40 protein-coding genes, 1 other RNA gene and 1 pseudogene are annotated in these 57,671 nt (G+C 44.3%); 15 read left to right on the top strand and 27 right to left on the bottom strand.

The window, feature by feature from the left end:
- Nucleotides 1–276: 276 nt before the first annotated feature.
- Nucleotides 277–1,023 (bottom strand): 4'-phosphopantetheinyl transferase, encoded by a 747-nt coding sequence (locus FTW16_RS15695; protein ID WP_186728080.1) that lies wholly within the window; start codon nucleotides 1,021–1,023, stop codon nucleotides 277–279.
- A 382-nt stretch (nucleotides 1,024–1,405) separates the two neighbouring features.
- Here FTW16_RS15695 and FTW16_RS15690 point away from each other — a divergent pair, with 382 nt between their 5' ends.
- The 5 genes from FTW16_RS15690 to FTW16_RS15670 are packed head-to-tail and all read left to right on the top strand — an operon-like array spanning nucleotide 1,406 to nucleotide 16,203.
- Complete coding sequence (locus FTW16_RS15690; RefSeq protein WP_146491751.1) at nucleotides 1,406–3,085, top strand: non-ribosomal peptide synthetase; 1,680 nt, start codon at nucleotides 1,406–1,408, stop codon at nucleotides 3,083–3,085.
- Nucleotides 3,086–3,145: 60 nt separating this feature from the next.
- Nucleotides 3,146–8,695: a type I polyketide synthase gene (locus FTW16_RS15685; protein WP_146491750.1), complete on the top strand. Its 5,550-nt coding sequence runs from the start codon at nucleotides 3,146–3,148 to the stop codon at nucleotides 8,693–8,695.
- The gene (locus FTW16_RS15680; protein ID WP_146491749.1) at nucleotides 8,682–14,837 is read left to right on the top strand and encodes a non-ribosomal peptide synthetase; all 6,156 of its coding nucleotides are present in this window, start codon (nucleotides 8,682–8,684) and stop codon (nucleotides 14,835–14,837) included. Before FTW16_RS15685 ends, FTW16_RS15680 begins: the two co-directional genes overlap by 14 nt.
- A 17-nt stretch (nucleotides 14,838–14,854) precedes the next feature.
- Nucleotides 14,855–15,367 carry a peptide deformylase gene (def, locus tag FTW16_RS15675; protein ID WP_146491748.1) on the top strand — a complete coding sequence of 171 codons (513 nt, stop codon included), beginning with the start codon at nucleotides 14,855–14,857 and terminating at the stop codon, nucleotides 15,365–15,367.
- A gap of 11 nt (nucleotides 15,368–15,378) precedes the next feature.
- A complete protein-coding gene (locus FTW16_RS15670) occupies nucleotides 15,379–16,203 on the top strand; it encodes a class I SAM-dependent methyltransferase (protein WP_146491747.1) in 825 nt (274 codons plus the stop codon).
- 752 nt (nucleotides 16,204–16,955) lie between these two features.
- Here the strand turns inward: FTW16_RS15670 and FTW16_RS24550 are convergent.
- The 5 genes from FTW16_RS24550 to FTW16_RS15650 all read right to left on the bottom strand — a co-directional run bounded on the left by FTW16_RS24550 (nucleotide 16,956) and on the right by FTW16_RS15650 (nucleotide 22,420).
- On the bottom strand, nucleotides 16,956–17,108 hold the full coding sequence (locus tag FTW16_RS24550) for a hypothetical protein (RefSeq protein ID WP_017108320.1): 153 nt from the start codon (nucleotides 17,106–17,108) through the stop codon (nucleotides 16,956–16,958).
- Between the two features lie 324 nt (nucleotides 17,109–17,432).
- Nucleotides 17,433–18,071: a type I-F CRISPR-associated endoribonuclease Cas6/Csy4 gene (gene cas6f / locus FTW16_RS15665; protein WP_146491746.1), complete on the bottom strand. Its 639-nt coding sequence runs from the start codon at nucleotides 18,069–18,071 to the stop codon at nucleotides 17,433–17,435.
- 9 nt (nucleotides 18,072–18,080) lie between these two features.
- Nucleotides 18,081–19,112 carry a type I-F CRISPR-associated protein Csy3 gene (csy3, locus tag FTW16_RS15660; RefSeq protein WP_146491745.1) on the bottom strand — a complete coding sequence of 344 codons (1,032 nt, stop codon included), beginning with the start codon at nucleotides 19,110–19,112 and terminating at the stop codon, nucleotides 18,081–18,083.
- Nucleotides 19,113–19,118: 6 nt separating this feature from the next.
- Entirely contained in the window at nucleotides 19,119–21,206 is a 2,088-nt protein-coding gene (locus FTW16_RS15655) for a type I-F CRISPR-associated protein Csy2 (RefSeq protein ID WP_146491744.1), read from the bottom strand.
- 2 nt (nucleotides 21,207–21,208) lie between these two features.
- The gene (locus tag FTW16_RS15650; RefSeq protein WP_146491743.1) at nucleotides 21,209–22,420 is read right to left on the bottom strand and encodes a TniQ family protein; all 1,212 of its coding nucleotides are present in this window, start codon (nucleotides 22,418–22,420) and stop codon (nucleotides 21,209–21,211) included.
- A 400-nt stretch (nucleotides 22,421–22,820) separates the two neighbouring features.
- Here FTW16_RS15650 and FTW16_RS15645 point away from each other — a divergent pair, with 400 nt between their 5' ends.
- Both FTW16_RS15645 and FTW16_RS15640 read left to right on the top strand, forming a co-directional pair.
- On the top strand, nucleotides 22,821–23,933 hold the full coding sequence (locus tag FTW16_RS15645; RefSeq protein ID WP_133149065.1) for an SAVED domain-containing protein: 1,113 nt from the start codon (nucleotides 22,821–22,823) through the stop codon (nucleotides 23,931–23,933).
- A 3-nt stretch (nucleotides 23,934–23,936) separates the two neighbouring features.
- On the top strand, nucleotides 23,937–25,301 hold the full coding sequence (locus FTW16_RS15640) for an SMODS domain-containing nucleotidyltransferase (protein WP_050622122.1): 1,365 nt from the start codon (nucleotides 23,937–23,939) through the stop codon (nucleotides 25,299–25,301).
- A 170-nt stretch (nucleotides 25,302–25,471) separates the two neighbouring features.
- Here the strand turns inward: FTW16_RS15640 and FTW16_RS15635 are convergent, their stop codons facing one another.
- The 6 genes from FTW16_RS15635 to FTW16_RS15610 all read right to left on the bottom strand — a co-directional run bounded on the left by FTW16_RS15635 (nucleotide 25,472) and on the right by FTW16_RS15610 (nucleotide 32,701).
- Complete coding sequence (locus FTW16_RS15635) at nucleotides 25,472–27,064, bottom strand: SAVED domain-containing protein (RefSeq protein WP_050622123.1); 1,593 nt, start codon at nucleotides 27,062–27,064, stop codon at nucleotides 25,472–25,474.
- Entirely contained in the window at nucleotides 27,057–27,542 is a 486-nt protein-coding gene (locus FTW16_RS15630; protein ID WP_050622124.1) for a Mov34/MPN/PAD-1 family protein, read from the bottom strand. Before FTW16_RS15630 ends, FTW16_RS15635 begins: the two co-directional genes overlap by 8 nt.
- Nucleotides 27,529–29,256 carry a ThiF family adenylyltransferase gene (locus FTW16_RS15625; protein WP_102350894.1) on the bottom strand — a complete coding sequence of 576 codons (1,728 nt, stop codon included), beginning with the start codon at nucleotides 29,254–29,256 and terminating at the stop codon, nucleotides 27,529–27,531. Before FTW16_RS15625 ends, FTW16_RS15630 begins: the two co-directional genes overlap by 14 nt.
- Nucleotides 29,256–30,281 carry a nucleotidyltransferase gene (locus FTW16_RS15620; RefSeq protein ID WP_102327846.1) on the bottom strand — a complete coding sequence of 342 codons (1,026 nt, stop codon included), beginning with the start codon at nucleotides 30,279–30,281 and terminating at the stop codon, nucleotides 29,256–29,258. The genes FTW16_RS15625 and FTW16_RS15620 overlap by 1 nt, the downstream gene beginning before the upstream one ends.
- Before the next feature lie 501 nt (nucleotides 30,282–30,782).
- Nucleotides 30,783–32,162 carry a DEAD/DEAH box helicase gene (locus FTW16_RS15615; RefSeq protein ID WP_102350895.1) on the bottom strand — a complete coding sequence of 460 codons (1,380 nt, stop codon included), beginning with the start codon at nucleotides 32,160–32,162 and terminating at the stop codon, nucleotides 30,783–30,785.
- Nucleotides 32,156–32,701 carry a hypothetical protein gene (locus FTW16_RS15610; protein WP_146491742.1) on the bottom strand — a complete coding sequence of 182 codons (546 nt, stop codon included), beginning with the start codon at nucleotides 32,699–32,701 and terminating at the stop codon, nucleotides 32,156–32,158. The genes FTW16_RS15615 and FTW16_RS15610 overlap by 7 nt, the downstream gene beginning before the upstream one ends.
- Before the next feature lie 102 nt (nucleotides 32,702–32,803).
- Between FTW16_RS15610 and FTW16_RS15605 the strand changes: the two genes are divergently transcribed.
- Nucleotides 32,804–33,112 (top strand): helix-turn-helix domain-containing protein, encoded by a 309-nt coding sequence (locus FTW16_RS15605; protein WP_146491741.1) that lies wholly within the window; start codon nucleotides 32,804–32,806, stop codon nucleotides 33,110–33,112.
- A gap of 3 nt (nucleotides 33,113–33,115) precedes the next feature.
- On the opposite strand, the gene FTW16_RS15600 is transcribed toward FTW16_RS15605, so the two are convergent.
- The 5 genes from FTW16_RS15600 to FTW16_RS15580 form a co-directional block, all read right to left on the bottom strand.
- Nucleotides 33,116–34,210 (bottom strand): TniB family NTP-binding protein, encoded by a 1,095-nt coding sequence (locus FTW16_RS15600; protein WP_186728079.1) that lies wholly within the window; start codon nucleotides 34,208–34,210, stop codon nucleotides 33,116–33,118.
- A complete protein-coding gene (locus FTW16_RS15595) occupies nucleotides 34,179–36,044 on the bottom strand; it encodes a Mu transposase C-terminal domain-containing protein (protein ID WP_146491739.1) in 1,866 nt (621 codons plus the stop codon). Before FTW16_RS15595 ends, FTW16_RS15600 begins: the two co-directional genes overlap by 32 nt.
- A gap of 2 nt (nucleotides 36,045–36,046) precedes the next feature.
- Entirely contained in the window at nucleotides 36,047–36,670 is a 624-nt protein-coding gene (locus FTW16_RS15590) for a TnsA endonuclease N-terminal domain-containing protein (protein ID WP_086774870.1), read from the bottom strand.
- Between the two features lie 119 nt (nucleotides 36,671–36,789).
- Nucleotides 36,790–36,886: signal recognition particle sRNA small type (ffs, locus tag FTW16_RS15585), an RNA gene on the bottom strand.
- A gap of 244 nt (nucleotides 36,887–37,130) precedes the next feature.
- The gene (locus FTW16_RS15580; protein WP_146491738.1) at nucleotides 37,131–37,874 is read right to left on the bottom strand and encodes a hypothetical protein; all 744 of its coding nucleotides are present in this window, start codon (nucleotides 37,872–37,874) and stop codon (nucleotides 37,131–37,133) included.
- 213 nt (nucleotides 37,875–38,087) lie between these two features.
- Here FTW16_RS15580 and FTW16_RS15575 point away from each other — a divergent pair, with 213 nt between their 5' ends.
- Complete coding sequence (locus tag FTW16_RS15575; RefSeq protein ID WP_102464422.1) at nucleotides 38,088–38,390, top strand: MGMT family protein; 303 nt, start codon at nucleotides 38,088–38,090, stop codon at nucleotides 38,388–38,390.
- A 97-nt stretch (nucleotides 38,391–38,487) separates the two neighbouring features.
- On the opposite strand, the gene FTW16_RS15570 is transcribed toward FTW16_RS15575, so the two are convergent.
- Nucleotides 38,488–38,928: a YbaY family lipoprotein gene (locus tag FTW16_RS15570; protein ID WP_146491737.1), complete on the bottom strand. Its 441-nt coding sequence runs from the start codon at nucleotides 38,926–38,928 to the stop codon at nucleotides 38,488–38,490.
- 168 nt (nucleotides 38,929–39,096) lie between these two features.
- On the opposite strand from FTW16_RS15570, the gene tesB reads away from it, so the two are divergent.
- Nucleotides 39,097–39,957, top strand: coding sequence for an acyl-CoA thioesterase II (tesB, locus tag FTW16_RS15565; RefSeq protein ID WP_048664245.1), 861 nt, complete (start codon nucleotides 39,097–39,099; stop codon nucleotides 39,955–39,957).
- Nucleotides 39,958–40,082: 125 nt separating this feature from the next.
- Here tesB and FTW16_RS15560 read toward each other — a convergent pair whose 3' ends face one another.
- Nucleotides 40,083–40,739 (bottom strand): hypothetical protein, encoded by a 657-nt coding sequence (locus FTW16_RS15560; protein ID WP_146491736.1) that lies wholly within the window; start codon nucleotides 40,737–40,739, stop codon nucleotides 40,083–40,085.
- Nucleotides 40,740–40,811: 72 nt separating this feature from the next.
- Entirely contained in the window at nucleotides 40,812–41,267 is a 456-nt protein-coding gene (locus FTW16_RS15555; protein WP_017056968.1) for an Lrp/AsnC family transcriptional regulator, read from the bottom strand.
- Nucleotides 41,268–41,414: 147 nt separating this feature from the next.
- On the opposite strand from FTW16_RS15555, the gene FTW16_RS15550 reads away from it, so the two are divergent.
- On the top strand, nucleotides 41,415–42,482 hold the full coding sequence (locus FTW16_RS15550; RefSeq protein ID WP_017064069.1) for a PLP-dependent cysteine synthase family protein: 1,068 nt from the start codon (nucleotides 41,415–41,417) through the stop codon (nucleotides 42,480–42,482).
- An 83-nt stretch (nucleotides 42,483–42,565) separates the two neighbouring features.
- On the opposite strand, the gene FTW16_RS15545 is transcribed toward FTW16_RS15550, so the two are convergent.
- From FTW16_RS15545 to FTW16_RS15520, 6 genes are all read right to left on the bottom strand, one after another.
- Entirely contained in the window at nucleotides 42,566–42,886 is a 321-nt protein-coding gene (locus FTW16_RS15545) for a DUF1244 domain-containing protein (protein WP_004736423.1), read from the bottom strand.
- Between the two features lie 447 nt (nucleotides 42,887–43,333).
- Entirely contained in the window at nucleotides 43,334–45,259 is a 1,926-nt protein-coding gene (locus tag FTW16_RS15540; protein WP_135458985.1) for a UvrD-helicase domain-containing protein, read from the bottom strand.
- Between the two features lie 9 nt (nucleotides 45,260–45,268).
- Nucleotides 45,269–47,431, bottom strand: a complete 2,163-nt coding sequence (locus tag FTW16_RS15535) for an ATP-dependent nuclease (RefSeq protein WP_146491735.1) — start codon at nucleotides 47,429–47,431, stop codon at nucleotides 45,269–45,271.
- Nucleotides 47,432–49,003: 1,572 nt separating this feature from the next.
- Nucleotides 49,004–49,255, bottom strand: a complete 252-nt coding sequence (locus FTW16_RS15530; RefSeq protein ID WP_135458988.1) for a hypothetical protein — start codon at nucleotides 49,253–49,255, stop codon at nucleotides 49,004–49,006.
- Nucleotides 49,256–49,516: 261 nt separating this feature from the next.
- The gene (locus FTW16_RS15525; RefSeq protein ID WP_135458990.1) at nucleotides 49,517–51,238 is read right to left on the bottom strand and encodes a GTPase domain-containing protein; all 1,722 of its coding nucleotides are present in this window, start codon (nucleotides 51,236–51,238) and stop codon (nucleotides 49,517–49,519) included.
- Nucleotides 51,238–53,364, bottom strand: coding sequence for a GTPase (locus FTW16_RS15520; protein ID WP_135458992.1), 2,127 nt, complete (start codon nucleotides 53,362–53,364; stop codon nucleotides 51,238–51,240). Before FTW16_RS15520 ends, FTW16_RS15525 begins: the two co-directional genes overlap by 1 nt.
- Nucleotides 53,365–54,102: 738 nt before the next feature.
- On the opposite strand from FTW16_RS15520, the gene FTW16_RS15515 reads away from it, so the two are divergent.
- The 4 genes from FTW16_RS15515 to FTW16_RS15500 are packed head-to-tail and all read left to right on the top strand — an operon-like array spanning nucleotide 54,103 to nucleotide 56,994.
- Nucleotides 54,103–55,308 (top strand): DUF1611 domain-containing protein, encoded by a 1,206-nt coding sequence (locus FTW16_RS15515; protein ID WP_146491734.1) that lies wholly within the window; start codon nucleotides 54,103–54,105, stop codon nucleotides 55,306–55,308.
- Nucleotides 55,305–56,441, top strand: coding sequence for an alanine/ornithine racemase family PLP-dependent enzyme (locus FTW16_RS15510; protein ID WP_146491733.1), 1,137 nt, complete (start codon nucleotides 55,305–55,307; stop codon nucleotides 56,439–56,441). Before FTW16_RS15515 ends, FTW16_RS15510 begins: the two co-directional genes overlap by 4 nt.
- Nucleotides 56,398–56,763 (top strand): type II secretion system pilot lipoprotein GspS-beta, encoded by a 366-nt coding sequence (gene gspS2 / locus FTW16_RS15505; RefSeq protein WP_016790226.1) that lies wholly within the window; start codon nucleotides 56,398–56,400, stop codon nucleotides 56,761–56,763. The genes FTW16_RS15510 and gspS2 overlap by 44 nt, the downstream gene beginning before the upstream one ends.
- Nucleotides 56,764–56,994 (top strand): hypothetical protein, encoded by a 231-nt coding sequence (locus FTW16_RS15500; RefSeq protein ID WP_004735670.1) that lies wholly within the window; start codon nucleotides 56,764–56,766, stop codon nucleotides 56,992–56,994.
- 164 nt (nucleotides 56,995–57,158) lie between these two features.
- On the opposite strand, the pseudogene FTW16_RS15495 reads toward FTW16_RS15500, so the two are convergent.
- Nucleotides 57,159–57,650 (bottom strand): annotated as a pseudogene (locus FTW16_RS15495) (tyrosine-type recombinase/integrase); the annotation flags it as partial.
- Nucleotides 57,651–57,671: the final 21 nt, after the last annotated feature.

Below are 57,671 nucleotides of genomic sequence, written 5' to 3'. Positions count from 1 at the left end.
TAACTTTTATTAATCAAAAGATGCCACAATCTGGTTTTACATTGGACAAGTTATGCATAGGTATTCAAACAGTAAGGTTAAACTTTGCATTTGTAAGTACTTATAGCAACCGTCAGCTAGAAATTAAGCTTGTTCTAGCACAAGCTTAATTTCTTCTGCATTCGGTGTGTACTGCCAACAGCGCAGCAGTCAGCGTGCTAGGCTGCACATATGATATCAATCATAAACCCCAGGCAATATATAGATATTGAAAATAATGTGTTAACGCTAAAGCTACTATCTACGAGAAGAACTTAAGATAACAGTTGTCACCGTTGACGCCTGTAAAAAACACTCGCATCGAAATAAGTTTTGTCCTAAGCAGTGCCGTGCAAGAGACGGCTCAAGCGCCAGAACGAGTGTTTGGTCGGTCCTATCAAACTCGACGACACAGGCGCTTTCAAACCCAAAATACCGACCTATTAAAGGAAACGTCGCTTTGAACAAGCTCTCTTTGGCCGAAAAAATCAGCGAGGTTGCCTCCTCACGCTTCAACCCTTGCTCGATCAAAAGCATCAATTCACGCCCCTGACAGATTTGCGACTCTATCTCAGCTGCCGTAACCGCATCTAGCCAATGTTCGACATCGATACCGACAAAAGGGTGAACCGCCTGCTCTGCAACCAGCGCCACAGCATGAGCGCCGGTATGGGATATGGCCCCAGTCATGTCTTGTGGCCACAGTGGCTCTCGATGAGAACCAATCAAGACCTTCTGCTCAACCACTGACAAGACCGACATACTTAAACTGGCCATGTACCTTCCAGCAATAAACTCTGCCTGGCGCTTTGCTACGCTTCGTTGTACGGATAGGGGGAGAGTAATATTGAGCGTCGCCGCTAATTCAGGGTCGCAATCAGGGAGAGCAAAATGACATTGAGACAACACCGCCCTCCCACTCTGAGCGATATAGCGTTCAATGTGCGAGATTCCCGCTTTCGACGCGGGTACAGAATCCAAACGGTTCAGAAAATCACGATACATAACTCACCAATTCGAACATAAAAGCCCGACCATACTGCTCAATACGATGGCCATCAAGCCATGTTTTTTCATGGACAAGACAAATAGGTAACCCTTCGTCCAAAATCGGACCAATATCAAACTAATTGATATGCAACGTTGACCATTTTGTTATGAGCATGGATGATGCGCGAGCACTGTTAGGGAGGAGAATAACCTCAATAATTATTAACAATTTCAATAATATAAGTTAATCCGCACACAGCGTTCTCTAAGAGTCGTCTCTCAACCCCATACGCACGTGCCAGATACATTAATTACCGATAAATAACTTCAATCAACGTCGTCAGCTCATATAACTTAAGGAATTGATGATGAACAAAACCAGTAGCTAGGATCGAACATGTCATCAGTGATCAAGAGATTTAACCAAATCGTCGCCGCCCAGCCCAATAAGGTCGCTCTGAGCAGTGAACAGGAACAACTGACCTACCAACAACTGAATCATCGCGCCGCCTTGGTTGCTCAGTCGTTGGTGAGTCAGGGGCTCTCTGGCCAGCTTATTGTGCTCCACTTTCCGTCATCCATTGAATTGGTTGTCTCGATATTGGGTGTGCTGAAGGCAGGCGGCACCTATGTCTGCTTAGACACCACCTATCCTCAACAGCGTAAGCAATATATTGTTGATAAATCGCAATCTCGCGCTGTCATTACCCACCAGCCCCTCGCTCTGACGGTCGACTTGACGCTCGACTATTCGTTACTGCTCGTTGAGCCACTTCACACCGCGCCAGCGCTGATTGACCCCCCTAGCCCGATCATGAACGTGATTTTTACTTCCGGTTCGACTGGCGAGCCGAAAGGCGTCAAACTCAGCCACACCAATATTTTGAGTTTTATCGATACCCATAGTGATATCGTTCCGACTGACTGTATGCCACAGTTATCCTCGATCGCCTTCGATGCCTTTCAGTTTGAACTCTGGGTCATGCTGCTCAATGGAGGCACTCTGTGCCTGTTGCCAGAAAAAACGCTGCTCAATGCCCCGGCACTCAAACAAGCGATTGAACGACATCACATCACGATGGCTTTTGTCACAACAGCTCTGGTCAATCTCGGGGTCTTGAATCACTTCATCCACCAGCCGACGTTCCGTCGACTTTACTTTGGTGGCGAGGAAGTGAAGTCAAATGCGCTCAAACAGGACTTTACGAACTATGACTTTGAGTTAGTACATTGCTATGGGCCCTCTGAAACGTCAGTGTGGAACGTGTCCCATCACTGCCAGCAATGGCAAGCCCCCCTTCCGTTAGGCCAGCCACTCTCAAACAGCACCCTTTTGCTCCTCGACCAACATGGCCAGGCCATCACAACCCCTAATCAGATCGGGGAAATCTACATTGGCGGGCCCTGCGTTTCGGAAGGCTATCTACACGATGATTCCCTGACTCAGCAAAGCTTCATGACGATTGACGGGACTCGCTATTTCAAAACTGCAGATATGGCGATGTGGAACGCTGACGGCCAATTGGTCTACTCTCACCGGGTTGGCAACACGATCAAACACAATGGCTACCGCGTTAATCTCAACGAAATTGATCGCGCTCTCCAATCTTGTGACGATCACTTGCAATCTGTCACCACACAATTGAACGGTGAGTTAGTGACGTTTTTCTGCCAAACCCCTCTCGATGAACTCGCGATACGGCACCGTTTAAACGCCATCCTCCCTGCGTACATGTGCCCAACTCAGATCGTAAAAGTGGCGCAGTTTCCCCTCACGCCGCATGGCAAGATTGACGTCCCGGCACTGCATCATCATCTCCATGAACGTCATTGCGACACGCAATCCAGTGAGGACAGCGCTGATCTTATCCTGACCATCTGGCGCAAGCTACTCGGTAACCCAGCGATAGATTTGGACGACAGGTACTTTGAATGTGGCGGAAATTCGGTGCTGCTGCTCAAGCTGCAGCGCGAGCTGAATAAGCAATTCAGCCTCGACGTGAAGGTCAGTGACCTCTTCGCCCACACGACCGTCTCTGAACAAGCCGAATTGATCGATAGCCTGATTGAACAGTGATTACATGCGCTGTTGGTCCAATGCCTGCAGCGCCCATCTACTACGACAACTTTTATAATTATGATTTCAAATACTAACAACGTCACCGATGTCGCCATTGTCGGCATTTCTTGCGCTTTTCCTGGGGCAGAGGACAAAGATCATTACTGGCAATTGCTGGTGAATCATCACGTCGCCACCGATCTGCCGAGCGGCTCAGTCAACGCCGGCCGAGTCGCCGCTGAGGGGGAGCTGGATACCCCTTACCATTTTGACGCGGCTTACTTCAACCTGTCCCCTCGCGATGCCAAATTCATGGATCCGCAACATCGCAAACTATTAGAACACAGCGTTCTGGCCCTGGCCGATGCCAATGTGGTTGAACACCAAGCCAACAATCGTATCGGCTCTTTCCTCAGTGTGGGCGCCAATCAGTATTACGCCCACTGTTTGGCTCATTCTCCCTATCAGAAAGACAATCACTTGCAATACTCACTGGCCTTAGGCAACAGCCATCATTGTGTTGCAACCCAGATCGCCTACCAACTCAACTTACAGGGTCCTGCCTATACCATTTCTACTGCGTGCTCCTCATCGTTAGTGGCGGTCCATCAGGCGTGCCAAAGTCTTATCACCGGAGAAAGTGATCTCGCTTTAGCAGGCGGAGCCAGCATCATTACTCCCCATGGGCAAGGGTATGAGTACATGGAAGGCAGTGTCCTATCGAAGCAAGGTCGCTGCCTGCCTTTTTCCGCTGACAGTGACGGAACCGTGCCTGCCAGCGGCGTCGGAGTGGTGGTGTTGAAACGTTTGTCTGATGCCTTACGCGATAATGACCCTATTTACGCCCTGATCAAAGGGGGAGCCACCAATAACGACGGTACGCGCAAGGTGGGTTACACCGCGCCAAGTATCGATGGTCAGGTCGAAGTCATTGAACGCGCCCTGTCGTCCAGTGGGTTAACCCCCTCTGACATCGCGTTTATCGAATGTCATGGTACGGCAACGACGCTCGGAGACCCGATTGAAGTCGAAGCTTTGGCCAGTCGTTACCCGTCAGCTACACCCGATACACAGTACGCATTAGGTAGCGTGAAATGGAACATTGGCCATACCGATACCGCCGCCGGTGTCGCAGGTTTGATCAAAGTGGCCCTGTCCCTGAAACACAATGTGATGCTCGGGTCACCCTACCTCGAAGCCTACAATCCCGAACTCAGGATGGAGGAGAAACCCTTCTATGTTCCGACCAGTAACGCAGCTTACCCGGCTCAGCAACAAAACGCGGCCGTCAGTTCATTTGGCATGGGGGGCACCAACTGTCACCTGATCCTGTCGGCCTCACCAGACACACGCCAGCCCCAGCCCCTACTTCAGGCTGAGCCTTATACCGTGCCACTGAGCAGCCGTCACAATAGTACTCTGGCCACCCAGGAGCTGAAGCTGGCCGACTGGCTCGAATGCCATCCTGAGGCGACCATCGCCGATATCACAGGCACCCAAAGACAGTGTCGACTCGATGAACCTTACCGTCGCTATCATATCGCCGACTCCGTGCCACAACTTATCCAGTCATTGAGAGCACCGAGCCGGGAGGTCGTGCACGCGATCTCTCACCCAGAGTCGGTTCTGGTGGTCGAAGGTCAAGGCGCCGCCATTCAGGGCGCGGCACTGAGCAGGTACGAACACTGTGCCCGCTTTCGCGAACTCTTCGATCAGTGCATCGCGTTGTTTGAGCGTGAGCCCGGTATGCCAGCGGACCTCAAACGCGTCGCCCTGGAGCCTGACTATGACCCCGATCTGCAGTCTCGGATGACTCTATACGCCCAACCGATCCTGTTTTCCATCCAATACGCTCTGGCCCATACACTGAAACAACAAGGGGTCTCGTTCCAGTCTTACATTGGCCACAGCCTTGGCGAGTGGATAGCGGCTGCGATTGCTGGACTTTGGTCACTGGAGGATGCGGTGCGTTTAATAGCCTGCCGAGCGTCTCATATCCAAGCGTGTGACGAGGGGGCGATGATCGCGATCTTCGCTGGCGAAGCCCGTGCCCGTCAGTATTTATCAGGCACGCTGACCATTGCTGCGTTCAATGGCGAACACATGACGGTCATGGCCGGTGAAACCCAAGCCGTCCATCAATTAGCCGACAGGCTGCAGAAAGACGCGATTCGCTGCAAAATCCTCCAGACCAATAAAGCCTTTCACAACCCGATGCTTTCCCGCGCCGTGGCGCCGTTACGGGAAGTCCTGACTTCGCTCACCTATCATTCAGTGAAAGGCCATCTCTACTCGAACTTAAAAGGGAAAAAAGTCGCTTTTCGTCGCGTCGCCAACCCAGAATACTGGATCGAGCAACTGCTTCAGCCTGTCCAGATGACCGGAATCTTACGTGCGTTAAATACATCACGCTGTGTATTGACCGATATTGGCGTCAGTCCTTCGATGACCAATATGTTCATCGCGCACAAGGCGGAATTGTCGACGGTGCTACTCAAGGTGCCCGACCGACTCGACGCCCCTGCTTTAACCGACTTCCTTGGCCAATTCTGGTCTCTTGGCGGAACGATGGCCTGGGCTTCCCTGCCACCTTTGACATGGCAAAAGTGCAACCTGCCAGGGCCTGGCTTTAACCAGACTGAGTTTTATCAATCCCCAGCCCCTGTGTCCTCAGACTCTGGACTTAAACGCACAGTCGACCAATGGTTTTATCAAGACAGTTGGCTATGCCATCCTAGGCCAACGCGGTCGGCAGGCTCAATGTCTTCTGTCGCACACTACTCAGGCTGGTACCAACGTGAAGGTCAGCTGATCTATCGCGGCTTTCACGCCGGAGAGAACATCACTCCGTCGCAGTTATCTGCCTTTCTTGAGCAACTGGAACGCTTGACCGCCGATGACATTAAGACTTGCTATATCCTTGTGCAAGTCGCCCATCCAACGATGAGTCACGAGTTATCCGAGTGTTACCAACGCGCACTCAGCAGTTTAATCACGGTCATTGCGCAAGAAGCGCCACACCTCACCGTACGTCTCATCGGTCATCAACCCGACGACGAGCGGATCCTCACCACGGATCTAGATGCGCTCACCCAACATGCCTCATCTGTTTATGTCGACGAACAGTCTGTCTGGCATAAGACGTTGGTTCCCGTTCAGGCCAGTTGCGAACCCTACGTCTGGCAACGCAACGGCTATGTGATGATCACCGGAGGGTTGGGCAAAATAGGCTTGAGCTGGGCCCGATACCTTATCGAGCACACTCAGCTTGAGGTCGTGCTCACTGGACGTAAGCCAGGCTCGCAGGTCGTCGCCTTACTCTCAGACCTGCCTCAAGCCCTGACGAACCCACTAGAGAACCGTCAGGCACTCTCGGCGCTGCTCGATTCACCTCGCGTGCATTATGCCAATGTTGACGTCGCAGACGGCCCCACACTGATGAGTAAAGTGGCGGGGTTCAATGATCAGTTTGGACCGCTGCATGGTGTCATTCACTGTGCTGCCTACACCGCCTTGGAGGGGCTCAACCCCGTATTCTCTAGCGCCACGTCGACGATCGCTCAACACTATCAGGCCAAAGTCGACGGTACTCTGGTTCTGGCATCGCTGTGTGATAAGTATCAACCAGACTTTTGCCTGTTAATGTCTTCGATTTCCACCCAACTCGGCGGCTTTAATCTTGGTGTTTATGCCTACGCCAACCAGTTTATGAACGACTTTGTCGTCACTCGCTCGCACCAACCAACGCGTTGGATGAGTATCTCCTGGGATGGTTGGGACCTCCAAGATGACCCAACACTCTCGCCGGAAATCAAAGCATTAGCCATCAATCATCAGGACTGTGATAACGCGTTCTCCTGGGTGTTTGATCATCTCTCTTTGTCACATTGCGTTGCCTCAACCCATGATATCTATCCTCGCCTCTCGGAATGGGCCTCTCATGCGGTGGCTAACCCAGACGCCTCAACCAATGCCCTCTCGAGGGAAACGATCGAGCGCAAGGTCACCGACATTTTTTGCCACCTGCTTGGTGTCGACCACATTGAGCCTAATCGCAATTTCTTTGACATGGGCGGAGAGTCGGTGGTCTTCTCTACGCTGGTCGCCGAAATCCGCTCTCAACTCGCAATGACGCTGCCGCTTCATGCCTTTATGAATGAGCCGACCCTGAGTCATACCATTGATCTGCTGGCCGCTTCGTCCTCCGTCCAGCGAGATCGCGGCGCCGTGGTAAACACTCTGACCTCTCTGTTTGAGGAGCTCTTGGACAGCACTGATGTGACAGGCGATAGCCATTTCTTCGAGTGCGGCGGAGATTCATTGGTCTTCACCCAGTTGGCAAAACGCGTCAAGCAAGCCCTCGACTTTACTGTTTCTCTCAGTGAGTTCATTGACGCCCCGACCATAAATCATCTGGCGGATTTGATTTGTGGGCGTCACTGCGAGTCCGAATCCGAGCACTACGATGACTTACGTCTTCGCGCCGATCTCTGGCCAGTGTCGGCTCCAGCCGAGACCGACGATCGCGTCTTTCTGGTGACAGGAGCCACGGGGCTACTCGGTGTTAACTTGGTCGCCCAGCTCTTACACCGACCCGATGTCACTCACGTGGTGGCGTTAGTCCGAGCCGAAGATAACGCTCACGCGATGCAACGTATGCTCGCTCAGTTGGATCGCTTTGCCCCTGACACCGACAGCACAAAACTCCGCGTAGTGTGCGGTAATGTCGCTGAGCCAAAGTTGGGATTGGCCCCTTCCTGCTACGAGCAACTCAGTCAGGAAATCACCGATGTGCTGCACAACGCCGCTCACGTCAACCACATCCTCGACTACGCGACACTCAAAGCCAGCAACACCTTAAGCATGCTTTCCGTCCTTGAGATCGCCGCCGAGTGTCGCCACAAGCACATTCACTTTGTGTCGACTCTGGCCTGTGTGTCAGAACTCGACCGTCACAACCACTATGTGGAGTCGTTGCCAACTCGGGCAATCCAACCCGCTAAGCACCTTAATGGGTACGCGCGCTCCAAATGGGCAACGGAAGTCTTGCTAGAGCAAGCAATGGAACGCGGCTTCTCGGTCAATGTCGTCCGTCCTTCAAGCCTTGTGGGTCATTCATTACATGGGACCTTCAATGCCGAAAACGATCATATCTGGCTGTATGTGAAAGGCTGTCTTCAGCTCGGCAGCTACCCTGTCATCGACAATGAAATTAACATCACCCCCGTCGATTTCATGTCAGAACTGATTGTCACCATCTGTCTGGCCAATCAAAACAAGGTCTACAACCTGCCCACCCCTTACGTGGCCCAAATGAATGACCTGTTTCACCACCTGGCGGCGCGAGGATACCAAATAGAAGGGGTCTCTCTGCCTGAATGGCGACAACAAGCGACCCACAATGCTGATCACAATAACGCCTTGTACCCCATCCTGTCCTATTACCTCAGCGACAACTCGGATGACGACATCATTGCTCCAGATTATGGCAATGTCATCGTCGATAACACGCACGCGTTATTGCAGGCTAAAGGGCTGAACTTCCCGCAACCTGAGCAATTTATCCCGCACTTAGTCGAATATTTAGAACTCGTTAATTTCTTTGGGGACCACCATGTACAGTCGTGACAGGCATCTTATTCATCACCAGTTCGCTGACGTCGTTCAACGCCATTACCACGATATCGCCATCGCAGATGGCGATCAGCAACTCAGCTACGGCGAGTTGGATGCCGCCGCCAACCGGGTCGCCAATGCGATCCTCAATCACCACCCTCATGGTTCTGAGCCCGTGATGGTTTCTATGCACCGCAGCGTCGCTGCGGTGGTAAGCATGCTGGCCATCCTGAAAACAGGGCGTCCCTATCTGCCAGTGGACGATAGTTTCTCGGAGTCACAACTGACGTATATCGCCCAGGACAGTCGCGCGACCTGTATCATCAGTGCTCGCCCTCTCAGCCAACCCCCTGTGCCTGTCTATATTTATGACGATTTACACCAGCACGACACGACAACCACGCCCGAGATTGAGCCCGCCTCGGCGCCGCTGGCGTATATCATGTATACGTCTGGATCGACGGGGCGGCCAAAAGGGGTCGAAATCGAACATGCGGGCGTACTTCGTCTGGTCAGTAATAGTGACAACATCACGTGTCAGACTCAGGACGTCATCGCACACTGTTCGTCGATTGGCTTTGACGCCTCGACACTTGAGATTTGGCTGCCCTTGCTTAATGGCGCGCAGATCTATGTGATCGCGAAGCAGGATGTGCTCGATTTTGAACAGTTTGAACGCCAAATCAACATCGGTAATGTCAGCACCCTTTGGTTGACCGTGGCACTGTTCAACACCCTGGTCACGCGCCACCCACAAGCGTTATCCACACTAAAGACGCTGATGATCGGCGGCGACGCGCTCAATCTTGATCTGGTACGCAAGTTCCTGCGCAGCGACCACTGTCAGCTAGACACCTTCCTCAATGGCTATGGCCCGACCGAAAACACGACCTTCACCACCACCTTCGATATTTTCGGGCTCAGCGATAGTCACACCAGTGTGCCTATCGGCCGTGCGATCACAGGGACGGAAGTGGCCATCATCGACGAGCACAACCAAGCCGTCACTGGCGGGCAGATCGGCGAGTTGATCACCCGAGGGCTTGGCTTAGCGCGAGGCTATACCTGCCCACATGAAACCGAGCGCAAATTTTTTATTTATAACGGCGAACGACACTACCGCACCGGGGATCTGGTGCGCCGGCTACCGTGTGGGAACTTAGAATTCGTCAGCCGCAAGGATCACGAAGTCAAAGTCCGTGGTCTGCGTGTCAATCTCACTCAGGTCGAAGAAGCCTTTCATCAGCAGACGGTTGTTCAGCAGTGCTATGTGCGCTGTGATAAGACGACACTGAATGAAAGATTAGTCGCCTACATCGAAGTCGCGGACAACAGCATCGAACAAGAGCGTCAGTTACGTCAGGACGTTGCCGAAGTCCTCCCCGCCTACATGATCCCTGAGCGATTTGTCTTATTGAGCGCGATCCCTCTGACACGAAACGGTAAACTGGATATTGAGGCTATTGAAGACCACATTCGTCCATGCGCGTCTCACGGTTCAAGCCCGCTGGCGCCAACGGGTACCATTGGAGAGAAGGTACACGCCTTGTATCAGAGTGTGCTGGACACCAAGGACTCAGACATTCCGACCACTCGCAGTTTCTTTGAGCTAGGCGGAAACTCATTACAGATCTACCAATTGCTCAACGCGTTGAACGAAGAGTTCAATATCAAACTGACCGTCAAGCAGGTTTTGGACAACCCGAGTATTCAAGCTCTGACAGCGCAGATTGAGCGACTAGACATCCACCGCTCTGCGGCTTCGCCAACGTCATTTGCCCAGGAGAAAACCTGGCCGATTTCCCCCGCTCAACGCCGTCTCTGGTACGTTGAACAGTTGCGCCCATTAGACAATGTGATCGCCTTAGGCTATGCCCTGAGCGGTGACATCGATCATCAGCGTTTCCAATCAGCCTGCCAGCATACGGTCAGTCAGCACGGCATCTTTAGTTGTCGGTTTGTCGATCGCAACGGTGAAGTCCAATTGGAACCGGTTCAGCATGCGCTGGATTTTCAGGCCCTGAGTGACTCAGACTGGCGGTCCACGTTCGAGCAAGAAATCGCCACGCCATTCGATCTGCACCACGGGCCGATGCTGCGTGTGCGTTTACTGACCACTGGCCCCAGCCAGCACATCTTACTGTTGTTCTCGAACCATCTGATTTTGGACGGTTGGTCGGTCCAACTGCTGCTGCAGGCCATCAGTGATCATTATGATTGTCTGCATAAGGGGTACCCGCTCAGTGACACCGTTCAGCACGACTATCAAGCGTATTGTCTAACCATGGCTAACCAGCGCTGTTCGTCCGCGCTGGAAGCCGATCTGGCTTTTTGGCGCCAGCACCTGATTGATTGTCGCTTACCAGACGTGCTGCCCAAAGCCGCCCGACCTCTGCCACAGGCGGACGCGCAATCGTCTTTTATCCCCCCACATCGTGTCTCACTCCCAAGTGAGCTGAGTGAAAAGTTACTCGCTCAGGCTAAAGAACAAAAAATTAGCCTTTTCAGTCTGTTAACCCATCACTTTGGCGAAGCCCTGTGTCAGTTTTCTGCGTTGGAAGAGGTGGTTTTAGCCATTCCCACCGCCAATCGAGAAGGCTTTGCGGACACCATAGGTATGTTCGTCAATACCATTCCTTTTCGCTATCAGCGTGACAGCGATGCCCTCTCCGCCCACCAGACATTACAGCACTGTCTGAGTCATGCCGGAGCCTATCTTGATGAAATCCAACAGCATCTGAACCTGCATCAGTCCTCAATCAATCTGGATCGCTTACAAGTTGGGATTGCCCTACAAAATACCGGGCACGACCGAGGGTTAACACTCGCTCACTGTGACAGTCAGTTTTTCCCTTTGCCGACCGTCAGTGCGCGTTTTGATCTGTTTGCGCATTGTTTTGTCGTCAACCAGCACATCGAGATCGAATTTGAATTTAATCCGCACTTTCTTTACCCAGAATATGTGGACAGCATCTGCACCCTCTTCACTCAAAGGCTTAACGAATCCGTCGACCTCACAGTGAGTCCCCCTCATTCGCTTGGCGAACACGCACCGAAAAAAGGGCCTGCTTATCGTCCTGAGCTGGTATTGGAAACGCTGGGCAACATGTGGGCATCCCTTGACCAACAAATTGCTGTCGTGACCCATGATACCCACTACCCCTATCGTCAGTTGAGTGACGACGTACAGCAACTGAGACTGGCACTGACTCACGCTGGCATCACCCGCGGGCAGCGTATCGGCGTTCAACTTGAGCTTAGCTATGAGTATATTGTGACCATCTTTGCGCTATTGCTAAACGGCTGTTCGTTTGTTCCGCTTGATCGTCGCTACCCTCAGCAAAGGCTGCAATTCATCATTGATGATGCGAGGTTAGGTGGCAGCATAGGTCTGAGTTCAACAGAGCAGCCAGACGCACTCTTGACGACAGTCGGTGCCAGCCCTCTCCACTTCACCCGCTATACCTCAGCGCCTTCCAGCGACAGTGAAAACGAAGCCTGTTTGCTATATACCTCCGGCTCGACGGGGACACCCAAGGGCGTTGAAATCTGCCTTGATTCAATCTTGCGACTCACCCAATCGCCGAACTTTCTTCAGATGTCGCAACAGACGCGTTTTCTTGTCGCCTCATCTCCAGCGTTTGACGCCTCACTGCTGGAAATATTTGTCCCTTTGGTCAATGGGCTGAGTTGTGCGGTCGTTGATAAAGAAACCTTGCTCGACTACCCCAAACTATCGCGTCAACTGGCTCTTCAAGGTATCAACACGGCTTGGCTAACGGTCTCGCTGTTCAACGATATTGCCACAACTCGTCCGCAAACCTTGAGACACCTAACCGGACTGTTAATTGGCGGGGATGCGCTTAACCTCAATACGGTGCGCGCGTTCCTTGCCAGCCCCCACTGCCATCTTACTCAGTTCGTCAATGGATATGGCCCTACCGAAACAACCACCTTTGCGACCTGGTTTGATATCCTGTCATTACGCGATCATCATCACTGCGTCCCTATCGGGCAGCCGATCAATGATACACACGTCTATCTACTTGGGGCTGAGCGTCATGCCAGTCAATGCGGTCAGGTAGGCGAAATCGCCATTGGGGCCCCCTGGCTCAAACCCAATTACCACAATCGACCTGAGCTCAATCAGGAAAAGTATTGCTTCAATCCGTTTTACTCGCTTGACGGTTGTCGCTATTTGTATATGAGTGGCGATCTGGCTCGGTACAACCCGCAAGGTGACATCGAATATATAGGTCGACGCGATCATTTGGTCAAAATCCGTGGCCATCGGGTTGAACTGTCAGGCATCAACCACGTTCTGTTGGCTCACCCTCTGGTCAAAAATGCCCACGTTGGCGTGGTTGAAAAACCGGACAAACACATCGTCGCGTATCTAGTTCCCAACAACGCTGACGTCAATGTCGCTGATATGCGCAGCACCGTGATGAGTTACCTGCGCAACACTCTTGAACCCTTTCAAGTGCCATCAGGGTTGGTTTTTGTCGAACACCTGCCCCTGACTGTCAACGGTAAGGTGGACCAACGGGCCCTCAGCCAGTATGAATTCGATGCGAGTGAGGCGTCGATTCTCCCTCGCAATGATCTGGAAGCCCTGATCCACCGTTGTTGGACAGAGTTTATTGATGATGACCAGTTCTGTGTCACCGCACGATTTTTTGATATTGGCGGCCATTCATTATTGGTATCCAAAGTCCTTCATCGATTAAGCGCCCTGACCGGACACAGCATTAGCTTTGTTGATTTTTTGCGTCATCAAACCGTAGCTGAACTGGCGTTATGGCTAAGCGATAACTCAGCGCTGACACATGAGGGGCATGGTGCATCGCTTGTACTGAGTCACTCCCAACGGGCAACGTATCCTGTGACCCTCGCGCAACTCAACCTGTATTTTTCGCACGAGTTCGCCGTTCACAAAGCTTTGTACAACATTCCACAAGCCCGGCTGTTCGATAAACCGTTGCACGCTCAACCATTACAACAGGCGGTAAACATCCTGATGCGTCATAGCCGTGTGTTAAATGTCGCGTTAACCTTCGATGAACAGGATAACCTGCACATGAGTGCTCGCGAGCCACAGGAAATAGATCTCACCGTCCATTCTGTTGAAACGTTAAGCGACGCCATCGCAGTGTGCCAAACCCTAGCTGAAACCCCCTTTGATCTTCAGCTCGGTCCGCTGATCCGTTTCGACCTTCTATCCATCGCAGAGACACAACAGTCGGTCGTCTTTATCAATATCCACCACATCATCGCCGATGACGCGAGCATGCGGTTTATGTTCAGGGCATTGATTGATGTCTACCACCAACAGGGGATTCCCCCAGCAGGGTACGACTTCTTGGATTATAGCGAGGCTGTCATGACCGCGCCCCCATCCGAACAAGACGAATCACTTAAGGCATTTTGGACGAATCAGTTTGAAGGCTACGAGGGTATCCTTAAGTTCACCTCTAACGACCGCTGTGATCTACCTAGTAATCTCGGCTTTCGCCAACAATTCGATATCACTCCCGAGGAGTTATGTCAGCTCACACAACTGGCCAGCGCCGCACAGGGCACCCTATTTGAAACCGCATTAGCCCTATATCAGTCCGCCGCATCACGGGTGGCAAAACGCGCTGATATCGTCATCGGGTTCCCGTACTCACCAAGGGTGGATATCGGTTTGTTGGACACCATCGGCTATTTTGTCGATGTGATCCCGACTCGCGTGTCCGTTTCAGAAACGAACACCGACGTTAACGACCTCCGCGAGCGCATTCACATCAATCGTGCATTTCTGGCACATCGACCTGTTAATCAAACAATTTCATATATTTCCGGTATACGTCGATGCTACAATTATGCGCCTCTGGTCCAGAACGTCTTCGCATTTCATGGTCAGGACAACGCCCCATTACCAGCAGGGCAGTCGCTAGAGCTCGACAACCGTTACTGCCGATTCGATACCGTATTTACGGTCTTCATCAACAATGGCCGCGGCTCTGTCGTCGTGGAAGGAGCTCAGGACCTATATTCTTACTCCATGCTAGAACGTTTATTCACCGCGTTTATCGACATGATACAAGGGGTAAGTTCGACAATCAGTGAACCATTACTCACGCAACAATCGTTGGTTATTCAAGAATAAATAAAAGGAAAACAACAATGGCTATCAGACCTATTATCGAAGTGCCAGATGACAGACTTCGTGTGACCTATCAGAGCGTTGACGACGTCAGCACCGTGCAAACATTGATCGACGATATGTTAGACACCCTTTACGATACCGATAATGGTATTGGACTTGCGGCCGCTCAAGTTGGCCACAGCGAAGCCGTACTTATTATTGATATCTCAGCAAGTCGTGATCAGCCACTGATCATGATTAATCCTCAGATCATCGAGCATGAGGGAATGATTGACAGTGAAGAAGGGTGCCTGTCCGTCCCTGGTGTGTATGCCAAGGTACAACGCCACCAGCGAGTCAAGGTGCAAGCATTAAATCGCCAGGGAGAAGCATTTATCATCGAAGACGATGACTATCTGGCGATTGTCATGCAACACGAAATCGACCACTTACATGGCAAAATCTTCATCGACTACCTGTCTCCGCTCAAACGCAAGATGGCGATGAAGAAGATTAAGAAATTCCAACGGGCTAAAGTCACGGCGGCTTAAGAGTACTCACAATGAATAAGCAATTATTGAATGACTTCCTCCGCCAAGAAGAGTGCCCGCACTTACTGATGGACTTTGGTAACCCGGCCTTTAGCGAACGTATGCTCAAAGAGCATTTGGATCAAAACAGTGAATTTGCCAGCCGTAAACTCGATGAAATCGAGCGGCAGGTTGATTTTCTTTACCAGCGCTATCTCAGACCCGGCGATAAGGTCTTGGATCTTGCCTGCGGTCCGGGTTTGTATACCTCGATGCTGGCAAACCGACAGGTGCACTGTACGGGATTCGACATTTCTCCAGCGGCGATTCACTATGCGCAACAGCAAGCCAGTCATTATGAACACTATCAGGTCGCGGACCTCAACCAGTTCAAACTGGATACCCAGTTTGACTTGGTGCTGATGCTGTTTGGTATTGCCAATAATCTTAAGGATCTGGACGGCTTACTTGCGCAGCTCAGAAGCAACCTAAAGCCCGAGGGTAAACTGGTGATTGAGCTAATGGATCTGGCGTTCATGAAAAGCCTAGTGGCTGGCGACGGAACCTGGACATATATGCATGAGGGCGGATTGTTGAGTGATAACCCACACTATCAACTCTGTCGCAGAATATGGCATGAAGATGAAGGCAAGTTGATCGACAGAAACCTAATCATCGACGACAATACTCAGATTCAAGTGTTTGAAGGACTCTTTTGGGGCTACTGTTTAGATCGCCTTGATGATCTGCTTGAGAATAATGGTTTTCTCCCAGCCCGCAAAATCTGTCACGAATTGGAGAAAGGCGAACTGACACAGCACTTCTTTTTGATCGAAACCGCTTTGATGCCTTACTAATTTCAGTATTGCAATCTGCGTCCCCCTCCCCTCTCACCACTGGCGACGGGGGGAGGATGTAAGATAGTCTTCCCGATATATATCAATAACTAAATAACAGCATCTTGAAATGTTCCTCTACATCACTATTTTTAGCGTTGGTGTGGGGCGTTCCATCTAATTAACGTTCAGAGTAGTGGGGCTAAGATGTTTTTATCCTGAAGTAACTTCACCACACTCAACAAAGAAATTCACAAATGCTGCATAACTATAGTAATCCTAACATAAGCTCAGTTTGGGTAAATTACCGCTGTTTACGAACACGAGCTTGTTGAGCGAAACTAATAATGGGGCATTTTAGAGCTAGGAAGAGCCAGCACAACTAGTTCCGGCTCAGCATTGGAGATCAAGTTACTGTGATAAGTAACCTTTTCCTCATTTTGAGGATTTACTAGGTTTTAACCCTGGAGTATTTCCTGGAGTTTTTTTATTGTCACGTCGACGTTGATCTGGCTTTCCTGTCGATTTAGCGATTGGTTTTGGACCCGGTTTCAAACCCATGACTATATCCTTAATTTTATCGAGGTTATTCCTCATTCACGATCTGTGGGCAACATCGGGACCTTTCAAGGTGTGAACAAAAAACAAACAAAAATAATGTAAGTTTTAATTGCTGAAACACATTTTGGGGCAAAAATGCGCTAGCTGAGATCAAGCTAGTATTGTGATCATCAAGCGCTTAATTACCGAAGGCGCTTGTCAAAATTCGATAACTAAGAGCTTTCTTTACTTTCCTGATCTCCACCATCATCATCGGCTACGGTTAAACATATCTTCTCAACCTGGTTTAACGTTGCTTGATCTACAGCACCACTTTCGTATAAGTCGTTTACTGTCTCATGCACCATATTCAAAACATCACTCATCTCATACTCACTTTACTACTTGGAAAAATTTTGTCTTAACAGTTTAATATCAACATGCCCAACAAAAAACCATCAAGCCTAAACATGATGGTTTTGATTCTTAACTGCTTGTTCAGCAGGCAGGTTGCTTTCTTCCTGGCCTATTCTTAGCTGCCTATGCGGCAGGACACAGCATCAAAGTGCCGCTTGATGAGTTTGCTATTTTCTTAGCTGCCTATGCGGCAGGACACTGTTAACTATAGTCGCTAAGCTGTTAATTCCACGGGTTTACATCGCAAATCCATAAAATACCCTTTTTCTTCTTACTTCTGTAAGTCCTTGTTTTTAAATCTCTAAAAAAGGGCTGTCAAAAAAGGGGCAAACACGTAACTCAGGTACCGTGCCTTTTCTTTCTTGATTGGTGGCTAAACCATAGCTATTAAAGTTTGCTGCACCGCGCTCACCGACAAACTCCTTTTGTACAAACAACATATAACCTTCCCCAGATGAAGCGCTGGAGATTGGTATTCGATGAAAACTATCGATGACCCGCTCTTCATTAGTGACTGGTAACGATGGTTCAGCACCAGATTGTTCGGCTCTCGCCATACTGCGTTTGATTCGGCGTTTCTTAGAGCCTAAAAAGCTTTTTCCAATCGTTTGGTTACGGGTAAACCTCACCTCTATCGCAGTGTCTGGCACCTCACAAACACTAGAAATCTCAAACAAACCTTCATTCACCATCACAGAGAAATAGGGCTGAAAAGAGAGTCCAACCATGATCTCTTTATCTTCGGCAACAAAAGCTATGGTTTGACCAACCGTAACATCACTCCAGTCGGGAAAGCTCACACCTATTTTATTGATGGCTTGTCGGTTATTGACCATAAACAAGTGCATTTGGGATATACACCGTCCTGCCAATAATTCATGGTCGGCTTGTGCAGGCATGTAACGTATTAAGAAATAGTAACGCTTAGTCATATCTATCCCTTACTTCGCTTTAGAACAATTGAATAGGCCGCCTTTGATCAAGACAGACATGATGAAGTGCACATCATTTGGGATGACTTGAGAAGCTGTCATACTTTCAATCCAGTTCTCTGTATTTCTGAGCAGTTGATAGAAATCATTTCCATGGGACACGTGTCGCCTTGCTATAACGTATTCTCGATCTGCCCCATATTCGTTCACTCTTAATGGTTTATCTGCGTTTTCATGCCACCAATCGTCAATCGATTGCAACGCTGCACCAATTTTTTGACCATGAAATGCAACAGTTTCCTTTCCGTTCAATAGTTCGACGGTAGCTAACTGCTTAGTAGGAACACCATCTTCTCGGCTATCTAAAAACTCTTGGCTTGGGTAAACCTCATCTCCCCAACCAACTCCGATTTTAGCTTTGACATCCATATAGAAATATTCGGTCGGATCGGAAAGGGCTCGCATCAAATAGGCGGTGAGCTTTTCTAGGCATTCTGCTGAAGCCTCATCCCAATGACCATACCAAGAAAGCTTTGTTGCGTTTTCTACAATCAAGGTTTCTGAATCACTGGTGGTCACTTCTATCGACAGCTTTCGACACTCCCTGTTTCTCCAAAGCCAACGGCCAAGCAGTATATTCTTCGCGTATCGATGAGCGAGCTCCTGATACCCATTGAGCTCTTTATAAGTATTAGCCAGTAACGAAAGTTTACTGCGCACTTCATCGTCACTACAGATATCAGGGGTTAGAGAATTGGCTCGAATTCGAAGCGGGAATGCACAGTAGATATCATCGACACCTGGCTTTACGTAACACTCTTCGATGAACTGAGGATTGGAGTGAGCTAAATCTTGTGGAGCAACATTCTTTGCTACGAACTTGCCCCCTTTATACGCTTCTGCATAACCACCTTTTGGTGCGCGCAACCTAGTTCTATCAACTTCAAGGGGACACATCTCACCACTTTTAGATAGATAGTAGAAATATGCTTTGCCAGCAGAGAGTGATCGAACGTAGTTCAGCTGAGTGCAAAGTTCCATAAACGATTAATCCCTATAGTTTTTTATAAGAATAGTTTCGCTACTGCATTCTATCGACCAAAAGGCGTGGTTTAAAAAGTGATCTCTTCCACTAAAGCGCACTTCTATCGGGTTTACTCGCTGAGCAAGCCCTATCACATTCTCTGCATAAGCGTGACAACTGGTGATTGAGTTGTCCCGTTTAGCTGGACGCTCTAACAAATGGTAGCCGATGGAAGCTGGCAAATTATCAGCGTCTTTCGTTATTAAACGCTCTAGCTCATCAAAATCACTCGGCTGATTTTCACTTGGATATAACCATCGCCCGTATGCTGGTAACCCTTTTATGGCATAGAAAAGCTCGCTCCTGCTGGTAAATGTCCTTAGCCACTCAATCTGCGTCGATAGCTGTGGTTGGTATAATGCCCCTCCGGCGAAAGCGACTGGAAGTGCCGTTTTAAGCGCGGACTTAAAATCTGAAATTCGGCTGTCGCTATGGACTCTGATAACTAAGTCTATTTCTAGGTCCGCCAATCGTTCACTACGAATGGTTGGTCGCTTAGCGTTCGAAACCGTTCGCGCTTTCGCGACTGAGTTGGGTTCGGTAAGCTTCGCTGTCGGTTGAATCTTCTCGCTTCGAACATAAAAAGAGAAACTCGAAAACTCAAACGAGGAATCACAATTAACTAGCTTATTAAACTCTCTTTGGTAATGGTGCATGAACCCCCAAATAGCCGTCAAAGAAGGAGCACCACACAGGTATGAGCTACTCATTGCGACCGCATCTTGCACTCTCATTGATGACAAATAGATATACTGCTCACACGTTACCTTATCTTCATTGCCATTTGGTTTACTGAGCTGTTCAAGTATCCATACGATTTGGGCTTTGACGACCTGCATTAGCTTAGGATGATAGGCAAACTTGGCGGCATACTTGTTATTCTGAAACGCGAGATGTAAGCAACGGTTAAACTCACTAGCTAAAGAGCCCAAATCCGATTCTGGTTGGGTCAAAAAGGCTTGAGCCAAAGTGTCATCATGTTCCAATTGCTGTTGATTAGGGTCAGCATCAACGATATCTCTTAACTCAATTAATGGAAGCATCCACAGGGCTATCTGCTTTCGCAATATCTTACTTCTAACCTTACGAGCGATCTCCCTTTGCTTCTGTGTTTTTGATGGCTCTGAACCAATTAGATGATTTAACACCTGACAGATTTTAACGTTAGTTACCTGATAGTCATCAAAGTAGTGACCACTCTTTTTGCGACTTTCAGTTAACGTCCCACCCTGCGCTAGTTTGACGTCTAGCGGGTAGTTAAGGACTTTCATATGCCCACCTAAACTGCCACACAGATTCCCGATACTTGCCGAGTTTGGCAATGACGAAGACACAAAGCTGAGCTTACTTTCTCGACTTCTCGATCTCACCTCTAACTCGCTCTGAATAGCATGACTGACCACAGGGGTCACCGAGACATAATCATCCTCCCATGGAAACCGTAGTTGCTTGCTGTAAGTACTGACACTGTCGGGAAAACTATTCTCAGGGAGCTCTTCTGCCAGTGTATTTTGTAAGCGAGTAAGTGACTTAACACCCAAACCAAACTCTTTAAGCAGATCGAGCCAAACAGGGGTTTCTTGCTGAATAAGTAAAAGAAGACTCACGGACTGTGATTGCCAACGAAAAGGATTCAATAACCACAATGTATGGCGATACACCGCAGAGTTATGCGCCCACCCCAAACGTTGTTCTAATACTGAGCTTGAGATAAACGCCTCGGTTGTAGCAAGAGGCTGTGCAATTATCCGCTGATCTTTAACTCGGCAGTCTGGAAACTTGAGATTATGAGTATGGAACCATTTGATTTCACCAAGGGACGCCTCTAGGTTCTCAGCCGCTTTTAAATGCCTTTTAGCTCGGGCAACATCCAACCAATCCAAGCATCTATCTGATTGATGGCTTGAACTGAGATTGAGCAAGATCGTTAGCGCTTCTTTTTCACACCCATCAACACAGACATCTTCCGTATAGGGCATGAACATCTTCTTTAAAGCAGACTGCTTTACTGCTTCGTCTTCAATTGTTAATAAGTCACTTAATTTCGTCATAATTACCACTCAGGTAGATACACACTTAAACCATCACTTTCAGAGCTCATTCGAGTCAACTTTGTTTCGATGACACTTCTTAAAGTAAACGCCGATTCATGACTCGCTATCTTTGTATGCATTCGCGGCCTGATCGCGGCTTTAATCTCACCAAACTCATACAGCCGATACACTTCATCCGTTGTACAAGAGAGCAATGTGGAAGCTTCTAAGGGGCTGAGCAGTACATCACCGATATTTCCTTTAGCGCTTGAAGGCACTGTTGCCACTAGCTTTGTAAAGTAAGCTAACACCTGAGTAAGTACGATATTTTGGCTCAGCTGCCGACTGGGTAACTGACGGCAACCTTTAAGCAGAGCACCAAAGGCTTCATTGAAAAATACCTTCTTCCAATCTTTGACTCGAACGAGTTCTGCCTTCTCTTTCAAAGCATCGAGGTCTTGCCACAATGACGTTGGCCAAGCGCCACAATATTCAATGAATGATTCGAAACTGAGGTCATCAATATCACCATAGCGATTTATATACCAAAGTAAAAAACCATAGCGCTCAGATAACGTCATTTCTCCCTTTAGTAATCCCAAGGGTTTTGAATCATTCCCTGACAACCATTGAGCAACTAATACCTCAGCCTCTGACGCATCTTCGACTGGCGAGTTTCGAAGTTCAAAACCACATTCACATTGGCTAATACCCTCGGTACTTTGATATTCAAGTCTCGACTTACACTCAGGACAGTGATGAATCAGTTTACAGCCATGGTGCTCACAAGCTTGGTGAGAAATAAATTGCCACTGCTGTCGAATGTAAGGAGCTTCGTCAATACACAGAGGGCATATAGGCGTGAAGCGTTTACGAAGAAAAGCATAAGGGTAGTCAGAACCGAATCTATGTACGGCTTTATATTGCGGAGAGAATTGAGCTTTTGAATGCGATAACGCTAGGCGCAGTACACCAAAGTTATTGAGCTTTAGTTGGTTCTCAAGGTGGATAAGAACCCGCACTCGCATTTGGCTTGTGGTTTGAGCGTGGTAGATATTGACTAGGTTGAGCTCTAGAGGGAAAGCACCAGCCATCGCCTCATGCTGATCCATGGTGTCGAACCAGATGTCTTCGGCGAAATGAGAAAATCGCTCGTAGCCTTGTTCATGCGATAAGCGCAACAAGAAGCTTTCGAGCGATTCGTTAGGGTAAAGTTGAATGTCCGTGTTCACATGCCACCACTAAAACTTAGAATTTCTAAGTTTTAGTATCGGAGATATTTTGTATATTGCAACCATAAACTTTAGTGATTTCCATAATGAAACATCATCAATTTTACTAGTGGTACTTTCTAGCTCAGAGATACTTATTTCTATCAAAGTGACGGTATTAGGCCAAGTAAGCTTAAAAGTTACCCATTCTTCAAATGCTGTTCGTTGTGAATCCCGTGTTGTATCACGGGGTAAAGTCGACATAGCTATAACATCTAATAATCTAACATTACTATGTAAATTGATTTATTTATCAATAAATTAGGCTGACAGATAATTCTATGTTCAATTATTCAAAAGAGATATTATCCATAAAATTTACAATGATTAAATTTATAAATTAGTTTTGTAGGAGTGTCTCTTGTTTCTTCAACTTTTAGATTTTTTGTATGTGATATGCCAAAAGCGGCTATCTTCTGCTCGCTATTTAATGACCTCTTCTTTGAGGCTAGTACTGATTACTGCCGGTGTATCTTTTGTAATCAATATTAGCCACGGGGACTTAAACATTGTCATTGACCCTTACAGCTCATCGATTGCAAGCATGCTAACGAATCTGGGTTATATGATAGGGATTCTGATGTTTTGTGTTGGCTGTTGTATCGAAATTTATGAACGCATAAAAGGCGAAGCATCAAGCTCGAAAAGAGCTAAGAGTATCGACTTGCGCTCACTGACTAATAGCCCTGCACCCAAATTATGCGATCAATTTGAAATGACAATAGATCAAGCTGGTCTACATGACGAGCTCTATTTGGAACAACAGTCGCAAGAACCAACTACTGACTGGCTGAGTCGGTCATGTGATCGTTTAGGTGATTTCAAGCTAAAGAAGCTGTCTACAATGAACACACACGAACCAATGAAACCTTTATCTTTGGGTTCACTAGCTCATATACCACAATGTTTTACCTTAGGTTTCTTGGTCGGAAATCGTAGGCTTGTAAACTATTATTGTTGGAACAGAGACAAGAGTCGCCCCCAAAAAGGTAGATGGGTGGATACACGTGATGCCAGAGATCGAGGTGTTCGCCTAAAAGACGAATTCACTCTTACTTTTAAAGATGGTCAAGAGGCAAGCGATGTTACTAAGTGGGGACTATCTATCGAGATATCATTTGGTAATGACCATGTTAATTTTATGAATGACGTCGGCTTAGATGCTGTTTCAAAGCTCGAGGTAAAAAACAAAGATGTTGGTAACTTATTTTCTGAAGTTGCCCAAGTAGAAATTGTCTCTAGTATCAGAAACTATATCAATTCAACTATTCCCTCTTTTCCTAACCTAAAAGAAATTCATTTAACTATTACGGGTCAAGCTTCGTTCATTATGAGACTTGGTGGTGAGTTCGACCAAAACCATTTTCAATTCATAAAAAAAATCCATCACTTTGAACAAAGTTCTCAAAGTTATCCTTGGTGCCTAGTACTAGACCCAGCTAGCAACTCACCTGTCCAATTTGAAGAGCAATAATCCATGAAGCATATAAAAGCGTTCAATCACTTGTTGAATGATGTCGTCAACCTGAATCAGACAAGACTAAGCAAGCTTGAAACGGCAGTTCCTACCGTCACGAAGGCAATCAAAGATTCAAGCCAATACGGTAGTATTTACAAAAAGTATTCATCCCAAGGTTCTTACGGTCACCGTACTATTATTAAACCTGTTGCTGGTCGTGAATTTGACGCAGACGTCGTAATTTTTGTTGACCAACACGATGAATGGGGACCGAAAGACTACATTCACAACATCTACCAAGTCTTTAAAAATCACCCAACATATAAAGATAAGGTCCACTATAACACTCGCTGTATTAGTCTTGACTATGCAGATGATATGCATATCGATTTAGTTCCTTGCATAGTTGAAGAGACTATAGGCTGGCTTGAGAATTTTTATACTTATTCAATTTGTAACCGTTCTACAAACGAATATGAATCTACAGATCCTGAAGCGTATAAAGCTTGGATCTCGGGTAAGAATAAGACTACTGGTAACAACAATCTTATAAAGTCCATACGACTATTTAAGTATTTACGAGATATCAAATGTACTTTTTCCTGTAAGTCGATACTTCTCACCACTCTTTTAGGTAAACAAGTGATGGATTCCTATGATTTATTTTCTGAAGATTTCAAAGACTTACCTACATCGTTTAGAACTCTAATAAACAGACTAGATCATGACTTACAACAACATTCTTGTATGCCAGATATTGAGAACCCAGTACAAAGTGGCGAGTATTTTACAAGACACTGGAACGAGACCAAATTCCAGAATTTTAGAGTATTCGTTTCAAAGTATACAGGCTGGGTCAACGAAGCTTATGAAGAAACAGATAAAAATCTCTCTATAGAAAAATGGCGTAAAGTATTTGGTGATCAATTCTTTTCAGTCAAAGCAACCCAAACCAAGAAATCAGAGTCTGTATCTCTTGAAGCTCTTAACGAACGATTTGTGTCTATACCCTCACACTATCTTCCTCACCCTTGGAAATCAGACGGTTCTGAGATTGCTTTAGATGTTGAAGTAAAATACAAACAAGATTTTTCTCAACATTTCGTGAATAAACTTAAATTCGGTTCACTGATACCCAAGAAGCATAATTTGCGTTTTGAGATCATAAATAACATAGACGAAATGTGTGAGATTTATTGGCAAGTAACTAATACCGGAGCAGAAGCTGCTGCAAAAGGTCAATTAAGGGGTGGCTTTGAATTAGGTAAACAAGTTCGAGAAGAGAGTACATCTTACAAAGGAGACCATTTCGTGGAAGCTTTTGTAGTCCATGATAATGTGCTGCTTGCTCGCTCAGAGAAAATCATAATCTCCATCAGTTAATTATCTTATTTATCTACAAAAAGCCGAACCCTCTCGATAAAGGATCGGCTTTTTTCTTCTTGATATGCCCCAAAAGGAGGACTTATTTACCCAAAAGGTATTTCTTGTTCTAATCGCAGCTACTTTATCAACAATAGTTATAGACTGTTAGTCTTCGCATTGCTTAACCTTTACTTCACAACCGATACACTACATTTGTGGTTTTCGTTTTCTAAGCTTAATCTTGGCACCATAGTTCCACTGTCAAAATCATAGACTATAACTTTAGGGTGGTGCGTGTCATATGCTTGCCCAATAAATACAGATGCAGCATTTGACGCACAAGGGAACAAATGAATAGTTTGTGCACCATATTTAGACTTTAGGTCATGAAGCAATACCTGAAGAGCCATAGTAAAGGCCTTTCCATCCTCTGGGTGCGGTATAGCCCCATTCCCCATAAATGGTTTTGTCGCTCGAATTGTAATAATTTGAGCTCCTGTCGTTTCAGAAACTAACTGAGAAGCTTCAACTAAGCTTTCTGGCTCTGCGGTTAGCGCTACGTTTATTATAAAATCATCACCACTTTCTAGATTACCAAGCCCATCTATTTCATAGAACTCACCAATAGGTTCTAATGCAGGCCATAACCAACTTCCGCTTTCTCTGAATCTGAGCATTGGAGTAACAGAATTTTTATTTCCGATTTTAGCCCCTAAACCAATAAGCGCAGAAGTTGGCCCAAAACCAAAGAGCGCAGCATTGAAACCAAAATCTTTGGTTTGTTGAATGATTTTATCAGCAGCAGTTTTAATAACTAGTGGCATCACACTCCAAAATGTTTCTGGAGAGTCAGCTAAGAGTTCTTCATTATTACTTAACACATTGATCTGCTGGTGCATCCTTTTTTTGATTACAGAAAGGCTATTGGCGATTTGAAGGTAAGAAGGGGGAGAAACAGTCTGAGAATTGACAGGCCACAAAACAGCATAAACAGGGATTGGTTGATTCTTTAAACCATCAAGTAAATTATTAGCAACTGTAATAAACTCTGAACGCATTGTAGACAACACCGAAGCAGGGTAATCACTTGCGGCAACTTTATCTATGAGTCTGTGATGTTTATCGCACAATAGCAATACATTATTCGGATTATTTGACAGCTCTTTTGACAACATCGCAATACCTCGAGCTCCTTGCTCTGACGATGCAACATTGTGAGCCAAATATGCATAGTTGCCTGTAATACCAGAAACCTCATCGTAATCAAGCTTTTCCCCACATCCGGCAAACATACAACGTCCGAAACTATCCCGCCAAACGGTTTCTTTGGTAGCTTTTGTAAAGTCTGGACCACGACCTATTTCTTTCCTTTCGCTTTCAAAGCGGGCGAACAATGACTCTACTTTATCCAGAGCTAACTCGACTCCCTGAGCATTTGCCTTCAACCAAATGCTTTTAATGCTTTCCAAATGCAAAAGATCATCATTAGTAATTGTGTAGCCTTGAATGCATCTGTAAGTGATATTTCTTTGTTCACTCGACAGGTTCTTTATGCAAAGTGCCGTAAGTTTTGGTTCCAAACAAAGACGCAATGTGGCAGTTAATTCCTCCCCAAGCATCAGTAAAATAATAATATTTCGATTGCCTTCATCAGTTAAAACCCCAACTTGCTCCCAAGTAACCAACTTTCGTAGATTGTCGACAAAGCTATGGAAGGTATCCTCCGAATCTAATGGAGAGCTAGCTGCTTGGTTACAGAACTGTTCTGCTTTATTACCCATCAATTTTCCTCGTTGCTACTTCTAAATCGCCGTTAATTTTGATGTAAAGATTCACCTGCTTATTGCCCACGATAACAAAGACTAGTTGCCGATCGGGGTTTCGTAACGTACATTGTTCCCAGTCATTTAAATCGATGCTTGAGGGCTCTGGTGCATTTTGAGGATGTGTGTGCCAAGTACCGATATAACCGAGTTCACCACTAGATTGTTCGAATGCTTTATCTATTATTTGTTGGTGAGTTGTATCCTTCATTACAAAGAATGATCGCTGACTGATGTCTTTTTTCTGTGGTGTTGTGCACCTATCAATCCAAATACTTCTTTCACCTTCAACCCGTGAGCCAATCAAAACCCCAAAATGCTCAGTATCTTTAGGATTCATTTGACGATGTTCCAGCCAACATTCATAGACCTGCTTGTTGACTCTCAATTCAATAGTTGAACCCCAAAATAGTATATCTTCATCAGTTACAGACATCACAATCCTCATGAACCAGAGGCTTAATCTCTAATGAGCTATTAAACTGATAAAACCTGTTTGTAAGTGTTATTCCATGAGCTTTGGAATGATGATCAGTACCTTTCCAGCTAACTTTTGAACTGGTTTCAATCTGCCCCTCAAGAAATTTAATAGCCAAGTCACTCGCAATTAAGGCCGTTTGTGCAGAGCATATAGCGCCATAAGAAATAAATTGTTCACCGCAGCCTGACATGTTGATGGTGATATTTTGATTTGGTTCGATAAAATTAAGATTTGAACTAAGTCCTCTAGTCAAAGTATCAGGACAAACATAAGCACACAGTAAACAACCTGTACTTTCCGGTATGTCTAATGTCGCATGTCCACCGACCCCAAAACCTTCAAGCCAAGTATTAATTACTGGAACTTTTATGCCTGTTTCTAACAAATACTCTTTAAAAAGCCGCTCATGGGTCGGGCTGCCGATAGCTATAACAATCAAGTCATAAGAGTTAAGCAATTGAGCGTTTCTAAGGTCCAGTAATCTCTTGATTGAGTGAGTTGCCTTCGACCATAAAAACTGGCGAGCTAGGTGAAAACTGAGACCTGTAGACTTGTGTAGACTTAAATACTCCTCAGGTAAAATATGCCGATATAAGTTATCTATCTGATAAATGTCATCATCATAAATATCCAAATTTTGAACACCAGCAGCAGATAGTTTATGAGCGATTTCGCTACCAACAGAACCAGCTCCAACCAAGGCAACTCGGCTTGTTTCTAAATCCAAACTAGCGCCACCTCTTGGCAACACTGCTTCTCTATTAAACAGCCTTATAGGTACAGCTTTAACCTTCCAGTGCTCTAGTTGTTCCTCTGTTAACGGTAATGAATGCTTGCGTTTTGTTTTGCTTTTGAAAGACAAGCAAAACCAACTCCTTCCTGACGGAACATTAGCATTGAAGATAACCCAGTACTCATGAGTCTTCCAACGACCATAGTTATCCCTCACTTTTTCCAAAACATCAGTTCTTTGTTTGGATAAAGTCTCTAAGTACCAAGCTGCTAAATGTTCTTTTTTGAGTGGCGCAGGATCGATTTGCGTTAAGGGTAGGATAATGGCTTTACCTGCTAAACTTCGTGCGGAACTGTCCTGCCAGTAAACCTTAGCTACGGCTGCTAGATCAGTATCTCTGGATTGCGCCAAATAGTAAGACCTAACACCAAAGGCTTGTTTGTTTACTGGTTTATAAACATCGATCTCTTCTAACTTGCCATTATCATTAGTTAAAAGCACAGGTCTATCATCAAAATCACAAACATTTAACCAGCAAGACTTAAATTCTCGTAAGAGCTCTTTTCTGTTCCAATCGTGCTCTGTCATCGCTCTTTTCAAGATGGCGATATGGCGATTCAGAGACTCCTCAATAGCCAGCAATGGCATGTTAAAATTAACTGAAACAGAATCTCTATCATTAACACAGATGCTGCCAAACTCGGTTCCATGAATATTAATGTTAAGAACATGCGCCAAATGACCTACGTCACTTGGTTTCATGAGTAAAAATGTAGGTAAATGAGTGATCTCTGATGTTGGAAAGTGTATCAACTCTATTTGTTTATGTTCAATTTCAAGTTCGACGGAAATAACATCAATTTTGTCAAAATTGATCACCTTGCAATCAAAACCTTTACTGTTTAAATAGTCAGCAACTTTTTCAACCGAAATCATCAAGCCCCCTGTGACGTACCTGCTGCTCCAGATGTTGCATATGTAGCTTTTTTAAGGTTGGACGAACTACTTGGAACTTCAAAATCATCACCAAAGATTTTGTTTAAAATCTCGCACTGCTTGACCAAGTCTGTTTCATCAATCGCTTTGTCTAGATTATCTCTCAGTGATTTCAGCTTGTTATAAAACTGAGTACCTGTATTTTTACTGCTTCCATCAAAAATATCTCTCCAAGGGGACTTAGGTAAAAATGCTTTTACTTTATATTCTTCGTTACCTTGATAGCCAAAGTAGGTCCCTCTAATAATAGCGTCAACCGTGTCTCGCAACGCAATCAGGTCATTAGCTTTGCCACTATCATCAAAGCTTGGGGTGAATTGCTCTTTTGCCATCACCGTTAAACCTATAGAAAAAATCTTCTTAGCAACCGCCGAGCTGAATTTATTATCTCTCCAGCGTTTAAGGTATCTAACGAGACGCTTATATTGCTCAAGTTTTTTGCTTGCCGAACCATAGTAGTCTGAGGAGTCGTTGATCCAATCTTTAAGACCTTTAGGATCTGAACCTGACCATTCCCTGTTTTCTTCACTAGAGTTTTTCTTACCGATGGCTAGCTCATACGCATCATTCGCCTTCCGGTAGATAGGGATGTCGATATGTAGATTTTTGCTTGTATAATCAGCAGTTACACATGGCTTTTTAATCTTGGCATTTTTAAAGCCTCTGTCTTCTAATACCTTTAGTACTATTTTTTTCACTTCAACTGGATCACTTGGTGAGTCATCAAACGCTATAACTACCGCTCTATCAATATCGAAGTCTTCCTTAGGATTCTTAACCCCAGTGGCTGTTGACATGGAGCCTTGAAGAAAATTTTCAATGACTGGATAACCTTCGTCTTTTAATGCACTTTTAACGTCCTTTAAAATACTGTCATCCTTTTCTCTAGCGTCCTTGTACGCACTATCCTCACGGCTTATCTTAATCTGGTCGTGAAATTTTAAAAATTTGGCTTGAATGCTCATTGAGCCTCCTCAATATGAAGACGTTCCTAAAAATCCCTAACATTGCTTACCACTATTACCAAAACAACGAACACCACTACATATGGAACTTGTGATTAGCAAAAACACAATATAGTGTTCAAGTCACACACAAGCAAGCAATATCCCTTTGTTATTTATGGATAAAACTCAAGCCAAAAAATATGTAAGCAATCACTCACTGTTCAAAACAACAAATTCAAGGGGTTGAATATATACCTAGGGTCTCCCATTGTAAGAAACAAAGTCACGATTCACCGAGTTGCTCACTTCAGAAAAGAAAAATAGAAGCAAAGTACCAGTACCATCAGCAACAACATCAATGAAGCAACTGCCGCCTCACACTTAAAAAAGAGTGGCATCAAAATGAATTTCGCAGTGAGCAGGTAAAGAGTTATTTTGTATCGGATTTAACAATGTATTTTATGACTCTTGTAGTCATCGCTATATCGCGAATGCACTCGTATTTGGACAAGAAATCAGTCAACTCAAAAACGCCGATAACACCCTTTCCTTGAAGCTTCCAAAATAAAGCTCTCTATGGAGCCAAGGAGATGATTCTAAAACTGGGCTCAACCTATCTCTCCAAACGATCAAATTGTTCGTATCGGTAAAAGTCAAACTGCCCACCTCATTGTTCTGACATTCCGGGTTTGAAGTAGAGTTCTCGTAAACTTCAAAGTTCATATTGGGCTTAATTAACATGCAAGCTTCTGGAATATCCTGCTCAATTCTTTCAGCAAACCCAATCAAACTTTCTTCGGCAAAGGTATACAACCACGCTTCTTGATTGGGTGAGTCACTGATTCTTAAAATTCGCCCGAGCACTTGCCTAAAGTAAAGCTCCGTTTTTACCGAACTCATATGACAGCAAACCTGCAGCCTTGGAATATCCGTTCCTTCACTTATCATCCCAACACTGACTATCCACTGAACCTTTGAGTGACGAAAAGACTCAATTTCATGTAACGGATTATCGTGATGATAAGTCACGATGCATGCTGATTGATTAAAGTGCTCAACAAGTCGCTTTTGAATATCTTTAGCGTGCTTAATAGAAGATGCAACCACCAAGCCTCCAGCACTTGGGGACTCTTGCCTTATCTGCGCTAGCCTTTGGCAACCACTATTCAATATGTAATTCATAGCGTCTTCGTTGTGGATGACGCTTTGATAAGAGACATCGGATTGTTTAAGGCAATCAAGAATAGAGGCGAAGTGTTGATTGTCACTGCCAGCCTTAACACTCAGATGTTCATTATCGATTAAAACGATTTTAGGGCGGCGGCATACCTTATCTTCAACAGCCTGTTGCAAGCCGTATTGGTAATCGCAAACAACCTTGCCATCAGGATCAGAATACTCGGCCATGACAATCGGTAGCCGATCAGAACGCCAAGGAGTACCCGATAGCGCCAGAGTATAACGAGCAAAGCCTTGGATCTTCGAGACAATTTCTAGCCCCCATGAATTTGACCGCCCCTCATCATCAAACGAACAATGGTGGATCTCATCAAATACGACTAAGACTCGATATTTACTGACGGTGTTCCAGAAGTTTTCATCTAAAAAATGGATGGATTGATAGGTGTAAGAGCCCCCAAGAGAACCCAAGCCTCCATTAAAGGAACATTCCAATTTCCATGAAAAGGTCTTTTGCATCCCCTCAGCAACAGTCAGGGAGGGAGAGAAACACAGCACTAGATCAATCATGCCTTGTTCAAATAACCGACTCGCGACCTCGGCGGCCATAACGGTTTTACCCGCTCCAGGGGTCGCTTGGCAGAAAAAATGTGAATGATTGTTTGAAGTAAATTTCTCGATAGCTTGAGCTGCACACTCGGCTTGCCATGCTCTTAACATTGAGGAGCCTTGCTTTGCGCAACTTGCATCCAGTTGGTTAGTGCATTAATTCTGCCTAATAGCTTGGCTGAGCGTTCTCTTGCCGCATTAAATAGCGGCTGCATATCTTGCTTGTTGTTTGGGAAACGCGTTAACAACGATTGGTATTCCTCAATCTCGCCTAGAGTAATCGCCAACTCGCCTTCATGCTGCTTCTTCTCTTGCTCTAGTGCATTTAGAGAGCACTCTGAAGTTTGAACAGCTATTGAATCGACCTTAGCTTGCCTATTTCTAGCTACTCTAGGCTCAATTGTGAGCGCTTTGAATTCGTTAGTTTTATGGTAGCGTTTGTCTCTACGAGCCCCAATGACAGAAAGCCAGCCTTTCTCCTCAAATGATAGAAGTTGCTTATAAACATACTTCCGCGCATCGTCCTTGCTCGGGAAGGCTGAAGCACTGTTTAGCAAAGCATCCCTAGCTTCTGTGACGGAGAAATTGTCCATCCCTTTTTCAATCAATAGGTTAAACATGTGAGGGTTAATTCTGGTTACTTTCTTCATGTGACTCTTACAGGTAATAAAAAACTTAGGATTGCTAAGTATACAAAAATCAGTAAAACTTAGACAATCTAAGTTATCTAAAGGTTGAAAAGAAATGTGTAAGTGCAAAAAGACAACCCAATCCCAGCGAGGCTCAAAGCTGCGCGTAAAAAAGCCAAGATCACCCAAAAAGATTTAGGGGTGAAAATTGGTATGGAGCAGAGTTCTGCTAGCGGTCGTATGAATCATTACGAGAAAGGCAGGCATGTACCCGATATTGGTACGCTTGAACGTATGGCTGAAGAGTTAGATGTGCCGCTAAACTACTTTTTCTGTAGGAGCGAATTGAGCGCTGAGTTAGCATGTGCCATTGATAAGATGAGTGATGAAGAGAAGACGGTGTTGTTGGATAACCTAAAGAGCGAGAAGTAATACTTAAGCTTTAAGTCCATTTTTGCTCAATAACATACTCAATGGAATTGCATCCGTAAATCGCGGAGCAAGTATCTTATCTTCTACGGCAATGGCATTCAGGTTGTAAGACGATCCAGAGTCAATTTGATGAAGACGAAGCTCCTCGATAGAACAATTAAAAGGGTTGTCCAAGTAGGGGAACTTAAATGAAAAGGTACGTGACAATATCTCTTTGTCTATCGTATCAACGTTCTCACTGAAACTCATAAGTAGTGCGTCTTTCAAGAAGTGCTTTAACGCTCGGCACTCCCCTCTACACATAATAAACAAAGGATATAACACTTCATTTTTTGTAAGCACCGGCGGTTCATCAAAGCCCATTCTCGCACTCAAACCAGCGACAAATTTAGCAAAGTGCTTTTTTTGCTCCAAGTCAAAACTATAAGATGCCGTTCCACTCGAATGGCTGTTAGCTTTCAACAGCTTGAAATAGTTAATCTTTCGTCTCCAACTTAATCGTGAGTTCCATTGCGGCTCTGTCGCTATCACATCAGCATAAGGCATACCAACCAACACAAACGAGACTTTTGCTTCTTCACTTATGTATTTGAACGTATTAGCAATAGCCTGCCTTTCTTCTGCTGTAGAAAACTCCACAAGCTCTTGAATTTCATTGACGATAATCAGCTCAACAGATTTACGTTTAAGTTGCTTTACGACAGCCTCACCAAGAGCAATTTCATTACGTCGTCGGGTACCTCTTCCACCTGACTTTCCATCTAAATCGACTAAAAACTGCGTAAGCGTGTTCTGTTCATTTATGCGGCTTGGAACTCTGGTGCTAAGAACAGGTTGTTTACTCCAAGTTGAACTCGGCGGAAAGCGTGATATATAGTTGTTAATCAAAGCCGTCTTTCCACTTCCGGCCTCACCAGTTAACAAGAAAGACTCCGGTTCACCTCCAAGGGAGTGATTAAAACGAAGCTGATCGAAAATGGAGTAGATTTCAGTTATAGCTGGATACTCGATAAAGCTGGTTTCAAAGAATTTTAGTTGCTTAAACTGTCTAGATGTTAAGTTCAAATCAATACCCCTCAATATCTTCAAAATCATCATCAGCTACTTGTTCTGAAACATCGAACACGACCGCAGCTTCTTTTTTGGCCGGAGCCGTACTGATTGAGCTTGGCCCCTCTGAGCCCACATCATTAAATTTTGCTAATTTCGAAGTGTTACCCGTTTTAGGCAAGCTACCCTTATTACTTTTGGCACTGCGGAACCTATCGGTTTCTTCCTGAATACGCTTCTTCATATACAGAAATGTATCCGCAAGCGCCTCATCATCAGCAAGCTGCTTAGTGTTAAGCCTGCGTACTTTTTGTATGCGCTCATGTTCAAAAAGGGACAGTCCTTTTGTATATCCACAGTTGTCTACCGCTGGAACTTTTATGTACCTCTTTTCCGATTCTAGGTAAACATGGATGTAGCTGATATCAGAGGGGTCTGTTTTGGTCCTAACAAAAAGCTTTTTACCATTGTTAGATGCCCAATATTTACGGTATTCAATAAGTTCGGAGGACTGATAACGTAAGTTATGTAGTCTAATCCCTACCACTCCAATAGTTCGGTGTCTAAGCAAACCTAGCTCAACTCTCAACTGCTCCTTCTCAGCACCAACGTAGTAGGAGGGAGTCCATTCCGATTGGTTCCACTTGTGGTATGGAATATCACGTTCTCTTGAATCTGGTGCCATGTGGTAATAATCGACAATCCATTTATGAAGTAATTCAAGAAATACAGAAACTCTAACCACCGCATCCTTCTTTGGGTTGTAATCTTGTAGTTGAGTAGGGTTGGTGAATGTTTTTCCAGGTAGTGAATTCACTAACCCTTTATTCATCTGATCAAACAGCTTTTCGATCCCTGACTTTCGCCAAGGTTTAGCTGCTTGACTGTATTGGATATCAGACACTAGAGGCCGTAACGAATCTTCTAAGCTTTGGCTCCAAAACTCGGCACCATTGTCGACAACTAAACAGTCAATCTTACCGTGGCAAGGCCATTCATTATCAATAGATGGATATCTTTGCTTTACCCAACTCTTATCTAGCAGCGAGTTCAATAACGCCTTCCTCACAGAATCAAAACTAGGCTCTCTAAAGTTGATACTGCACCCAACGATACATTTACTGAAGCGATCATAAAGCATCGTCAGGTAGGGTCGCCCCAAAGGAATATCTAACTCATCATCAATCAGAATAACTGGAACTGGGGTATGGTCAATTTCGACATATTCCATTGGTTTTGTCGCAGCTACTTGTTGGCCAACTGCTCGAAACTTTCGATTTGCAAATCGTTTACCAAACCTTGCAATCGCGACTTCATAAGGAGGTAGAGCATGTATTCGATTATAAAAAGAGCGTTCGGCAATTGGCTTAATTTTCCCTTCGACAATCTCTCGATTTATTTGAATCACTCGACTCTTATAATATCGGTATGCTTCTGCGACACTTAGCCGTTCGCGAGTCAGGTATACGTTCTTAATCGCCTCATTAATCAAGGCTTGTGAATCCATTTCTCCTCGGCTGTTGCCCTTATACGTATGCTTGGGTATGAGTGCCCATGGCTCTCTACCTGCTTCAAAGTAGGATTTTTTCCAAGTTGCTAAAGTTCTCCAACTCGGGGGAGTGAGCTGTAATTCTGATTCCACGAGACTTAAGAGAGGGTTCAAGTTTTTTTCGGTCCATCCGCCTTTTAAACGCTTCTCTACGAACGCGATGATTTTGATACGACGAATAACTTCTTGCTGTACCTTCGGTGATTGAGAGTCAATAGTCGAAGAAATTTCAATAGGTTCTTGAATTAGCTCTATTGGAAGTTGCTGAGGCTCTCCTTCTGAAGCTTCAAATTCATCAAAGAACCCAAAAATGTTATTAGAGTCCGATGGCATGGTTAACACCAAACGTAAGTTTCGAGACCAAACCCAATACCGTTTAGGTCTGTTTTAACTTGCCCCGAAGAGATCCAAGGTAGAGTAGAAATAAGTGTGTCCTGCTCCGATAAACCGAAATACAAAGACACCTCTTGTAACTTCACCATTTGTTTCCGTTGAATAAACGCCAACACTAACTTTTGAAACTCAGTCACTGTCCGCAATCCGGAGTAACGGTGTAGTAGCTTGAAGTTATCTAAAGTTGGTCCCATTCTAATTTGCTTCTCAGTAACTAAAACCAAGCGTCTGTTAAACTCATTCAACGCAACTCTTTGTTTCTCTTCAAATCTATTCCTGAAATCAGGTTTGAGAATCTGACTAGAGTGTTTTACTTCGAAGAGGGTTGACTGCTCGTTGTGATCCGCTACTAAAAAGTCTGGGGTATATCGGCACTTACGATTATTGAATTGATAGTGGAAGCCAAAAGGTTGAGAGGTAAAACTTTTAACATTTGCGTTATATTCGAGGTGAAAACAGAAATCGAACTCCAAAATAGAGAGAGTGCGAACAACCGCATCATTCTTCAAGCTCATGAACTTACAGATGTTGTGTACGTGAGATGATTTCTTGGTTTGGTCGAACATAGCAAAATCACTTTTGTTGTAAACCTACAACAAAAAAATAGACTATGAAGACTTATGGTGCAAATATGAAGAAAGCCTGCAATTTATGCGAACATATATTGCAGGCTTCAAAAGGGTGGAAGCCCCAGCCACATCCCGGCACACACGTCGCCTGCTGCGGCTGCTCCCTTCCAGGCCTGACCGAGTTCACAAGTTAGTGTTGCGGGAGGACCAGAGCCTCCATAGATTCTTTTTCTAAGAGGCTTGCCTCAAAGAGTGATTGGATTATTAAGCATCGCAGCAACCATTGCAAGCACAAAGCGACTCTTTTTAAACAAATGTGGTTCAAGTGATTACCCTTTACCCAACACACCGTAAAACTGTCGGATAAAGCATCACCTTTGTCTTTGTTTCATAACGCATTCATTCAAGTCACATGTGCTCGCTTGTATCACTACGAGCCGAATATCATTCACTTCAGCTAGAGGTCGGTGTCTTCGTTCTCTTCCGTGCGGATGATGTAGTCTGTCATCCATGCGGTGCCCAACAAACATAACCACACCACAAAGACTGGGCTTGGTACCTCTATGCTGGGTGTAATCACTAGTGCGGCAAAGCCAACTGTCGGCAATGTCCAACACAGTAACTTATTCCAACGGAAGGTCTTCAAGCGAGTGAGTGTTTCCATCGATGCCATGATGCCTGTAACACACAAGGCAACCAAAGCCGCGTAAGGTAAATCGGCCATCCATAATGGAAGAATCAAGCCTAATGACCACCAGCTGTGCCGGCTGGCTGGCTTAAGGTGATTCGCCGCCCACCAAATCATGATGATCGACAAGGTTTGCAGTGTGGTAACCCAAGGTGCGCCATCAAGCTTACCTGCGGATTGGGTCACCATAATCCCGACTTGTAGAGTCGCGACAATTAACCCCGAAATAATAACAACCGACAAGCTACTGCGTTTTGAAAAGACCACCATCAACAATGGGAATAGCACCCACGCACTAACAGAGAGCGTGATGGGCTGTAGGGGCAGCGTTAAGCCGTAAGTCGTCATGGAAACCAGCAGAATTAATCCTGCAATGCCGCCCTGCGGTAATATCCATAATGCAGGGATGACCATTGCAAGCACTGGGATATCTCCCTCACTTAAACTGATTGCTCTCGCACAAACAACGGCTAATAATGTGGTTATCAAGAACTGAAACGTTGAAAATACCATAGCCCTCTCCTTCTACCGATCCGTGGTACCATACTAATCGTAGTAATTAACTGGTCCCCCTAGCTTGTTAAAAAGCTCGATAACCTCGTTAGATTTTTTGATTGTAGAATAACTACTTATCGAAAAATCTGTCTTGTTCTCAAGCTTTTTCCCTGCGCTATTTTTGAACACTTACTTACTGTGATTGGTATTTATGAACTAGGAACATTTAGTATGGACCAATTTTTGCCCCAAATCTTTGCAGTGATTCACCAAATTCCATATGGAAAAGTAACAACTTATGGAGACATAGCACGTTTTTCAGGTTTTCCGGGGTATGCACGACATGTCGGTAAAGCATTAGGTAACTTACCAGAAGGTAGCAAACTGCCTTGGTATCGAGTGATCAACAGTAAGGGCGAGATATCTTTGAAAGGTGATTCGTTTGACCGCCAGAAGAAGTATCTGGTCGAAGAAGGGATTGAAGTGAGTGATGCAGGAAAGGTTAAACTCAGAATATACAAATGGCAGCCCTAGAGCTGCCACTAATCACCTAGTTAGCGAGTAGACGAATTAGCTAATCAACTTACTAACTAACTAACCAAGATGCCTTAATATTGGCATCCATTTCTAATTAACGAACACCAACCAAGCGTAGATCTGCTTGTTGCGTGTTTTCTACATCGGTAATCACTGACTTAATTGTGTCAGTTGTGAAACGCAGTTTGCCGTCAACATGAATCGTTGCGCGCATGTTGTAGCGGTGGTTCGGTTGAATCTTGTTGTTGTCGTAGCTCAACTCGAATGCGAACGGTACTTGCTTACCGTCAGTAGTGAATTCTTGAGTCGCGATAACGGTCGATGGTGCGTCAGCCAGTGAAATATCTTCTAGCGTTACGGTAACCACTGCATTCTCGGGCAATGCAATTCTTTCGCGATAGCTTACTGTTCCTGAAATCACTTGAGCGTTCTCTGCAACCACTTCTTGAGAAGCGTTTGTTTCTGATGTTGCTTGGCAACCCACAAGTAGGCCAAACGATACTAAAGACGTAATAAGAATTAGAGCCTTTTTCATATTCAATTTCTCTCAACATGTTTGCCGGACTCGGCAAATCTACTCAGCAATTATAAGAGAGCTTTCATATTCTGTCTCGAAACCCTATGATTTATTGACAGATATCTGACTAAGCTAAATGATTAACACCATAATCTGACACCTATTTTACCAAGAGGCATGCTGGCGATGAGTCAACCTTTAAAAGAATTACTCAATTTACTTCAGCTAGAGAAACTAGAAGAAGGTCTGTTCCGCGGGCAAAGTGAGAACCTAGGTCTGCCACAGGTATACGGCGGTCAAGTATTAGGGCAAGCGCTTTCTGCTGCTCGTTACACTGTTCAAGACGACCGCAGTGTGCACTCGTTCCACAGTTACTTTCTATTTCCCGGCGACCCTGAAAAACCCATTATTTACGATGTTGAGAACCTAAGAGATGGACGCAGCTTCAGCACGCGCCGTGTTAAAGCGATTCAAAATGGTCGCCCTATTTTCTATCTCACGGCTTCTTATCATGGCGATGCGCCAGGCTTTGAACACCAAATTGCTATGCCAGATATTCCTGGACCAGAGAACTTTGCATCTGAAACTGAATTAGCGAGCCACATTGCGGAATTCTTACCAGAGAAACTACGCAAAACCTTCTGTGGCGAAAAGCCGATTGAGATGCGCCCTGTTACGGTCGTGAATCCACTCAATCCTAAAAAGACGGAAGCGAAACAATATCTTTGGGTAAGAGCAAATGGCGCGATGCCAGACAATCAATTGATTCATCAATACCTGCTTGCTTACGCATCCGATTGGGGGTTCTTGGTTACGGCACTTCACCCTCACGAAGTCTCTATCATGACACCAAACTTCCAAGTGGCGACGATTGACCACTCCATCTGGTTCCACCGCCCATTCAAGATGGATGAATGGCTGCTTTACGCGATTGAAAGTCCAACGGCAGCTAACACTCGTGGCCTAGTGCGCGGCGAGATCTTTAACCAAAAAGGTGAGCTAGTAGCGACGGCAGTACAAGAAGGTGTGATGCGTTTTACTAAGTGACGAATAATTACTTCTAAATTGAATAAACAAGCCACATCAAAATAGAAAGAGGCTAGGTGTCACACCTAGCCTCTTTCTATTAAATATGACAACTCACCAAACTAGAAAACCAAGCCCTAACTCCCCTATTCTGCGGGTTCAAACTCGCCTTGTACGCGAGTTTTTATACCATCCCCCGCATCTCGCAATAAGTTAAATGGTGATAACACTACGCCTTTCACCGCCCCTTCTGCGGCTCCCTGAGCGAGCTCTTTACTCTTATCAGCTAACAAATTAGCTTGTGCCAAAATACCCGGAACTTCCGCTCGTAGCATTTCAGATTCAGTGACAATGACAGGAATAGTCTGTTCACGGTAAGACTTACTTTCCGCAAGCATTGGTGGCATTACGTCGACGCGATATCGTTTTAACTCAGTTAATGTTGGTGGAATAACATCAGTTCTTACCTGCTCAACTTCCGTTCGAACATTTTTAACTTCATCTAATATCGCAGGGATTTTGTTGTCGACCGACGCTACGGTTTGATTCACGTCATCGATGGTCTTTCTCACCTCTTCGACAGTATCTAAAACTCGAGGGGCTAGCTCGTCGACATGAGATGCAAACTCTAGCCACTCTTCAACTTTAAGACCTTTAGTCAATACCGATAAATCCTCAATAGCCTGCGGATAGGTATCGACAATATCACCGACTTTATTGGTGAATGAGTAAATGGTGTAGCCAAGGTAAAAAATGGCGATCGCCAATACTAGTTGGATAGCGGTAGATACTTTTGCAAACATGAATAATCCTTTTCTTTATCGCAGGGGCGATATCTAAACTGACATGATAGTTAATGAGTAACTAGGCGTAGCTTAAAGCGGCAATGCTGTCGTGTACTTCAATGGTTCCATCGCAAATGTCGAGGTCACATTAGAGATACCATCAATACTATTCACCAAGCGCTTGTAGAAATCATCAAAGCACTTCATGTCTTTAACCTGAACCTTCATCATATAATCATATTCGCCAGCCATGCGATAGAACTCCATCACTTCTGGAAATTCCGACACGGTATTCACAAAACGCCCATACCACTCATGAGAATGATCACTGGTTTTCACCAATACGAACGCGGTAAAGGAAAGGTCCAATTTTTCCGGGTTCAGTAACGCGACTCTTTTCTCAATAATGCCGTTCTCTTCAAGGCGCTTAAGCCTTTTCCAACAGGGCGTTGTGGTGAGATTGACCGCTTCAGAAATATCGTTCAATGACAACGTGCTGTCTTCTTGCAGTAACCCTAATATTTTTTTGTCTACAGCATCAATCACACTTTCACCAAATCGAATTTAAAGAGAATAATTTTCTACAATTTAAGCAAAACAAAGCAAATATGGCAAAGTTTTTCTCTCGAATTATAGATAAATTAGAACCATACCAATTACAAAGAATTCCTACACTCGATCAGGAGAACGCTTATGTGCACTGACCATCAATGGATTAACAACGCGATTCGTAAAATTGAAGCGGATTACCAACGCTCAGCGGATACGCACCTTATCAAGCTCGATCTACCAAGTATCGAAGGCATTGATGTTTACCTTAAAGATGAAAGCACACACCCTACAGGCTCTTTAAAGCACCGCTTAGCGCGTTCTCTCTTCTTATACGCTATCTGTAACGGTTGGGTTGGCCCAGAAACAACAATCATTGAATCTTCATCAGGCAGCACTGCGGTATCTGAAGCGTACTTTGCTCGCCTACTTGGCCTGCCATTTATTGCAGTAATGCCAAAGTGCACAGCGAAGAAGAAAATTGAGCAGATTGAATTCTACGGCGGCCAAGCGCACCTTGTTGACCGATCAGATGAAATTTACGATGAGTCTCGTCGTTTAGCAGAAGAGCTGAATGGTCACTACATGGACCAATTTACCTACGCTGAGCGCGCAACCGACTGGCGTGGTAACAACAACATCGCTAACTCGATTTTCAATCAAATGCAGATGGAAGATCACCCAGTTCCAGCTTGGGTAGTAATGAGCCCAGGTACTGGCGGTACTTCTGCAACTATCGGCCGCTTCATTCGCTACCAACAGCATGAAACTAAGCTTTGTGTTGTCGACCCTGAGAACTCTGTCTTCCACGAATACTTCCAAACCGGCAATGCGAACGTGAAAGGCAGTACATTCAGCAAGATTGAAGGCATTGGTCGCCCACGAGCAGAGCCAAGCTTCATTCCTGGTGTGGTTGACGAAATGCGTAAAATCCCAGATGCCGCAAGTATCGCAACGACACATTGGTTATCTGACATTCTTGGCCGCAAGGTTGGCGCATCAACCGGTACTAACATGTACGGTGTGCTTCAGCTAGCCAGTGAAATGAAAGCGCGTGGCGAGAAAGGGTCGATCGTAACTTTACTGTGTGACAGCGGTGAGCGTTACCTAGACACTTACTTCAATGACGAGTGGGTAAATCTGAATATCGGTGACCTACAACCGTACGCGGCAAAGCTAGAAGCTTTCTCGCAGACGGGTGAACTGGCTTAAGTTCATATCAGCCGATAGTTCGAAGTAGAAAAGAGCCCTTGATGGGCTCTTTTTTATATCTTTGATAACCAAATTAGCCAGTTCTATTCTGGTTTTTGCTTCGCTTCAAATGCTGCTAGTTGTTCAGGCGTCGCTTTAGGCTGATGGTTTTGTTTCCACTCATCGTAAGTCATGCCATATACGCGTTCACGAGCGTCATCGATATCCAAGTCCAAGCCTTGTTGCTCAGCTTCCGCTTTGTACCATTTGCTGAAACAGTTACGGCAGAAACCAGCCAAGATCATCAGATCGATGTTCTGAACATCTTTATTATTATCTAGGTGTGCTAACAGGCGACGAAAGGTTGCTGCATCCAGCTTATCTTGTTCTTCTTGAGAAAGATCTTTGTATTTAAATTCAGCCACTTTACTTTCCTTTGGTATTTGTTTTCTTGTATTAATTCGTTGAGCTCTGTGTGTTATACAAAAAAACCACACTTAACTTAAAGTTAGACTTAAAAGTTAGAAACCCCTTACAGAACGAGGGCTAGAAGCCATTTATCTAACTTTTACGTGTAGATCTAATTTTTCTGTAAGAGCTCAGGTGCTAAATGAAAAAATTAGACCACCCAAAATTGGTGGTCTCTACTATATTTTTATCTAACTTTATATGTACTGATTCATACTCAGTCTGACAAAATCGTGGTTCGATTTCACCTGTTCACACAATCATACACTAACCACTAAACTCATTTTTGGACAAAAGCGAGCTAAATTATTTGTGGTAGCTCGCCAATATAAGATTAGTAAAAGTAAGTTAAAACCCTAGAAACAAAAACGTATGATTAGCTCCCATTCGTTAGACTTGTTTCCTTAAAGCTCAATAATCTCACCTTCTCGAGCAAATTTTCTTTCAATAAGATTTGTCTTTAGTCCGTTTACATCGGAAGTGTATATCACATGGGCAAGACTACTCTTAGCTCGTGTAGATGTAACATAGAACAACCGTCGAGTGCGATCCAAACCAGTTTCTTCACCCGCATCCTGCTTTTTCTTACTACTTAGAGAAAGTTCCTTTACGCCAAAATACTGCTCGTAGGAAAATAAGAACCCGCCGGCTTCATCATCATCCATGACAACCATAACACGATCGAATTCGTTGCCCTTCACGCCTTGATGGGTGCGAAAAATTGAGTTCTCCTCAATGTATTCTTTATAGTTCCGAATTTGAAAGAAATTAGTCTCCAAGGCTTCAGCCCAAGCAGAAATCTCGCTGTCATCCCACTCTTCAGGTTCTGGTTCAATCTCTAGTATGGCTTCCGATTGATCTAGCTTTGATTCAACCACGCGTTCTTCAGTGGTAGCTACAAAAGACTGCAATTTCGCTGGAATTCTTAGGAGGTTATGCTCAGCAAGCACTTCTAGAACTTCACGAAAGCTAACCTCAACATTTGAAATCACACATCTAAACGCATGTTCTGCTGCTCGGGCAAGCGCTAGCGGATCATCCTTATGAGCATCAAGCACACTGGCTTCCAGAAGCGGCGACTTCGTTTCCCTTAAGATAGACATCAATTCAGATCGGTTTTTCTTCAAACTCGCCTCAGCAATAGGAAAAACAATGCCAGCAAAAAAATTCAGCTCTGTATTTTCACCTTCAGAAATCCGATCTTTAATTTTGCCTGATTTTGAAAGCTTGTCCCAAAGAGCATCAAAGCCAAGCCGACGACCAGCCATCTTATGTTCCAGAAGTAAGATAGCGGTTTCTTTTGATTGAATATCTATCCAGTCAGCATCGCCCGTAACTTCCGCCATAGTCTCACGAATTTTCAATTCGATGTCATCTTTATCTAAAACACCTTGCTGTAATAAGAAATATCGTACGTAACCTTCTGCTGCTCCTTCTTCGGCATACTGTTTCCGTTCATCACCTGCATTACGTATTTGATTGCCTAGCCCCACGATACGTCGTGCTGACCGATGGTTCATTTCCTTATTGAAAGTGGTCCAATCGCTTGGCTTTGTGTTGCCTAGTTCAGGTTCACCCCCGCCAAAGATGCGCTGCATCGTATCTCCAAACAAGCCGATGACAACTTTATCCGATTTGGTATCTTGCAGCTCAAAAAATGCACTGACTACATCTTTGTTGGTATCCTGACTTTCGTCGAGAAATATAAAAGGGAACTTATTTACTATAACTTCGGCCATCATCGGCTTATTAATCAAAAAAGTTGAGAAAATTTTCAAGACATCTGCATGCGACAACGAATTAGGGGAGGAGTTGACTCCATTTGGGTCGTAGATAAAAGATCGTGGCTCTGCTAGCCATTCCATTTTTTTAGTCAAACGGATGATATCTCTTTTTCGAGCATCAGAAGCCTTGCCTGATCGACCTTTCCGTTCTTTTTCTTCAAGATCTTCTAAATCAGTGGGGATTTTTTCCAAGTACCACTTGCGAATATCCTCATTGAAACCAGCAATAGCGGACCAGCAAAAACTATGAATTGTCGAAACCGCAAAGATTGGGCTTTGCTCAATCCGATCTTTTATTTCATCGGCTGCGTTGTTCGTAAAGGTCACAACAGCAATTTGCTTTCCCTTAAGAATAAAGTCATCAGAATATTGAGCTTTCAGGAATTCTAGAGCCTTTTTCAGGGAGTAGGTTTTGCCTGACCCCGCCCCTGCGAAGGTGATGAAGCTTTTTCCCGAACCTATACTTAGACACTCTCGGATACCTTCATCAACTTTATTATCATGATCGATAGGTTTGGTTTCAGCCAAGTAAAATTGCTCTGACATAATTTCCCCCTACGCTTTTGGTGACAGTTGATCTTGCAACCACGTAAGACCATCGCTCATATAATCTGGGGGATTAAAGCTATTCGCCTCATTATCCGCAAGATGAAAGAGGCAATTGAAGGCAAAGTCACCCTTCTTTAAACCTTGCACATAGTCATAAAGTGACTTCGACAACGGTTCTGTGCCGCTTTCAAAATCAGTTTTCGCATCTTTGAGCTTTTTTATGTTCTGGAAATAATCATCCTCGAAATTCGCCAAAATCAGCGCATCTTCAAAAGTTCGGGATAAAATCATTTCTCCAGAAATCTGTGTTGGTTTTTGATAGGCAACATAAAGCGGTGCATCTCCGCTTGTTGTAGCATGTTTCGCTTGAGGTAAGGCCACCAAGTCATCTAGCGCTTCTTTCTTTGGATGCCATTTCTTCAAGGTATCATTATTAGTTTTTTGAGCTGACTTCTTTTTCGGGAAACAAGACTTCCCTTCATTATTAACAGAATCAAGATCTGTCAGCACTAGAGTTGCTACTCCAAGCTTCTCGACTAAATTTCTGTACTTGTGCGTGTGCGCACCGTTCACCTCAAGCATAGAGATGTACCGATTCGACAACTTCGGGAAGCTCTTGGAAATAAATTCAGGCACAAGAAGGCTCTCGGCTTGGCCTTCAACAAAAATAACGCCATCGGCAAAGAAGATGTCACAATGAGTTAGCTTCAAGTGTTTTCTAACAAACAAAAGCTCATCTTTTGCCTTCGCAAAAAGCTCTGACATGTTTGCAATTGATGTATGATCCATTTTGATGGACTTATTCGCATCATTTCGTCGGAAGTAACGTAAATCTTTGAAATCAATATCGTTGATAATATGACTTGAGTGGGTACTAATCACGAGCTGTGTTTGGTATTCAGACTTATCTTTTTGGGTTGCCTTGTCGCGCAAATCGGGGTGGTTCCGCAAAGTATCATAAGCTTTCGATACAAACACTCGCTGAACTTGAGCGTGAAGATTAACTTCCGGCTCTTCGAGTAAAACTAAATGGATTGGTTCTATCTGATCCTCGACTTTATCCTCAGATGAAGCCGATTTTCCTACGCGCATCCATTTGTCACGAAACTCTAGAAGCCTAAAGGTCAGATATATAAGATTTTGGTAGCCAAGGCCTAAGTAGCTTTCGGGAAGAAACTCTTCTTCATTTGTATCAAAACGATATCGGACCGATGAGGATTTTTGCAAAGCATCCGTGCCGCTAATTTTCGCGGCAATTTCAACAGTCGGATTACCGCCGATACCGGGATATCCCATGCTTTTCAGTTCTTCGAAGGGTGCATTGAACTGAGCGTTCAATCTACTGGTAAACCCCTCTTCTAGGTTTTGCTGATGTCCCAAGACCTCAAGGTCTTCTGGCTCAGGAAAATCTTCGGGGTTCAAGATACGATCGTAATATCCTCGAAGTAGCTTATTGAGCCGCTGCTTTTCCGAATATGGTCCTTTTTGCTCCGTTTTATCTTCATCACCTGAGCCGCGTTGCTCAGATTGAACATCGACTCTAATTAACTTTTTCAAAGCGTCAGATTTTAGGGGCTGCAAAACCTCTTTCGAAGTAGGCTCGACTCCTTTGCTCAAAATGTAATGCTTTTGCTTAATGAATTTACTGAGGTTACGACCTTTCTCCAAGAAATCACATAGATCTTTGGGCCACAAACTTACCTTACCTGTATATTTGGATACAACGCCTCTCATATCAACAAACTCACGACACAGTTTAGAAATATCAGTTGCTTCGTAAGTTATGCGAACAAATAACGCACCACCGCGCCATTCCAGATCTGGCAGGATGTCACGAACCTTGTATGCCTCATTCACTTCTGCAGTGATCTCTATGTCTAAACTCGGCAGTAGACTGATAAGAACATCCGATAGTTCCTGCATTTTCTCGCTAGTAGGGAATTCTTGTTCGATTTGTTTGCCTAGTTTTTGGATTTCCTTCCAATTACGCTTCGATATATCTCGAACTTTTAGATTGTCTGGGCTTTTCAGGAAGGTGTGTAGCGCCCCTATACAGGACGTTTTTCCACTATTATTAGCTCCGACAAGGACAGTTGTTTTATCATCTAGCACCAAGTTGACGTCGGCTAGTCTTCGGTAGTTTTTCAAAGCGAAAGAGGTGATTTTCATATAACAAAACCTAAAAACAAAGCAGGGGCTTTCAAAAACACAGTCCTGTAATTCTGAACGGATAAATGTCAATGAGAGCAATAATTTACAACATATAGTTGCTTCTCCCTCCTATTCTGCTCGCCTTAAGTAAGCAACTCAACGTATATCAGCAAACTGTGTGACAGCTCTGCGTATAATGAGAATGAACAACAGCAAAACTGATTGAGTAATAGTCTATCGTTTCATTAATATTGATAAGGCAAGGTTCAATTAACAGAATGTGAAAGGGCCTTTACTCTAACAAGGAAAGGGGCAAAGACGATTTACGAAACAACTTGTTTCGCATTTTTGCAAGACCCTCTTGCAAAAATTAGGTATTAAAATTTGTCCAACAGGTTGTTGGACAAATTGGGCATGTAGGGGTTGTTGCAAACTCTGCAACTACTGAGGATTCCTCGGTAATTGTTCATTAGCTAATCCTATGGGTTTTACTGTGGCTCCTGAAACATTGGGGTATCTCTGAGTTACGATGATAGGTACCTCTAGTTTTCTAATCAGAGCCATATGTAGCCTACCTAACAGAGAGCAAGACTCTAGATAGTTTTCACTCCGCATCGCAACTTGCGCATCGCAACTTGCGATGTGTGATTACTTAAAAGTTCTCAAAGTAAGATTAAAGATTTTAATAGTTACAAATCATAATCTTAAGGATGAACCCTGTTGGATCATTGTTGATAATAGTAAGCATTAGAGGGCGAGCATATTACTTAAAAAACGGTCCTAAACAGAGAGGTTTGCTAGTTTATTAGTAGCGAGAGCTTGGAGAAATTTCCCAGGAAGTAGTGAGCACCAATAGGCCCACATAGAAAATCTCAAAAACTTCACTTCTGCGTTCCGGAGGAGGATTAATGCTTATCGATATTGAATGTTTCAGGAGCAATAACTGAGGCCACTCTAACAATGCTGGCATTTTCATTAGACGCGACAAGGCCGACAATCTCTCGACCAATTCTTTTAAACTTTTTAGTCGAAAAAGAAAGAACATTTACTTTTCTGGTCGAGATTATGCTCAAATCCTAACTTCGACCAAAAGGATCAACTAATAGAGTGCTGTGTTCGACCATGATAATTAAACCTTTTAGTCGAGTGACTATTTGAATTAACCTCTTGGGTCAGAGGCGTGATAGCTATGAACTGCGTTAGCTTGTTTCTTTGAGGAGGTAGGCTTGCTGCATTCGGTTCTTCGCTTTACACTAATAGCGAGAGCCTCGGTTATCCCTGCTTTATTCTTTGAGTTACTATTTACTGTCTGGCCAGAAGTAATGGTATCAATTTGAATCTAACGTAATTGCAAAGCAGCCCACCGAGGACATACGATAAGCCTAAGGTACTCTCCCTCCCATATTTGGTGATGAAATACCCGGCACCGCACCCAGAATTCAAATTAATGAAAACATTCTGTATGTAGCTGTTATACAAAGCCTGTGGCTTTGTCGTATCTGAAAGTAAGAGCAATTGTGCAAGGACTTCTTGCACAAATTATTTTACTGCCATCTAAATTGATTGAGGTTAAACTGAAGGTTAGCTAGTTTAAAATGGGAAGTGATCTTCTTCATACCCTTCAACCCAAGTTACTAGCTTTTCAAGCTCATCACCTTCGGGTGTGCCTGGTTCAGCCACATCAAACAAGGATTCAATTCTTTTCAAAACGGCTTTATAGTCGCTTTCTGAGGGTTCTAGTCCCACTTCATCTAATGAAACTGTAGCAAGCCCATCAGCGTGGGCAGTATTAGGTGTAATACCCTTAAGCAGTTCTTTTTCTGATAGATTTTTCTTGCTCATAAGTCGTTTCTCGATTCGAAAATGACATTAGATTAGTTTATAACATAATGGACTACTAGCCGTAATGTAGAACCTTATTCAAAACACACAATGGGGCACTTTCAAGCTAGAAAGTGCCAAGGGTAGAAATTCAACCTAAGAAACTCTTGGACAATTCCGTGTTTGGTCATGTACTAATTTAGCTCCACACGGATAACTTTTCGTATTGAAAAATCACTTAGTGCGTTGTCCAGTATTGCTGGTGCAGATCCGTTCGTAACTCTACCCAAGGACAAATCTATCGCGCACATTGTTTAGTTCAGATATCGCCTTTTCAATTTGTTGCCGCTGTTCAATATTCGCTTCTGATGTGCTCTGTAAGTCTTGCAATGCTTCAGAAACATGGCGAATTTCAGTCGTATAGAAAGATGTTGATAACTCATCCATACGTTTAACAAACTCAATTTTCAACTCAAGAAATATTTCCCGATAATTCTTCCTAATATCGCGTCTAGCAGCTATTAGGTCTGCAGCGCGTTTCTCTTGATGAATGTCGTCATTGATTTGTACGATTACGCCGATTAACGCCATAACCGGCCCGATAAACTTCGCAGCTGAGCCAATTTTTTCAGCAATATTAATAGCTTGATAAGGTTTAAATTTGGCGCCAAAAAAGTGTCCTACCTCCAGGACTGCTTTGTGGAGGTTACTGCCCGATGCTGCTTTCATCCCTTCTTTAGCAGTCTTATTGATCGCCTGATTTGATAACCATGAGAATCCTTTCTCTGCGGACTTAAGAGTCTGCTGTGTTTTTACCGAACTCTCATATTTATCGCCGATATTATGCGTTTCAATATCAATATCTGCATTAGCATTAAGTTGATGTGTAGCTTGAAAATGATCGCTCAAAGCGGCTTTGAGTGACTCTGCTAGCGGGCTTGTATCCAGCTCTTGCAGATCAGATTCAAGAGTACTTAAAGCTGAATCGACGATTTTCTCAAGTTTCAGCTGGGTTTGCTTAACTTGAGCAAGAACATCACCTGCAGAGCGCTGCTGTATTTGCTTAAAATCCGCCTCATTGAGGCCATCATCCACTGACTCCGCCAGCTCATCACCAATAAGTAGAATATTTTGCTCCATTTCAGCTAAATTGCCATCAAACTGCTCTTGAAGCTGCTTTTGACTAGACTTTAATATCCTCATCTTTTGCTGAAGCAGTTCAACCAGCGCTTCCTGCGTCGGATCTTCAGCGGCCAACTTGCCTAGTAACTCTTCTAACTGAGTGTGTATAGCGGCTAACGGTGTAGTCACCTTGCCTAGCAAACCTCTCTCTTGGGAAAATTTGTCAATAGCTTCGATAAAGCCACTAAAGTTGGATAGAGCCATTAACTCTGCTCTATCTTCTTCATCCTCTTCTTTTAATGACTCGAAATATGACTCTGCATCAACAAATACAATAGGAAAGTCTTCCGGTATTCTGGGTTCTAAAACCTCAGCAATCCCATTTAATTTGGTCTCCACAGTACCTGAATCGCGTTGAGATTTATTTACTACCAGAAGAATTTCTTTTTCTCTTCCTTTTGTAAAACATAGATCTCTAAATGCAGCCCCAACAACATCGTCAAACAGTTCATTTGTAATCACGTAAACCAACAAATCCGCTTGATCCATCGCTGCAAATGATGCTTCATCATGCTGCTCCCTTTCACCAGCAAGTATGCCAGGGGTATCCCATACAACCAGATCTTTGTAGTCATACTTAGTCACTTGATCGGTTGTCACGCCTGAGCCAATGGGAATGTCATCAAGTCCTGTTAATCCTTTAATTAGAGAGGATTTCCCAGAGCTATATTGGCCAACAAAAGCGATATTTAGCTTTGAATTTTGATACTCGTCTTGATTCGGAAAACTGAGGTCCAGTTCAGTTAACTTATTTCTCTTAGACAAATCAGCGATAAATGCCGATACCATCTGTTTAGCCTGATTAAACTTCAACTCTTCCATTAATGACAAACCTCACTCATTTCATGCATTGGTTTTGCAGATAACTTGATATTACAAATAGCAGCAGCCAACATAATATTGCGCCCCTGCTTTCCAATAATCCGTCCAAGATCTTCTTCTTTAGCAAAAATGAAATACTCTCCATTTTCACCTTCGACTCGAGCCCTATCTTTCCTAAGACCCAACATATGAGAAAGCATCTTTTCTACCGAGTTTTCGTATACTACTCTAACCCGCTCACCCAAAAGTGTCTGCAACGACGAGAGCAGCTCAGGCTCTTTAAAATGATTGGTGACGGTGAAATAGCAAGCGTAACCGGGTTGGCGGACTATGCGTTTAAACTGTGGTTTTTGATACTTATCTGAAGCCACGATATCCATAGACCGCAGCAAGTACCTTTCGTTTATGTCATGTTCTAATTGATCAAGCTGGAGAAACGCTTTTTCGAGAGACTGAATAAACCTCTCAAGCCCAATGCAGACCTCATTTAAGTCCGATTTAACCTGAAGTATCTGCTTTCGTTCGATATCCTTGTGAAACCATTTTGTGATTTCTTTAATCGAATTATCCCGTTGCACTGCTATTTCATCACGAATCTCTTTAGTTCGACTACGCTTTTCCATTTGTAGCTTCTTGGTTTTTGAATCAGAGAACATTTGAAATAAACCAAACACGAAGCCTGCCGCTGCTAGCCCCCAACCAATGGGATTCCAGCTATTTGCAAAAGCAATGGCAGAAAGAGCACCCAGCCCGGCTGCTGTCCAACCATTCATGCGTTTATAATCGAAAGGATCAAATGACCTTTTACTTCCCTCCATATTGAGCTTGCCACCAAGCTCTATATTCTTAGCCATATCCCGATTGAATTGTTCAAGATCAGCAGCAAGCTCTTCAGCTATATTATTTGCCACATTTTTGCAGTGTTCTTTTAAATCAAAAGAAGCAATGTGATCTTCAAGTCTATTGCCAAAATACTTAGACTGAATATTGTCATCAACAAAACTTGATATTGACTTCATTAACGGAGCAAAAGCGCGTCCGACATCTTTTTCAATCTTGTCCGGCACCCGTTTTGACTGGCGTTCGTGCCATATATAAACACGCTTCTGGGTATTAGCATATTCCTTGAGCAGCCCTTTCACTGATTCTTTCTGGGAACGAATCAATGTCTCAAGATCATCCGTATGGGTTAATGTCGAGCCTAATAGCGTTTGAACTCGCCTAGCACGGCCTTTATGCGTAATTTCATCTGTTAATAGCGTCAGAAGATTATCCATTCGACTGACTCGATAAAGATCTTCTTTTTGATCGCTATAGGCTTCCTGAGTCGACAAAAAAGCTGCTTGAGCATGTATAGGGACAATATGGATATATCTTGGGTTCATCCCCAGCTTTGCAGCTTCATTTCGCAACCTTTCCTTGTGTCCTTCCAAGTCTGAAGCATTGTAGATATAGCTATCGGGATCTTTTATCGCCTTTTTTCGATGAACATTCTTCTCCAGGTTTTTCTTCACGTTCACAACAAATATTAAAGGCTTGTTCAGCTGATAGGCGTATTTCAGCTCGGTAAATGTTGACTCCTGAATACTGTCATCGCTGAGTAAAAAGAGAACCACATCTGATTGTTCAAGAATGCTGCGTGCTATCTCTGTATCTTCCTCACCGTTATAAGCACCAAACCCTGGTGTATCTATAATACGAAGATGATTCCAGTCATACTGACGCACGTCTCGGGTCGTTCTTTGCGCCCCCATCCCTATAGTTGATCCATCCCCTCCAGTGATGGCTTCACGTATAGTGCTTTTACCCGCCATAGTGCGACCAAACAACATAACGCTAAAGCTTTTTAGTGACTCTTTCTGCTGTTCTAAAGCCTTTGCTTGCTTAGCCCTGAGCAACTCATAACCGGCACCCAAGCTGCTTTGAATATCAGTCAATCCCTTTGCCGCAACCTGATCCTTGGCGGTAACTTGTTCTGCCTTCCATGCAATATCGTTAAATTCATTGTTTAGGTTGTTAACAATTTGATCGCAACGCTTACTAAGCTTTACTGCCGCTTTGAATTCTTCCTGAGCAATCTTTTCGCAATCCTTCAATGCTTTGCGATAAGCATCCAGCTTCTTCATATATCTATTCTCACAATGAATAAGTCACTCAATTTTGTATGCTTAACGATTTATAGACGGATTTTTTCCGTCTTTGTATTCCGTCTATGCTGCTGCCATTAATTATGAAACTCAACTGGTATCGACCTGTTATGTGAATCGGCATGTAGTTATGGGGGGCGAATTACGGAAAAGTTCCGGACAAGAGATCAAAGTACGGATTAGATTAACTTGATCTATTGGTCTATTGGTGTACTGGTCAGGTGTTCCGTTCGCAGGTTCTGAGAAGGTTTGAGGCATTTTTGATTCAGAGTAATTTGTGCGCAGCCTGTTACACAAATTGGGAAACAGCCTGTTTCACAAATAAATCTCATGATGGTTTCATGCGTTCTAAACACGTATTGGGGTACTTCTGCGTTACGAAGTGCCAACTGTGAAGGTTCTGGACAAAAACGCGTTAAACTCAAAACTCTAATTCACTTAACTGATATTAGAAAAAGTATCTTGAAACCTTAAAGCTGAGAGGTTGCTACGGCGACGTTGAACAATGAGTCTTAGATCTCTAATCAGTCACGTTAGTATGGGTGAAGCCTGAAAGTGATAGACTTAGAAAGCGTATTAATAATAACCAACAAAAGTCTGGTGAGTGTGTTACCTTGGTTGTTATCCTTACCGCTTAGTGGGGACTTCTTTTCTTTTCCGAACTCGCATCTCGGCACTCCTTAGTTGCCCTCCTAAGCCTCACCGCAGGCTTTAATTATGTCCATTTCAACTCAAAAGTTAAGAAACATCTTCAAACTCACTAGAATTGAAAATGTAGAAATCAACAACGACGTACCCCATTTTGCACCTTGGTTACCACTTGCTCAGAAAGTAAAACCTGTCATCCCTTCTGCGATTATATATTGCGAAGGTAATTTTGGTAAAATTGATGGTAAAACCGCTAATGGGTTAGTGAGACATTCGTTAAGCTATCGTATTCTATCGGTTATTGATAGTGAGTCTGCTGGCTTAGATGCTGGTGAAGTTCTTGATAACAAAGCCAATGGAATACCTATCCTTGCTAATGCTGAAGAAGCTATCATTCACGCAGAAAGCATTCCTGATTACTTCATTTTTGGCATTGCGCCATCAAGCGGCTTTTTATCTGACTTAGATAAAAGCATCATTTTAAATGCCATGTCACTAGGAATGAACATCGTAAATGGCTTACATGAATTCCTAACCGATGATCCTCTATTTTTAGAAGCCAGTTTAAAGAATAACGTTCGAATATTCGATACTCGCAAACCCAAAAGTAAAGGCGATCTGAAAACGTTTAGCGGGAAAATACACAACGTTAAATGTCCGAGAATTGCTGTAATGGGGACGGATTGCGCGCTAGGAAAACGAACAACAGCAACAATATTGGCGAATGAACTGACTAAAAAAGGCCTTAACGTCGTTCTGATTGCCACTGGTCAAACAGGCATTATGCAGGGCGCACAATACTGCGTTGCACTCGATGCTGTTCCTTCACAATTTTGTGCCGGTGAGTTGGAATCTGTCATTGTACAGGCCTATGAAAAAGAAAATCCGGATCTGATTATTATTGAAGGGCAAGGAGCCTTGAGTCACCCTGCGTTTTCAACCAGCGCTTTTATCTTACGTGGCAGTTGTCCAACGGGTGTGATACTGCAACATGCCCCTAAACGTTTATATCGTAGTGATTTTCCTGATTGCTCAATGCCTTCGATTGCCTCAGAAATCAATCTTATCGAAACGTTTTCTAATACCAATGTTATTGGACTAACACTGAATCATGAAGATATGTCGTTGGATGAAACACGTTGTGCGATAGACACTTACACTACCGAATTTGGTTTACCGGTTACTGATGTCTTGTCACAGCCTGTTGAACATCTACTGCACATCGTAACGTCAGCCTTTCCTATAATAGCAAGTAAACTGGCCGAAAAAGGGTGAACTACCCTAGGTTAGACATCGATTGTGGGAAAGTTCATCATAACGCTCAGTTCCTGATTTCTCAGCTCTCACTGAAAAATATATCCGTTACGCCTGTAACAAAAGCCTTCCTCGGCCACCCTATCATCGCACAAGTTCTTATTGATGCTGGCGCAACAATGTTAGCCGATTCAAGAATCGAAAATCTTCAAAAGATGACTGAATCTGGCATTGCTATCCCTAAAATGCTGATACGTACACCCATGCTCAGTCAAGTGGCGAGCGTAATAAAATACAGTGATATGAGTTTAAACTCTGAAGTTGAAGTGATTCAGAGGCTTTCACATGCAGCGGAACAACAAAATTGCTATCACGGTATCATTATTATGGTTGAGCTTGGCGATCTCAGAGAAGGTGTGATGCCAAATCGCGTGATTGATTTTATCCGAGAGATTATTTCTTTACCAAACATCACGATAAAAGGAATTGGTACGAATTTAGCCTGTCGGTATGGTGTCGCTCCAGATGATCAAAATATGAGTATTCTTTCTGTGCTTGCCGATGGAATTGAAGCTACATTTGGGGTCAGTCTAGAAATTATTTCAGGGGGTAATTCTGCTTCAGTTAACTGGGCTCTTCAGAGAACAGGCTTAACTCGAGTCAATAACCTTCGTATAGGAGAAGCAATTTTTTTAGGCTGTGAGCCTTTAGAGCACGAAAATATCAAAGGCTTACATACGGATGCGGTTTCTTTGACCGCTGAAGTGATTGAATCCAAGACTAAACCGACTTTGCCTTGGGGGAGTCGGGGGTTAAATGCTTTTGGTGAAAAAGAAAACCTTCAAGATAGAGGGGAGGTCTCACAAGCTATTCTAGCATTAGGCCGCCAAGATGTTTGTGTCAGCGGGCTTAAGGCTCCGAATGGGATTAAGATCATGTCTTCAACCAGTGATCATCTTGTCCTTGAATCCTCACAGAAACCACTATTTGTAGGGGAAAAAGTCACATTCAGTTTAGATTACAGTGCGCTCTTATCTTCTATGTCTTCACGTTGTATCCATAAATATTTTAAGGCTCCTAAAGGGAGAAGAAAGGAAGAAGGAGCGCATAATGCTACGAACAACTGTAATTCTCTTCGTCAGTGTCATGCTTAACGGTTGTCAGATAAGCCCAATAAAATCTAATGGACTTGCCGATTATAGAGCGACAGTTATTTCAAGCCAACTTCCACAAGAGTTAGGCTCAATCACACTCGTAAATACACAGTCAGAGGGCGATAGTGTCACTCTTGTTTTCGTAAAAAAGAAAACTTTGAATATGGACCGCTTAGTAGAAAAAGTCGCCGTTAGTTTTTGTGACAACATCGAAATAAGACCACTATTAGAGAGTGGGATCTCTTATCGAATCATTACCTTAGGAAAAAATGAGAAAGTAGAAAGCCTTAACGTCATTTCTCTAGCTAAGTGCTCTAATTGAATGCTTAGCAGTCGAATGGATAAAAGCCAATACGAGTTGTTCAATGTACTCAATGACACTATTTTATTGAGGTTTGACCGCCTTACGCCTTGGGAAAAAAACTTTATCACAGAGTTACACCATAAGGTCGTAACTAGACAGCTCATTTCAATTAAACAAAAACAGCTTGCTTTAAAAATTTCAATGAAAGCCTATAAATCAAAGAAGAAAAACGCGCGTTCCAACGTTTAATTTAAGCTTGTGTATACCTAATCTGTTCAAGGTCCTCTAAACCTTGGACAGATTAGTAGTATTTGCACTTAACGTATTGAAAATAATCAAGTGTAGCGATGAATGGGTAACAACTTTCAGCGTAATGGCAATTGAAACACCTAAGTATTTAGGTTCCTTTTCGATTAACACTCAGTACCTTCTGAAAGCAACAATGCATCTTCTAATTCAACCCCAAGATAGCGGATTGTATTATCTACCTTGGTATGACCAAGTAGTAGCTGCACCGCTCGGATATTTTTTGTTTTTGCGTAGACTAACGTCGCTTTTGTTCGCCTCATCGAGTGAGTGCCATACAAGTTAGGATCCAACCCCAGATTAGAAGCCCATCTCCTCACTAAGTATCGATAGTACGAATAGCTAATCGGTTGTTGATTTCGCCTTTGGCTTGGGAAAATAAAATTGTTGTCATGTAGCGAAGCCATCAAAATCCATGTCATTAGACTCTGTTGAGTTCTTGTCGTTATCTCAAATTGAACTTCAATACCTGTTTTGCGCTGGATATGCTTAACGCGGTTAAATATCTTATCTTGCGAAGATACATCGCAAACTCTGAGAACGATCAAGTCACTTGCTCTAAGTTTGCTATCAATAGCTAAGTTGAGCAACGCAAGCTGCGGCGTTTTTCAAGGTAGTTG

The sequence above is a fragment of the Vibrio sp. T20 genome (genome assembly GCF_007858795.1).
GTDB classification, from domain to species: domain Bacteria; phylum Pseudomonadota; class Gammaproteobacteria; order Enterobacterales; family Vibrionaceae; genus Vibrio; species Vibrio satsumensis.
Note: the sequence above shows the minus strand (reverse complement) of the source record. Positions and strands in the feature narration are given on the sequence as shown.

Bases quoted from the DNA above. Each gene is read 5' to 3' on its own strand.
- FTW16_RS15575 (WP_102464422.1), top strand. From the start codon at position 38,088: ATGGACCAATTTTTGCCCCAAATCTTTGCAGTGATTCACCAAATTCCA.
- FTW16_RS15680 (WP_146491749.1), top strand. From the start codon at position 8,682: ATGTACAGTCGTGACAGGCATCTTATTCATCACCAGTTCGCTGACGTC.
- FTW16_RS15635 (WP_050622123.1), bottom strand. From the start codon at position 27,064: ATGGGTAATAAAGCAGAACAGTTCTGTAACCAAGCAGCTAGCTCTCCA.
- FTW16_RS24550 (WP_017108320.1), bottom strand. From the start codon at position 17,108: ATGAGTGATGTTTTGAATATGGTGCATGAGACAGTAAACGACTTATAC.
- FTW16_RS15695 (WP_186728080.1), bottom strand. From the start codon at position 1,023: ATGTATCGTGATTTTCTGAACCGTTTGGATTCTGTACCCGCGTCGAAA.
- FTW16_RS15595 (WP_146491739.1), bottom strand. From the start codon at position 36,044: ATGCCATCGGACTCTAATAACATTTTTGGGTTCTTTGATGAATTTGAA.
- gspS2 (WP_016790226.1), top strand. From the start codon at position 56,398: ATGCTACGAACAACTGTAATTCTCTTCGTCAGTGTCATGCTTAACGGT.
- FTW16_RS15640 (WP_050622122.1), top strand. From the start codon at position 23,937: ATGAAGCATATAAAAGCGTTCAATCACTTGTTGAATGATGTCGTCAAC.
- FTW16_RS15520 (WP_135458992.1), bottom strand. From the start codon at position 53,364: ATGAAGAAGCTGGATGCTTATCGCAAAGCATTGAAGGATTGCGAAAAG.
- FTW16_RS15535 (WP_146491735.1), bottom strand. From the start codon at position 47,431: ATGAAAATCACCTCTTTCGCTTTGAAAAACTACCGAAGACTAGCCGAC.
- FTW16_RS15620 (WP_102327846.1), bottom strand. From the start codon at position 30,281: ATGAGCATTCAAGCCAAATTTTTAAAATTTCACGACCAGATTAAGATA.
- FTW16_RS15600 (WP_186728079.1), bottom strand. From the start codon at position 34,210: ATGATGATTTTGAAGATATTGAGGGGTATTGATTTGAACTTAACATCT.
- FTW16_RS15530 (WP_135458988.1), bottom strand. From the start codon at position 49,255: ATGAGCAAGAAAAATCTATCAGAAAAAGAACTGCTTAAGGGTATTACA.
- FTW16_RS15540 (WP_135458985.1), bottom strand. From the start codon at position 45,259: ATGTCAGAGCAATTTTACTTGGCTGAAACCAAACCTATCGATCATGAT.
- FTW16_RS15500 (WP_004735670.1), top strand. From the start codon at position 56,764: ATGCTTAGCAGTCGAATGGATAAAAGCCAATACGAGTTGTTCAATGTA.
- FTW16_RS15610 (WP_146491742.1), bottom strand. From the start codon at position 32,701: ATGAAGAAAGTAACCAGAATTAACCCTCACATGTTTAACCTATTGATT.
- cas6f (WP_146491746.1), bottom strand. From the start codon at position 18,071: ATGACTAAGCGTTACTATTTCTTAATACGTTACATGCCTGCACAAGCC.
- tesB (WP_048664245.1), top strand. From the start codon at position 39,097: ATGAGTCAACCTTTAAAAGAATTACTCAATTTACTTCAGCTAGAGAAA.
- csy3 (WP_146491745.1), bottom strand. From the start codon at position 19,112: ATGGAACTTTGCACTCAGCTGAACTACGTTCGATCACTCTCTGCTGGC.
- FTW16_RS15685 (WP_146491750.1), top strand. From the start codon at position 3,146: ATGATTTCAAATACTAACAACGTCACCGATGTCGCCATTGTCGGCATT.
- def (WP_146491748.1), top strand. From the start codon at position 14,855: ATGGCTATCAGACCTATTATCGAAGTGCCAGATGACAGACTTCGTGTG.
- FTW16_RS15525 (WP_135458990.1), bottom strand. From the start codon at position 51,238: ATGGAAGAGTTGAAGTTTAATCAGGCTAAACAGATGGTATCGGCATTT.
- FTW16_RS15625 (WP_102350894.1), bottom strand. From the start codon at position 29,256: ATGATTTCGGTTGAAAAAGTTGCTGACTATTTAAACAGTAAAGGTTTT.
- FTW16_RS15670 (WP_146491747.1), top strand. From the start codon at position 15,379: ATGAATAAGCAATTATTGAATGACTTCCTCCGCCAAGAAGAGTGCCCG.
- FTW16_RS15590 (WP_086774870.1), bottom strand. From the start codon at position 36,670: ATGTTCGACCAAACCAAGAAATCATCTCACGTACACAACATCTGTAAG.
- FTW16_RS15690 (WP_146491751.1), top strand. From the start codon at position 1,406: ATGTCATCAGTGATCAAGAGATTTAACCAAATCGTCGCCGCCCAGCCC.
- FTW16_RS15615 (WP_102350895.1), bottom strand. From the start codon at position 32,162: ATGTTAAGAGCATGGCAAGCCGAGTGTGCAGCTCAAGCTATCGAGAAA.
- FTW16_RS15655 (WP_146491744.1), bottom strand. From the start codon at position 21,206: ATGACGAAATTAAGTGACTTATTAACAATTGAAGACGAAGCAGTAAAG.
- FTW16_RS15560 (WP_146491736.1), bottom strand. From the start codon at position 40,739: ATGTTTGCAAAAGTATCTACCGCTATCCAACTAGTATTGGCGATCGCC.
- FTW16_RS15630 (WP_050622124.1), bottom strand. From the start codon at position 27,542: ATGTCTGTAACTGATGAAGATATACTATTTTGGGGTTCAACTATTGAA.
- FTW16_RS15515 (WP_146491734.1), top strand. From the start codon at position 54,103: ATGTCCATTTCAACTCAAAAGTTAAGAAACATCTTCAAACTCACTAGA.
- FTW16_RS15580 (WP_146491738.1), bottom strand. From the start codon at position 37,874: ATGGTATTTTCAACGTTTCAGTTCTTGATAACCACATTATTAGCCGTT.
- FTW16_RS15550 (WP_017064069.1), top strand. From the start codon at position 41,415: ATGTGCACTGACCATCAATGGATTAACAACGCGATTCGTAAAATTGAA.
- FTW16_RS15570 (WP_146491737.1), bottom strand. From the start codon at position 38,928: ATGAAAAAGGCTCTAATTCTTATTACGTCTTTAGTATCGTTTGGCCTA.